General features: G+C 56.7%; 51 protein-coding genes and 1 other annotated feature (2 of these 52 running past the window's edge). Of the genes, 45 read left to right on the top strand and 6 right to left on the bottom strand.

All coding sequences use genetic code 11. The features are described from left to right. From ACY1JZ_RS11135 to ACY1JZ_RS11105, 7 genes are all read left to right on the top strand, one after another. Nucleotides 1–1713, top strand: the 3' portion of a protein-coding gene (locus ACY1JZ_RS11135; protein WP_462629199.1) for a beta-galactosidase. It extends 621 nt beyond the left edge of the window; 1713 of the gene's 2334 nt are visible here — the last part of the coding sequence; its start codon lies off the left edge, out of view; it ends in the stop codon at nt 1711–1713. Between the two features lie 202 nt (nt 1714–1915). Then, the gene (locus ACY1JZ_RS11130) at nt 1916–2884 is read left to right on the top strand and encodes a sugar-binding transcriptional regulator (RefSeq protein WP_462629198.1); all 969 of its coding nucleotides are present in this window, start codon (nt 1916–1918) and stop codon (nt 2882–2884) included. Between the two features lie 54 nt (nt 2885–2938). Further along, complete coding sequence (locus ACY1JZ_RS11125) at nt 2939–3868, top strand: sugar ABC transporter substrate-binding protein (protein ID WP_462629197.1); 930 nt, start codon at nt 2939–2941, stop codon at nt 3866–3868. A 22-nt stretch (nt 3869–3890) separates the two neighbouring features. Beyond that, the gene (locus ACY1JZ_RS11120) at nt 3891–5405 is read left to right on the top strand and encodes a sugar ABC transporter ATP-binding protein (protein WP_462629196.1); all 1515 of its coding nucleotides are present in this window, start codon (nt 3891–3893) and stop codon (nt 5403–5405) included. Further along, a complete protein-coding gene (locus ACY1JZ_RS11115; RefSeq protein WP_462629195.1) occupies nt 5402–6361 on the top strand; it encodes an ABC transporter permease in 960 nt (319 codons plus the stop codon). Before ACY1JZ_RS11120 ends, ACY1JZ_RS11115 begins: the two co-directional genes overlap by 4 nt. Then, on the top strand, nt 6358–7170 hold the full coding sequence (gene trpA, locus ACY1JZ_RS11110) for a tryptophan synthase subunit alpha (protein WP_462629194.1): 813 nt from the start codon (nt 6358–6360) through the stop codon (nt 7168–7170). The genes ACY1JZ_RS11115 and trpA overlap by 4 nt, the downstream gene beginning before the upstream one ends. A 5-nt stretch (nt 7171–7175) precedes the next feature. Then, the gene (locus tag ACY1JZ_RS11105) at nt 7176–8732 is read left to right on the top strand and encodes a xylulokinase (protein ID WP_462629192.1); all 1557 of its coding nucleotides are present in this window, start codon (nt 7176–7178) and stop codon (nt 8730–8732) included. A gap of 206 nt (nt 8733–8938) precedes the next feature. Here the strand turns inward: ACY1JZ_RS11105 and ACY1JZ_RS11100 are convergent, their stop codons facing one another. From ACY1JZ_RS11100 to ACY1JZ_RS11090, 3 genes are all read right to left on the bottom strand, one after another. Beyond that, complete coding sequence (locus tag ACY1JZ_RS11100; RefSeq protein ID WP_462629190.1) at nt 8939–10243, bottom strand: ABC transporter substrate-binding protein; 1305 nt, start codon at nt 10241–10243, stop codon at nt 8939–8941. A 70-nt stretch (nt 10244–10313) separates the two neighbouring features. Next, nucleotides 10314–11147, bottom strand: coding sequence for a carbohydrate ABC transporter permease (locus ACY1JZ_RS11095; protein WP_462629189.1), 834 nt, complete (start codon nt 11145–11147; stop codon nt 10314–10316). Nucleotide 11148: 1 nt separating this feature from the next. After that, the gene (locus tag ACY1JZ_RS11090; RefSeq protein ID WP_462629188.1) at nt 11149–12030 is read right to left on the bottom strand and encodes a carbohydrate ABC transporter permease; all 882 of its coding nucleotides are present in this window, start codon (nt 12028–12030) and stop codon (nt 11149–11151) included. A gap of 125 nt (nt 12031–12155) precedes the next feature. On the opposite strand from ACY1JZ_RS11090, the gene ACY1JZ_RS11085 reads away from it, so the two are divergent. From ACY1JZ_RS11085 to thiD, 5 genes are all read left to right on the top strand, one after another. After that, a complete protein-coding gene (locus tag ACY1JZ_RS11085) occupies nt 12156–14021 on the top strand; it encodes a cache domain-containing sensor histidine kinase (RefSeq protein ID WP_462629187.1) in 1866 nt (621 codons plus the stop codon). A gap of 3 nt (nt 14022–14024) precedes the next feature. Continuing rightward, nucleotides 14025–15662 carry a response regulator transcription factor gene (locus tag ACY1JZ_RS11080; protein WP_462629186.1) on the top strand — a complete coding sequence of 546 codons (1638 nt, stop codon included), beginning with the start codon at nt 14025–14027 and terminating at the stop codon, nt 15660–15662. 245 nt (nt 15663–15907) lie between these two features. Further along, the gene (locus ACY1JZ_RS11075; RefSeq protein WP_462629184.1) at nt 15908–17740 is read left to right on the top strand and encodes a UbiD family decarboxylase; all 1833 of its coding nucleotides are present in this window, start codon (nt 15908–15910) and stop codon (nt 17738–17740) included. 223 nt (nt 17741–17963) lie between these two features. Further along, the gene (locus ACY1JZ_RS11070; protein ID WP_462629183.1) at nt 17964–19853 is read left to right on the top strand and encodes an AraC family transcriptional regulator; all 1890 of its coding nucleotides are present in this window, start codon (nt 17964–17966) and stop codon (nt 19851–19853) included. Nucleotides 19854–19967: 114 nt separating this feature from the next. After that, complete coding sequence (gene thiD, locus ACY1JZ_RS11065) at nt 19968–20780, top strand: bifunctional hydroxymethylpyrimidine kinase/phosphomethylpyrimidine kinase (protein ID WP_270164436.1); 813 nt, start codon at nt 19968–19970, stop codon at nt 20778–20780. On the opposite strand, the gene ACY1JZ_RS11060 is transcribed toward thiD, so the two are convergent. Beyond that, nucleotides 20740–20994: a hypothetical protein gene (locus tag ACY1JZ_RS11060; RefSeq protein WP_462629182.1), complete on the bottom strand. Its 255-nt coding sequence runs from the start codon at nt 20992–20994 to the stop codon at nt 20740–20742. The two genes, thiD and ACY1JZ_RS11060, sit on opposite strands and share 41 nt — an antisense overlap. A gap of 92 nt (nt 20995–21086) precedes the next feature. Here ACY1JZ_RS11060 and ACY1JZ_RS11055 point away from each other — a divergent pair, with 92 nt between their 5' ends. From ACY1JZ_RS11055 to ACY1JZ_RS11010, 10 genes are all read left to right on the top strand, one after another. After that, nucleotides 21087–21977, top strand: coding sequence for a carbohydrate ABC transporter permease (locus ACY1JZ_RS11055; protein WP_270164434.1), 891 nt, complete (start codon nt 21087–21089; stop codon nt 21975–21977). Nucleotides 21978–22027: 50 nt separating this feature from the next. Next, entirely contained in the window at nt 22028–22831 is an 804-nt protein-coding gene (locus ACY1JZ_RS11050) for a carbohydrate ABC transporter permease (RefSeq protein WP_442954922.1), read from the top strand. A 182-nt stretch (nt 22832–23013) separates the two neighbouring features. Next, complete coding sequence (locus ACY1JZ_RS11045) at nt 23014–24672, top strand: sensor histidine kinase (protein WP_462629181.1); 1659 nt, start codon at nt 23014–23016, stop codon at nt 24670–24672. After that, a complete protein-coding gene (locus tag ACY1JZ_RS11040; RefSeq protein ID WP_462629179.1) occupies nt 24669–26285 on the top strand; it encodes a helix-turn-helix domain-containing protein in 1617 nt (538 codons plus the stop codon). Before ACY1JZ_RS11045 ends, ACY1JZ_RS11040 begins: the two co-directional genes overlap by 4 nt. Before the next feature lie 173 nt (nt 26286–26458). Next, nucleotides 26459–27871, top strand: coding sequence for an ABC transporter substrate-binding protein (locus tag ACY1JZ_RS11035; RefSeq protein ID WP_462629177.1), 1413 nt, complete (start codon nt 26459–26461; stop codon nt 27869–27871). Nucleotides 27872–27956: 85 nt separating this feature from the next. Next, nucleotides 27957–28268 (top strand): hypothetical protein, encoded by a 312-nt coding sequence (locus ACY1JZ_RS11030; protein ID WP_462629175.1) that lies wholly within the window; start codon nt 27957–27959, stop codon nt 28266–28268. A 1-nt stretch (nt 28269) separates the two neighbouring features. Next, nucleotides 28270–30273, top strand: a complete 2004-nt coding sequence (locus tag ACY1JZ_RS11025; protein ID WP_462629173.1) for a heparinase II/III family protein — start codon at nt 28270–28272, stop codon at nt 30271–30273. A gap of 27 nt (nt 30274–30300) precedes the next feature. Beyond that, complete coding sequence (locus tag ACY1JZ_RS11020) at nt 30301–30618, top strand: cupin domain-containing protein (protein WP_270164421.1); 318 nt, start codon at nt 30301–30303, stop codon at nt 30616–30618. A 171-nt stretch (nt 30619–30789) separates the two neighbouring features. Further along, the gene (locus ACY1JZ_RS11015) at nt 30790–31341 is read left to right on the top strand and encodes a hypothetical protein (RefSeq protein ID WP_462629172.1); all 552 of its coding nucleotides are present in this window, start codon (nt 30790–30792) and stop codon (nt 31339–31341) included. Nucleotides 31342–31383: 42 nt separating this feature from the next. Next, nucleotides 31384–31613 (top strand) — a binding site (T-box leader). A gap of 42 nt (nt 31614–31655) precedes the next feature. Further along, nucleotides 31656–33197 carry a 2-isopropylmalate synthase gene (locus ACY1JZ_RS11010; RefSeq protein WP_462629171.1) on the top strand — a complete coding sequence of 514 codons (1542 nt, stop codon included), beginning with the start codon at nt 31656–31658 and terminating at the stop codon, nt 33195–33197. A 165-nt stretch (nt 33198–33362) separates the two neighbouring features. Here ACY1JZ_RS11010 and ACY1JZ_RS11005 read toward each other — a convergent pair whose 3' ends face one another. After that, nucleotides 33363–34811, bottom strand: coding sequence for an aminotransferase-like domain-containing protein (locus ACY1JZ_RS11005; protein WP_462629170.1), 1449 nt, complete (start codon nt 34809–34811; stop codon nt 33363–33365). A gap of 340 nt (nt 34812–35151) precedes the next feature. Here ACY1JZ_RS11005 and ACY1JZ_RS11000 point away from each other — a divergent pair, with 340 nt between their 5' ends. From ACY1JZ_RS11000 to leuS, 22 genes are all read left to right on the top strand, one after another. Then, complete coding sequence (locus tag ACY1JZ_RS11000; RefSeq protein WP_270164417.1) at nt 35152–35352, top strand: hypothetical protein; 201 nt, start codon at nt 35152–35154, stop codon at nt 35350–35352. Nucleotides 35353–35376: 24 nt separating this feature from the next. Beyond that, nucleotides 35377–36336, top strand: coding sequence for a carbon-nitrogen hydrolase family protein (locus ACY1JZ_RS10995; protein WP_462629169.1), 960 nt, complete (start codon nt 35377–35379; stop codon nt 36334–36336). Nucleotides 36337–36604: 268 nt separating this feature from the next. Continuing rightward, nucleotides 36605–38026, top strand: a complete 1422-nt coding sequence (locus ACY1JZ_RS10990; protein WP_462629168.1) for a glycosyltransferase family 2 protein — start codon at nt 36605–36607, stop codon at nt 38024–38026. 98 nt (nt 38027–38124) lie between these two features. Beyond that, nucleotides 38125–38235, top strand: a complete 111-nt coding sequence (locus tag ACY1JZ_RS10985) for a glycosyltransferase family protein (RefSeq protein WP_462629398.1) — start codon at nt 38125–38127, stop codon at nt 38233–38235. 716 nt (nt 38236–38951) lie between these two features. Further along, nucleotides 38952–39446 carry a translation initiation factor IF-3 gene (gene infC / locus ACY1JZ_RS10980; protein WP_462629167.1) on the top strand — a complete coding sequence of 165 codons (495 nt, stop codon included), beginning with the start codon at nt 38952–38954 and terminating at the stop codon, nt 39444–39446. 39 nt (nt 39447–39485) lie between these two features. After that, on the top strand, nt 39486–40556 hold the full coding sequence (locus ACY1JZ_RS10975; protein ID WP_462629166.1) for a LacI family DNA-binding transcriptional regulator: 1071 nt from the start codon (nt 39486–39488) through the stop codon (nt 40554–40556). A gap of 135 nt (nt 40557–40691) precedes the next feature. Then, nucleotides 40692–41189 (top strand): stage V sporulation protein AC, encoded by a 498-nt coding sequence (spoVAC, locus tag ACY1JZ_RS10970; protein ID WP_462629165.1) that lies wholly within the window; start codon nt 40692–40694, stop codon nt 41187–41189. A gap of 1 nt (nt 41190) precedes the next feature. Then, nucleotides 41191–42207, top strand: coding sequence for a stage V sporulation protein AD (gene spoVAD / locus ACY1JZ_RS10965; protein ID WP_462629164.1), 1017 nt, complete (start codon nt 41191–41193; stop codon nt 42205–42207). 1 nt (nt 42208) lies between these two features. Beyond that, complete coding sequence (spoVAE, locus tag ACY1JZ_RS10960; RefSeq protein ID WP_270164407.1) at nt 42209–42559, top strand: stage V sporulation protein AE; 351 nt, start codon at nt 42209–42211, stop codon at nt 42557–42559. A 197-nt stretch (nt 42560–42756) separates the two neighbouring features. Beyond that, entirely contained in the window at nt 42757–43713 is a 957-nt protein-coding gene (locus ACY1JZ_RS10955; RefSeq protein ID WP_442954735.1) for an AAA family ATPase, read from the top strand. Nucleotides 43714–43715: 2 nt separating this feature from the next. Continuing rightward, nucleotides 43716–44963 (top strand): DUF58 domain-containing protein, encoded by a 1248-nt coding sequence (locus ACY1JZ_RS10950; RefSeq protein ID WP_462629163.1) that lies wholly within the window; start codon nt 43716–43718, stop codon nt 44961–44963. Further along, a complete protein-coding gene (locus ACY1JZ_RS10945; RefSeq protein ID WP_462629161.1) occupies nt 44947–47193 on the top strand; it encodes a DUF4129 domain-containing transglutaminase family protein in 2247 nt (748 codons plus the stop codon). The genes ACY1JZ_RS10950 and ACY1JZ_RS10945 overlap by 17 nt, the downstream gene beginning before the upstream one ends. Before the next feature lie 166 nt (nt 47194–47359). Beyond that, on the top strand, nt 47360–47884 hold the full coding sequence (locus tag ACY1JZ_RS10940; RefSeq protein WP_270164404.1) for a YqeG family HAD IIIA-type phosphatase: 525 nt from the start codon (nt 47360–47362) through the stop codon (nt 47882–47884). After that, nucleotides 47881–49008 (top strand): ribosome biogenesis GTPase YqeH, encoded by a 1128-nt coding sequence (gene yqeH, locus ACY1JZ_RS10935; RefSeq protein WP_270164403.1) that lies wholly within the window; start codon nt 47881–47883, stop codon nt 49006–49008. Before ACY1JZ_RS10940 ends, yqeH begins: the two co-directional genes overlap by 4 nt. A gap of 36 nt (nt 49009–49044) precedes the next feature. Beyond that, nucleotides 49045–49923, top strand: a complete 879-nt coding sequence (aroE, locus tag ACY1JZ_RS10930) for a shikimate dehydrogenase (RefSeq protein WP_462629160.1) — start codon at nt 49045–49047, stop codon at nt 49921–49923. A 27-nt stretch (nt 49924–49950) separates the two neighbouring features. Continuing rightward, nucleotides 49951–50241 (top strand): ribosome assembly RNA-binding protein YhbY, encoded by a 291-nt coding sequence (yhbY, locus tag ACY1JZ_RS10925; protein ID WP_462629159.1) that lies wholly within the window; start codon nt 49951–49953, stop codon nt 50239–50241. Nucleotides 50242–50265: 24 nt separating this feature from the next. Then, the gene (nadD, locus tag ACY1JZ_RS10920) at nt 50266–50856 is read left to right on the top strand and encodes a nicotinate-nucleotide adenylyltransferase (RefSeq protein ID WP_270172339.1); all 591 of its coding nucleotides are present in this window, start codon (nt 50266–50268) and stop codon (nt 50854–50856) included. Then, nucleotides 50846–51427, top strand: a complete 582-nt coding sequence (gene yqeK, locus ACY1JZ_RS10915; RefSeq protein ID WP_462629158.1) for a bis(5'-nucleosyl)-tetraphosphatase (symmetrical) YqeK — start codon at nt 50846–50848, stop codon at nt 51425–51427. The genes nadD and yqeK overlap by 11 nt, the downstream gene beginning before the upstream one ends. Nucleotides 51428–51456: 29 nt before the next feature. Beyond that, complete coding sequence (rsfS, locus tag ACY1JZ_RS10910) at nt 51457–51780, top strand: ribosome silencing factor (RefSeq protein ID WP_442954920.1); 324 nt, start codon at nt 51457–51459, stop codon at nt 51778–51780. Beyond that, on the top strand, nt 51777–52694 hold the full coding sequence (locus tag ACY1JZ_RS10905) for a CvfB family protein (protein WP_270172336.1): 918 nt from the start codon (nt 51777–51779) through the stop codon (nt 52692–52694). Before rsfS ends, ACY1JZ_RS10905 begins: the two co-directional genes overlap by 4 nt. An 11-nt stretch (nt 52695–52705) precedes the next feature. After that, nucleotides 52706–53491: a class I SAM-dependent DNA methyltransferase gene (locus ACY1JZ_RS10900; protein WP_462629157.1), complete on the top strand. Its 786-nt coding sequence runs from the start codon at nt 52706–52708 to the stop codon at nt 53489–53491. 299 nt (nt 53492–53790) lie between these two features. Then, nucleotides 53791–56226, top strand: a complete 2436-nt coding sequence (gene leuS / locus ACY1JZ_RS10895) for a leucine--tRNA ligase (RefSeq protein WP_270172334.1) — start codon at nt 53791–53793, stop codon at nt 56224–56226. Between the two features lie 15 nt (nt 56227–56241). On the opposite strand, the gene comER is transcribed toward leuS, so the two are convergent. Then, complete coding sequence (gene comER, locus ACY1JZ_RS10890) at nt 56242–57084, bottom strand: late competence protein ComER (RefSeq protein ID WP_270172333.1); 843 nt, start codon at nt 57082–57084, stop codon at nt 56242–56244. 171 nt (nt 57085–57255) lie between these two features. Here comER and ACY1JZ_RS10885 point away from each other — a divergent pair, with 171 nt between their 5' ends. Then, nucleotides 57256–57671, top strand: the 5' portion of a protein-coding gene (locus ACY1JZ_RS10885; RefSeq protein WP_462629156.1) for a ComEA family DNA-binding protein. 253 nt of this gene lie beyond the right edge of the window; only the first 416 of its 669 coding nucleotides appear in the window; it begins with the start codon at nt 57256–57258; its stop codon lies beyond the right edge, outside the window.

The following is a 57671-nucleotide window of genomic DNA, read 5'->3' as shown; positions in this document are numbered from 1 at the left end:
AACGGCGGCGAGGGCGGCGCAGAGCATATGCGAACACTCAAGGAGCTGGCCTGTGCGGCGGGGCTGGAGGCCCCAATCTATACGAGCACAGGCTGGGGCGGCGCCCCCATACTGGAGGATGAGGTGCTGCCGCTCTATGGCGGCTATGCCTACACGCCATGGACAGTCAAGCGGGATCAGCCGCTGCAGCAGCCGACAGGGGAATATGTATTTGTCCATTTCCATCATAATACCGCGCCTGCCGGGGAATTCGACCCGCCATACGACCGAACACGCTATCCGTTTGCCTGCTGCGAGATGGGAGGCGGCATGCAGACATGGTATTTGGCGCGCTTTGCAGTAGAGCCCGAGAGCGCGGCGGCGATGGCGCTGATGAAGATCGCCGGAGGGTGCAACTTTGTCGGCTATTACATGCTGCATGGAGGAACGAATCCGTTAGGTCGAACCGGATACCTGAATGAAAGCTCCACGCCGCGCTTTACCTATGACTTTCAGGCGCCGCTTGGCGAGTTCGGCCAGGTGCGGGAGTCCGCGGCCAGGCTGCGGCTGGTGCACGCGCTGGTGCGCGAATTCGGCGGTAAGCTGGCACAGATGGATACCGCGCTGCCGGACGGAGCGGCGGACATTGCCCCGGATGACAGCCAGACGCTGCGCTATGCCGCCAGAGTCAGGGGCAACAGCGGCTTCCTGTTCGTGAACAATTATCAGGATCATGTACAGATGCGGCGCCATGAACAGGTGACGTTCCGGGTGGAACTTGGGGAGGAGACGATCACCTTTCCACGCCATGCGCCGCTCGCTATTGCGGACAAGCTATCGGCCGTATTCCCGCTCCATCTCGATCTGGACGGAGTGATGCTCCAGTATGCGACGGCGCAGCCGATTACCCGAATCGAGGATGGGAGCGGCGTGCCGCATTACTTCTTCTTCATGCCGGACGGCGTAGACAGCGAGCTCTGTCTGGATGCGGATAGCGGCAAGCTGGAGGTAGTGGAGCATCGCGGCGCTGCCTGTATCCGCACGGTGCAGGAGGTATGCTTCGTGATGCGCGCGGGGGCTCGCGCGGACCTTCGGCTGCGTACAGCCGCGGGCGGCGAGCTGCGGCTTGTCGTGCTGCCGCTGCAAGAGGCGCTGACGCTGACGGAGCTGGAGCTGAAGGGGCGCAGACGGCTGGTATGGTGCGAGCATCCGGTGGCTGTAGAGGGCGAGCGGCTGCAGCTCTTCACAGGCGGCGAAGAGCAGGTGAGGCTTGCCATCTTCCCTGGCGAAGACCTGGGCGCTCTGGCAGGCGTCGGGCTTGCCGGTCTGGAGAAGACGCTGGCGGAGGATGGCACACTGACCTGTGTGCTTCAGACGCAGCCGGTCTCCATCGCGCTGCATCTGGAGCGGTGCAGCGACAGCAAGGTGGCGCTCCAGATTGCCGAGGAGGCGTACAGCGGTGTGGAGGACATCCTGCTGTCCATTGATTACATCGGCAATGTCGGCTATGCCTTCGCCGGCGGAGAGCTGATCCACGATAACTTCCATAACGGTCAGCCGTGGGAGCTTGGCCTGTCACGCTTCCGCGAGCGCATCGCCGGACGCGAGCTTGTACTGCAGGTGACTCCGACCCATCCTGAGGTCGTGCCTGCAGACGGAGTGCTTTCACAGGAGCGGCACGCTCACATCCGTGATGTCAGCGTGCGCCCGGTGTGCCGACTCGTGCTGGCGTAGCAACTGCGAAGAAGCCGCCCCCCATACCGCCTTACACGGTGGTACGGGGGGGCGGCTTTTTCGCATACTGGGCTATCATTTTGCACATATTTTCCGGCCTGAAAAATTGTTCTTGCTATCGCTTACATGCGGCGTTATAATGAAGTCGTGAATATATTCTCTATGTTGAACAGATGTTCACGGGGGAGGAGGAGAGAGCGGAATGGATACTAATCAGGAAAGAACGAGATTGCTCGTCAAGATCAGTTCTTTCTATTATCTGGACGGTATGAATCAGCAGGAAATATCGGTTCGGCTGGGCATTTCCAGACCGCAGATCAGCCGGCTGCTGGCAGCGGCGAAGTCAGAGGGGATCGTTCAGATCCATATTCGTAATCCATTTTCGGAGGAGCAGACCTACGAGCGCGCCATATCCGAGACATTTGGCATTAAGGATGTTATTGTGGTCAATGGTCAAAATAGTGACAAGTCGATCGTTGCCCTGCAGATGGCTAACGCAGCGGCAGCACTGCTGGAGAACATGATACGCGATCGCGATGTGGTCGGTATTATGGCCGGCAGGACGATTGCCAGCGTGGGTCGGGAGATGAGTCCGTCAGGCAAGAAGGATGTGCAGTATGTGCCGATGATTGGCGGATGGGGCTCGGAGGGCGCGGTATGGCACGCCAACTCCAACACACGAGTATTTGCGGAGCGGACGAATTCACGCTACTTGCTGCTGAATGCGCCGGCACTTGTCGCTTCGGCTGAGGCACGGAATCATTTTCTGAATGAACAGGAAATATCCGAGGTGCTTGGCAAGGCTCGCAAGGCGTCCGTGGCGCTTGTCGGGATCGGACAAGTATCGGATCGCTCGGCGATTGTGCAGTCCGGCTATGTTGACAAAGAGGGGATTGATCGTGCCCGGGACATTGGCGCGGTATCCAATATATGCACCTCGTTCCTGAATACTGCCGGCGAGCGCATCGAGAATGAGGCAGAAGCCCGGATGATCGGCTTGAGCGTCGATGATCTGAGAGACATTCCGAATGTCGTGGCGATTGCCAGCGGCAATGACAAGATTGAAGCGATTACGGCGGCGCTGCGGGGCAGATGGATGAATGTCCTGGTTACCGATATGGCCACTGCTAAGCAAGTGCTCGATTGGCATCGTTTGTATCCTGCTAACTAACAGCAGGATGCGGGCGATTCAATACAACCAACAGAAATAAGGGAGGCCTTGACAATGAAAAAAATGATGGTGATTTTGGCAGCGCTTTTACTCGTTACCGCGTTAACGGCTTGCGGCTCCAGTAACAGCGGAGCCAAGGGCAGCAGCGAAGGGAAGAAGACGATCTCGATTTTGACACCGTATCTGTCCTCTGTAACGACCAATGAGATGGTGGAATCGCTCAAGAAGCAAGCAGAAGATAAGGGCTGGAAGACGCAAGTCATTGACACCAAAGGCGATGTAGGGCAGCTAGCAAGTCGTATGGAGGATGCTGTATCCTCCAAGAGTGATGCCATCGTCATTGTCAGCACCGACCCGAACCAGTTGAAGAACCAGATTAAAAAGGCCAAAGACAAAGGCATCCCTGTCTTCGGCAGCGATTCCGGCTATATCGAAGGCATGACAATGAATGCGACCAGCGACAATGGCGCCATGTCGGAGATGATCAGCCAGTATCTGTTTGAGAAGATGGGCGCGAAGGGCAATCTGGTTGTGCTGACGCACCGTCCGCATCCAGGCGTGCTGGCACGTACACTCAAGCTGGACGAGCTGCTGCAGGCCAATCCCGAAGTCAAGAAGCTGACAGAGCAGCAGGTTGAGGTGCCAGGCCCGATCGAGAATGCGCGTAAGCAGATGGAAAGCTTGCTCCTCTCCAATAAAGAGGAAGGCGCGATCACCGCTGTATGGGCAGGCTGGGACGAAGCAGCGATCGGCGCAGCACAAGCGATCGAGGCAGCAGGACGCAAGGACATCATCGTGACCGGAATTGACGGCAACAGCCAGGCGGTCGACATGATCAAGAAGGGCACCCCGCTGGTAGCGACGGTGAAGCAGAACTTCTCCGGCATGACCGACATCGTCATCAAGCAGATCGAATTGGTATTCCAAGGCCAGCCTGTAGAAGGCACTGAATTGTATGCGCCGGCCGAACTGATTACACAATAATGAACATCAAGGAGGGGTAATCTTGTCTCTTCTTAGAGTAGATGGCCTGAGCAAAATATTCGGACAGCACTATGCGCTGTCCGAGGTCAGTCTGGACATTCTACCCGGCGAGGTGCACGCGCTCGTCGGGGAGAATGGCGCAGGTAAGTCAACCTTTATCAAAATTGTAACCGGTGTCTATTCGCCAGATGGCGGAACACTGCGGTGGAAGGGTCAGCCCGTACAGGTTAACACGCCGGGTGATGCCCGGCAGATCGGTATTAATGTGGTTCACCAGGATCGTCACCTTATTCCTTCATTTACAGGATATGAGAATTTGTATTTGGGCTTGTCGTATCCCAAAGGCAAGCTAGGTGTGGGTGTGCAGTGGAAAGAGATGAAGCAGCGCGCCAAGGCGCTGATGGATACCTATGGTGTGACCTTAAATATGAACAAAACCGCTCAGCGGATGTCTCCGCCGGAGAAGACGATGCTGGAAATTTTGCGGGCGATGATGCAAGAGTGCAGCCTGCTCATTCTGGATGAGCCGACGGCATCTCTGACCGATCAGGAGTCCGAGCAGTTGTTTGACCTGATCGGCAAGCTGACGGCAGCGGGGACATCGATCCTGTACGTATCTCACAGGATGGATGAGATCTTCCGGCTGTCCGACCGCATTACCGTATTCCGCAACGGTCGGCATGTTGCGACGGTGAACCGGCAGGATACAGACCGGGACGGTCTCATCTCGCTGATGAACGATAAAGAATATAAGAAAGCCCACCGCGAGGAGCGGGACATTCACGCCGGAGAGCCGGTGCTGGAGGTACGCGGGCTGCACTCGGAGGACGGCAAGGTGAACGGTGTCGATCTTCAGGTGCGGCAGCGGGAGGTTGTTGGCATCTTCGGATTGGCTGGAGCAGGACGCACCGAGCTGCTGGAGACGGTATATGGCTTGCGACGCAAGAGCGCGGGCGAGATCGTCCTGCAAGGTCGCACGCAGACATCCACGAGTCCTCGCCGTTCGCTCGATCAGGGTGTCGTCCTCATTCCCGAGGAACGCAAGCGGGATGCACTCGTGATGGATATGGCGATTCGGGAAAATATTACGCTGCCGTTCCTCTCCCGCTTCTCCAGCGGATGGAAGATGCGCAAGCGTGCCGAGCTGCAGGAGTCGGAGCGCTGGATGACCGACCTGAAGGTGAAGGCTGCCGGTACCGAGCAGCCTGTGGGACAATTAAGCGGTGGCAATCAGCAGAAGGTTGTCTTCGCCAAGGCGCTGCTTAGCTCGCCGAAGCTGTTTCTGTGCGATGAGCCGACCCAAGCAGTCGATATTATGACCCGCGATGAGATTCACCGTCTGCTGAGGCACCAGGCTGATGAAGGCTGTGCGGTGCTGTTCGTCTCGTCAGACCTGCAGGAGGTGCTCGATATTGCCGATCGGCTGTATGTGCTGCATGAAGGCCGGATCGTCGTCGAGCTCCCGAACAAGGATGTTACCCCCGAACAGGTGCTGGCTTATTGTTTTAGCCAGGGAAAGGATCGTGTACACACATGACAGAAGCTAGCAAAGGAATATCCTATATCCGATTGATTCGCACCTATGGCACCGTGATGGCGGGCTTGCTGATTGTATTGGCATTCTCGCTGCTCAGCCCGGATTCATTCGCAACCGTCGGCAATGCTATCAATATTAGCCGCCAGATTTCCTTCCTCGTCATCATCGCACTGGGCGCAACGCTCGTGATGGCTGTTGGAGAGTTCGACCTGTCGGTCGGTGCAATGGCGAGTATGGGCGGCGTCTTTGCCGCCAAGCTGGCCGTTGCCGGCTATCCGATGGTTGTCGTTGTCCTGCTGCCGATGCTGGCAGCGATGGCGGTCGGCTACATTAACGGCTGGATTGTTACTCGCTTCAAAGTATTATCATTCATTACTACGCTCGCTATGGGTACAATTATTGGCGGCATCAACTTCAAAATTACAGGGGGCGCCACCGTATTCGAGAATATCCCGGAATCGTTCCTCGTGCTGGGTCAGACCGAGCTGGGTGATATTCCGCTGCTCTCGATCATTATGCTCTTTATGACGGTGCTGTTCTGGTACATTATGAGCCACACCGCATTTGGACGTAAGCTGTATGCCATCGGCGGCAATGAATCGGCCTCCCGCGTAGCGGGCGTGCGCGTAGCCTTCAATAAGAATGCTGCCTTCGCTCTGTGCGGCATGCTGGCCGCTATCACCGGCATTCTGATGGCGTCGCGCCTTGGCTCGGCTCACCCTAACGGCGGTGACGGGCTGTTCCTGAACGCTTACGCTGCGGCATTTCTGGGGATGACCTCCTTCAAGGAAGGCGTGCCGAACGTATGGGGCACCTTCGTGGGCGCTGCCATCATCGGGATATTGGCTAACGGCATGACGATCCTCGCAGTGCCGACCTTTATGCAGGATGTGATTACAGGCTGTATCGTCATTGCGGCTGTGCTGATGCAGAAGATGGGACGTGGAACAGCATGAGTCATCCCATTTTGAACCCCCGCAACCTTGAAGCCTGGCAGGCGGCCAAGGAACGCGGAGAAGCGCTGCTGATCGGCTACCTGATTGCAGGCGATCCGAATGCGGAGGAAGCGCTAGATGTTATGCAGGAAATTGTAGAAGCAGGAATTGATATTATTGAGCTTGGCATCCCGAGCCGGGAGCCGAAGCTGGACGGTCCGATTATTCAACGCGGGCATGGCCGGGCTTTTGCTGGCGGGATGGACACCGAGGAGGCATTGCTTGCGCATTGCCGCCAGATTCGGGAGCGATTGTCGGTACCGATCTGGGCGATGGGCTACAAGGCCGATGTCGTCGGTAGCGGACTTTACCTGAAGCTCGTTGCCGAGGGGCTGATTGACGCGCTCGTGCTGCCCGACTGCTCGCTGGAGGACATGGTGCAGGTGCAGCAGGAGGTTGCTGAAGCCAAGGTGGATGTCGTGCGCTTTGCCAATGGCGGGATGGATGATGAGACGCTGGTGCGCGTATGCGATGGCGCCGGAATCATCTATGCGATGTCCTATGCAGGAACGACAGGCGATCCGATGGCGAATGTCACCGATCTGTCGGGTCTGTGCGCCAAGCTGCGTGCAAGCTTGCCTGACGGCATGCTCGTCTCCGGCTTCGGTCTGCGCACACCGGAGAAGGTTGGACAGGCAATCACGAGCGGGTTCGACGGCGCTGTCGTCGGCTCGGCGCTGGTTGCCCGGCGCGAGAACGATGAGAAGGATTCGTTATATCGTCTCGTGGCGGAGATGAAGATGGAGACGATGACCACACACGAGGGGTGATCTGGATGAGCTATATCGCAGCATTTGATCTGGGCACGACCAACACGAAGGGCGTGTTGGTCGATGAGCAGGCCTCGATTGCATTCGAGAACAACATTCCGATGGAGGTCAGCCAGGCACAAGGTAGCGTCGAGCAGCATCCAGAGGATTGGTACAAGGCCATAACCGAGATTGCACAGCACTGGTTCCGGTCCGGGATCGATCCGGCCAGCATCAAGCTGATCTCCTTCAGTGGACAGATGCAGGACTGCATTCCAGTCGGTGCAGATATGCTGCCTGTGCGGCCGGCCATTCTCTACTCTGACGGCCGTGCGGGCGAGCAGGCTGCCCGGCTGCTGGCGGAGCTGGGAGAGGACGAAGTGACGCGCGAGACGGCCAATCATATGGACGGCACGCTGACGCTGCCGAAGATGCTCTGGCTCCAGGAGCAGGAGCCGGACAGCTATGCTAAGGCCGCATCGTTCCTCATCAGCTCCAAGGACTATATTATTGCCCGGCTGACGGGCCAATTCGTGACCGATCCGACCTCGGCAGCGACCACAGGCATGATGCAGCTTCACAGTCGTAGCTGGATGACCTCCTGGCTGGAGCGACTCGGGCTGGATGCAGCGAAGCTGCCGCAGATTATCGGCGCGGATCAGATTGCCGGCACCGTCCATGCTCAAGGCGCACAGTATACCGGCTTCGCAGAGGGAACGCCGGTGCTGTGCGGCATCGGTGATGCAGGGGCTGCGACCCTTGGCGCTGGCGTATACGAGGAAGGCGAGGTCTATGCTTACCTTGGCACGACCGGCTGGGTGGCAGCCGCCTCCGCTGGACTGATGGATGTCAGCAGCGGGGCGTTCAATCTCGCCTATGTCGAGCCAGGACGCCAGATCTCGATTGCACCGATGATGAATGCGGGCAGCGCCCATCGCTGGGCAGTTGACACCTTCGGGCCGTCAGCGTCATTGCCTGCGGACGTTGCAGGCGCGTCGGAAGGTGACAACACCGCTGTCGTTAAGGCGAAGTCTGCGCAGGATAACGCCTTCGAGGCCTTCGAGCGCGCGGTTGCCGAGGCGGAGCGCGAGTCGGGCGTACTGTTCCTGCCGTATCTGTACGGTGAGCGCTGTCCGGTGCAGGACAGCCTGGCCAGTGGCAGCTTCATCGGTCTGCGAGCGGCTACGACGAGGGCGCAGATGGGAGCCGCCGTACTGGAAGGCGTCGCTTATTCGATTCGCCAGGTGATGGAGCTGGTCGTGAGCCGGGATGCGAAGCTGCGCGTCACCCTGATCGGTGGCGGGGCGAAGAGCAAGGTCTGGTGCCAGACCATTGCTAATGTATTGCAATGCGAGCTGGTGGTGCCGGACGATTCGCAATATTTGCCTTCGATCGGCGCAGCGCTGCTTGGCTTTGCGCATCTGGGCTGGGGAGATGAGCTGGTCGAGCTGTGCGGGCGCATCAAGGCGGCGCAGGCGGTACAGACCTTCACCCCCGATGCTGCACTTGCAGACTACTACGACAAGCAATTCGCACGTTATAAGAGGATGTACGCCCACTTGCAGCCGTTGTTCCAACTCTAGAACAGCGCGCACAGGCACAGGGAACAAGCAAGCCCCCTCGTCTCTATTGAGATGCAGGGGGCTTTGTCGAGCGCGTATGGCCCCAGCTCCATCTCGGGGCAGCGCACGGTATCATGCAGCACGCAGTAGTAGCTGTCCGGCAGCTCAACTTGTTGCGGAGTGCGGCTTTAGAGTGAACACGAACAGGCAGGTGCCAAGCCGGGCTGCTATTTCAGCTTATCCCAGGCAGCTTGCATATTTTTTTGCCAGGTCGGCACATCGCTCTGACCTGCAAGGAAGTGCTGAATAGCGCTGCCGAATTCCTGTGCGACGCCATCCGGGTATTTGCCTGCATGGTGAGGGAAGATGTCGCCCTTCTCAATATAGTTCATCAGGTCGGCAGCAATTGGCCCTACATCCTCTGCGGTAGCCTGAATTGTAGTCATAGCCGGAATAAATTTGAATTTCTTCACGATATACTCTTTGCCGATATCAGAGGTGACGAGCCAGTTCAGGAACGTTTTGGCTTCTTCCTTGGCTGCAGAGTCCTTGTTCACGACCAGATTCACGGGGACGCCAATCGTTACCTTGCCGGTTCGGGCTGCATCATCATTGAGTGGCATCGGCAGCATGCCGATATTCAGGTTCGGGCTGATGCCGTCAATCATCGTTTGTGCCCAGTTGCCTTCCTGCATCATCGCCGCCTCGCCATTGGCAAACATCGTCACTTGTGTATTGTAGTCGGTCGTCAGCGGGTTTTTGTTGCCATAATCCAGTGTCAACTGCATCAGCTTCGCCCAGTCCTCAAAATGCTTGTTGCCGATCATCGATGCCGTCCCGTCATTCAGCCCGGCGATGAACTCGTCGGCATTGTCCTGATTGGAAAAAGCCACACTGATCCCTTGACTGCCGACGAGCCACCATTCCTGATAAGCGTTGGCAAATGGCGTGATGCCGGCGGCCTGCAGCTTTTTCGCCGCCTCCTCCAAGGCGGAGTAGGTCATCGGCAGCTCGGCAATGCCAGCCTTGGCGAACAAGTCCTTGTTATACACGTATCCAAATCCCTCCAGATCAAGCGGCAATCCATATACCCTGTTCTCCTTGGTGATGGCTCCTGCAGCGAGCTGCACCAGATCGTTTACCCATGGCTGATCGGACAGATTCTCCAGCTTCTCCTCCCACATATCAAGACTCGCATAGCCGTTGTTGGAGAAGATGTCAGGCGCTGCGCCGGATGCAAATTTGGCTTTCAGCGCCGCATCGTAGTCTGCACCGCCGCCTACCGTTTGAATGTCCAGCTTGATGTTCGGATAATCCTGTTCGAAGGCAGCCTTCAGCTCGTTAAGCCCTTCCACGATCTCTGTTTTGAATTGAAAGACGGTTACAGTCTTTTGCGGCCCGCTGCCGCTTGCGTTGCTTCCCCCCGCTGTTCCTGCACTTGTCGGGCTCCCGCCTCCACCCCCGCATGCTGCCAGCATCACCGACAGTGACAGCACGGATGCCATAACGATTGAGAGCTTGCTATTCTTCATCGTAGTAATCCCCCTATTCAAGTAATAAGACTGTGAATCATGGCTATATGGAACAGCAGTTGGAAGGGAGCTAGCCCTTGACCGAGCCTGCTGCAATTCCCTCGACAATATAGCGCTGCAGCGCTAGGAAGAAAATAATAATCGGTGTAATGCCCAGGATGAGCGCTGGCAGCGCGATATCCCACTGCTTCGTATATTGACTGAAGAAGGCAAAGGTCGCCAGCGGTATCGTGCGCAGCTCCGGTGTCTGCAATATCAGCGACGGCAGCAAATAGTCGTTCCAGACCCATAGACAGTTAAGTACAATGACGGTCATCATCATCGGCTGTAACATCGGCAGCACAATACGGAAAAAGACGCTAATCCCGGTACAGCCGTCGACAACCGCTGCCTCTTCGATCTCTGCCGGAATCGACTTGACGAAGCCATGGAACAGAAACAGTGTCATCGACGCCCCCAGACCCAGATAAGTGAAAATCAGTCCGAATCGACTGCCGTTCAGCCCCAGCTCGTTCACGATGCGCAGCAGCGGCATCATGATCGACTGGAATGGAATGATCATCGAAGCGATGAACATAAAGAACAGCACGCGGTTGAATCTTGTATTGGTCCGCACCATCCGATAGGCGCCCATGGCGCTGATCAGCGCCATCAGCGAGACGCTGACGACGGTAATGAGGAAGGAATTGGTGAAGGCTTGCGGGAATTTGGTAAGCTCCCAAGCCCGTGTGAAATTATCCCACTGCACAGCCCTCGGCCAACTTGCCGAGTCAGACATAATCTCGCCAAACGGCTTGACCGAGTTGACGAACAGGAAGTAGAACGGCGACAGAAACAGCAGCCCGACCATAACGGTAATGACCTCGGTCGCAAGCATTTGTCCTGTATAACGCTTGGTAGCCATCTTATGCTTCGACCTCCTTGTTTTTTGTCAGACGGACTTGCAGCATCGTAATGACGGCAACAATAACGAAGAACAACATCGCCTTGGCCGTTCCAAGGCCGTAACGATTGTTCTGGAACGCCTCGTTGTAGATATTCATCGCTACCGATTCGGTTGACTTGAACGGCCCGCCTTTGGTAAGCGACAGATTCAGATCAAACATTTTGAATGCCCATGAGATAGCCAGGAACAGACAGATCGTCACCGCAGGCATAATGAGCGGAATGATAATGCTGCGCAGCATCTGCCAGCGGTTTGCGCCGTCAATTTCCGCTGCCTCTACAATTTCGCTCGGCACGTTGGTCAGCGAGGAGATATAGATCACCATCAGATAACCGGCTGAATGCCAGATGAACACAATGGAAATGCCCCAAAAGCCGGTTGTGGCGTCACCCAGCCACGGCAAGCCAAAAAACGACCAGCCTGTCAGATCATAGAGCGTCGAGAAGCCCTTGATGAAGATGAACTGCCAGATGAAGCCCAGCAGCAGGCCGCCAATGACATTGGGCATGAAAAAAATCGTGCGCAGCACATTGCGCAGCTTCAAGCCTTGAATCAGGAAGTAGGCGAGCGCGAAGCCGACGATATTGGTCAGTACGATTCCGACGAGCGTGAATCGGGTTGTGAACCAAAAGGAGGACCAGAAGTCCGGGTCATTCGTGAAGATCGTTTTGAAATGGGCAAGCCCGACCCAATTCACCTGTGACGCGACGCCATTCCAGTCCGTCAGCGCGTAATACATGCCGAGGAAGAATGGAATGACGACGATGATGGAGAAAAAGGCAACAACAGGTCCGACAAAAATAAGCTGCAGGCCCCATCCGGCTGCTCGTTTGGGATTCATGGCGCAGCCCCCTTTCTTTATAATTGTAAATTGTTGTATTGTTATTATGGCTGGAATGTGGCGGAGGGAACACCGACAGAGGAGAACTTTCAGGGGGAAATTATTGATCGGGGGTGGGGCTCATTGTGAAATGGAGTAGCATACGCGCCAGGCTGATCCTGTTTTTGCTGACAGCGACGATATTGCCGATTGTAGCCACGATGCTTGTCACGTATTTCTATACGGCGCAGTCGCTGCGTGATCGGGTCGCTGGAGAGGACAGCAAGCTGCTGTATCAGGGCGCGCGTAATCTGTCCAGCCTGCTTGACGATCTGAATCGCAGCTCCTCCAATGTGTACTCGATTTTGACGCTGCTTCAGGGAGGATACGACGATGCGCAAAGCGGGTCGCGGGTATATTCTGTCCTCTCTTATATAACGGCCTCTGTGCCGGATATTTTTCAGGTGTATCTGTATGATACCCGATCTCGCAAGGCCACGCTAGTCACGCTCAACACGCCGCAGCGCAATTATAATACAGATGTCTACCCGGACGGGCTGGAGGAAAACAAGGGGATTATTTGGACCCAGAAAAGCCATATGAGCCATACCTATGGCTTGACCGGGCTGCAGCCGAAGTATCCTTCAGAGTCGGTGTTTACCATGCATCGGCGCATTGAGCGCGTACCGTCAAGCGAGGTGGTCGGCTATTTATCCATCGATGTAAAAATGTCGGCGTTGACCGACATTGTGGATCAACTGTATGAGCGCAATCGCGAAACGATCTATATTGTCGACGATAATGGCGATCTGATCTACACTGACGATACCACAAGACTCGGCCAGCCGCTGCAGGAGGCATGGTATACCGGACGGATTGCTGTGGAAGGGGCTGATCGCGGGCATTTCGAGCAGGAGGGCAGCATGCTCGTCTATCAGCAGCTTCCGATGCGCGAGGCACGCTGGACGCTGATTAAGCAGGTGCCCGTCGCCTATCTGGTGCGCGAGGCTAACCGGGCAGTTGCGATCAATCTGCTGCTGCTGGCCCTATCTCTAATTGTTATTGCTGCGGCAACGATTCTCATCTCGGTGCGCATTACGGCACCGATCAAGCAACTGCTGCGCTATATGAACCAGATTCAATCCGGCAATCTGAATGTGGACATCAAGCCAGTGGGTCAGGATGAGATGGGTATCGTCACACTGCGTTTTCGGAGCATGATGGATACGATCAACAACTTGATTTTACGCGAATACAAGCTGGAGCTGGCGAATCAGTCCAATCAACTGCGGGCGATGCAGGCCCAGATCAATCCGCATTTTTTGAATAATACGCTGCAGATCATCGGTACACTGGCGCTGGAGCTGAAGGTGCCCCGCATCTATGCGCTGCTGTCGTCCTTGGCAAATATGATGCGCTACAGCATGCACAATACGGACAAGACCGTGACGCTCCAGGAAGAGCTGAATCATGCAAGAGCCTACATAGAATTGCAAAAGGAGCGGTTTGAAGATCGGTTCCGCTTTCACTGCGAGGTGGAGGAGCAATTGCTGTCATTGTTGATGCCGAAAATGGTATTACAACCTATATTAGAGAATTATTTCAAGTATGGTATAGATCGAAATGGCGAGAATGGTGAGCTGACTGTAACGGCGAAGTCGGTGGCGGGAACTGGACTGGTACATCTGACGGTTCAAAATAACGGCGCTTCCATTGCCAAGGAGCGCCTGGAGCAGCTCCATCAGGAACTGGCATCCTGGTCAGCAAGCGGTGTCAACCCTCCCGTCGATCCGCAGCGCAATCTGCACGGGTCATCCATCGGGCTGGTCAACGTACTCCAGCGCCTCAAGCTGTTCAGTGGTGAGAGCTCGTCGCTGGTAATCAGCAATAGCGAGCCGACCGGTGTGCGGATCGTCGTCACGATCGCAAGAGCGGGCCCGGATACTGTGACCCAAGTCGGGTCTGCGGAGGCGGCTGCGTCTTGGCCGAACAAGTATGAAAGCGGAGAGTGAAGCATGAGAGCACTAATCGTTGATGATGAGGCGAGAGTACGCCGGGCAATTCGGCTGCTCGTCGATTGGGAGGTTCATGGTATCGAAGCGGTGGGCGAGGCGTCCAGCGGGCAGGAGGCCATCGAATTGATTCGTCGTGACAAGCCAGAGCTGGTCATTATGGATATGATGATGTCAGAGGGCAATGGATTGGAGTTGATGTCATGGATAGGCGATGAAGCGGCTACGCCCAAATTAATCGTTGTAAGCGGTCATCATGATTTTGAATTTGTACGCGCTGCAGTTCGCCATGGCGGCATCGATTATATCTTGAAGCCGATTGAACCGGAGGCGATTCATGCGGCGGTGGCCAAGGCGGTGGGGCAATGGCGTGAAGAGGAGCGGGAGCGGCAGTCCTCGCGGCAGCAGACGATTAGACTGAACGAGTTCAAGCCGATCTATGACGAGAAGCTGCTCTCCTCATTGATCGATGATCCGGCGACAGCGAAGTCCTCGCTGCGCCGTCTGCACAGCGAGGGGGTCATCCCGCAGCAGGCGGCCAGTGCCCGACTGCTGCTGCTGCAGACCGACCCGGCGGATACCGAGCTGCTTCAGCGTTTCGGCGGCAACAGCGAGCTGCTTCATTTTGCACTCGTCAACATCTGCAACGAGTTTCTGACACCCTGCGGCCGTGGGATCGCCTTCAAATATTGGGGATCGCCCGGCGAGATTATATTGCTGGTCTGGGAGCATCTGGACTCTATGCAGCAACTGGTTGACGTCATCAATGACGGGCTGGAACAGACGCTGCAGCGTCGCATGCATATGGGCATGGGAGTGGCAGGCGCACTGCCGCGCAGCCTGCCGCAGCAATACCATGAGGCGGTTGTCGCCCTCCGCCGCCGCAACCTGCTCCAGCCGGACAGATATGCACATGACATCACTGCGGCAGAGCCTGCAGGTGCGCTCAATGAACATGCTCTGGAGCCGCTGCAAGACGGTTGGAGGATGGCTGTGCTTAGTGGAAATCATGGCGAGATTGAGGTGGCCATGCGGCGCTGGACCGACATGCTTGGCCGGGCAGAAGCCATCACCCCCGAATGGCTGCAGTTTTGGCAAGCGAGTGTACATTCCTTCTGCGAGCGGCTGCTGCGGGAGAAGCTGGGCGGGGAGGCCGAGTCGGTTCGCGCAGAGCTGGAGCGGCAGGGCTGGCTCGGCAGCGCCCCCTCCGTCGGCGGGGCGTCCTTTTCCTTCTCTATCTATGCCTGGGGAGATTGGCTGCGAGCTGCACTAACCGGATTGTCCAGGGTAATACTGGAGCACCAGGCACGCGAAAGCAGCGCGATCAATGATATTGTCGCCTACATCGACAAGCATTATATGGACAATCTGTCCTTGCAGCAGCTTGCTGCTGCTTTCCATTTGAGCCGCGAATACATTTCGCGTAAATTCAAGCAGGAATTTGGCCACAATTTCTCCGATTACTTGAGCGCCTACCGCATCGGCAAGGCAAAGCAACTGCTGCTTAATCCGTATCTGAAGCTGGTGCAGATCGCAGAGATGGTTGGCTTCAGCGACGTGAAGTATTTTAGTAAAGTCTTCAAAAAGCAGGAGGGACGGTCTCCGCGCGAATATCGCCAGCAGCAGGAATCGCGTGGTTAGTCTGCTTAGGCATCGTGCAGCATCCACGTGGGTCTCACCCTTTAGATTCAGCGCAACCTGCGGCAGCATGATTTTGTGTCCCGTCTCAGTGATGCAGAGCTACATTAGGCGCTTTTGTGACACAATTCGCAATCGGCAGGCCGCTGGACGCGTTGCCGACGGTTCAAGCCTTGTGCTACCTTGCCGGATACAGGCATAATAGAAGGATAACGTTCGGGTTTGTGAACAGGCTGGAGGTTTGTAACATGTACCACAATTTGGAGCAATGTATTTTGGATCTGGAGCAGCACGGACAGCTTGTCCGCATTCGCGAGGAGGTTGATCCTCACCTAGAGATGGCGGCAATCCATCTGAAGGTGTACGAAGCGGGCGGCCCGGCGCTGCTGTTTGAGAATGTCAAGGGCTCGCGCTTTCGCGCCGTCTCGAATCTGTACGGCACCATGGAGCGCAGCCGTTTCATATTTCGGGATACTTGGGAGCTGGCGGAGCAGGTGATTGCGCTGCGCAATGATCCGGTGAAGGCGCTGAAGCAGCCGTTCAAGCAGCTATCCGCAGCGCTCGGCGCCTGGAAGGCGCTTCCACTTCGCAAGTCCGGCGGCGGCCCGGTAGCAGCGCAGGAGATACAGATCAGCGATCTGCCGCTTATCCAGCATTGGCCGATGGACGGCGGAGCCTTCGTCACCTTGCCACAGGTTTATTCGGAGGACCCGGACAAGCCGGGGCCGATGAAGTCCAATCTGGGCATGTACCGTGTTCAACTGACGGGCAATGAGTATGAGCTGAATCGTGAGATCGGCCTGCACTATCAGATCCACCGTGGGATTGGCGTTCACCAGTCCAAGGCGGTCAAGCAGGGGAAGCCGCTGAAGGTAAGCTGCTTTGTCGGCGGCCCGCCAGCGCATGCCCTGTCCGCTGTCATGCCGCTGCCTGAGGGGCTGAGCGAGGTGATGTTCGCTGGCCTGCTGGCTGGAAGGCGGTTCCGCTACAGCTACTTGGACGGCTTCTGCATCAGCAATGACGCAGACTTCGTCATTACCGGGGAGATCTATCCGGGTGATACGAAGCCGGAGGGGCCGTTCGGCGACCATCTGGGCTACTATAGTCTGACCCATCCGTTCCCGGTGATGCGGGTACACAAGGTCTATGCTCGTCCGAATGCGATCTGGCCGTTCACCGTCGTCGGACGTCCGCCGCAGGAGGACACCGTATTCGGGGCGCTTATTCATGAGCTCACCGGGGACGCGATCAAGCATGAGATTCCGGGAGTCAAGGAGGTGCATGCGGTCGATGCGGCAGGTGTCCACCCGCTGCTGTTCGCCATAGGCAGCGAGCGGTACGCGCCCTACGAGGAGACGCGTCAGCCTGCGGAGATACTCACGCTGGCTAACCGCATTCTCGGCACCGGGCAGCTAAGTCTGGCGAAGTATCTGTTTATTGCCGCCGAGGAGCGACAGCCGCTGGACACTCATGATGAGGCTGCCTTCTTGACCTATATTCTGGAGCGGCTCGACCTGCGGCGCGATATTCATTTCTATACGAATACGACGATCGACACGCTCGATTATTCCGGCACCGGGCTGAACACAGGCAGCAAGGTCGTCTTCGCGGCCTGCGGCAGCGCCAAGCGCGAGCTATGCACCGAGGCTCCGCAGCAGCTATCGGGACTGCGAGAGTTCGAGGGTGCCCGTCTTGTGATGCCGGGCGTCGTCGCGCTGCAGGGGCCGGCGTATACGGATGCCAGGCAAGCGCAGCGCCAGGTGCAGGAGCTATGCGAGGCGCTCGCGGAGCGGGGGCCGCTAAGCTCCTGTCCGCTCGTAGTGCTGTGCGATGACAGCGAGTTTGTGAGCCGGTCGCTCAGCAATTTTGTGTGGGCAACCTTCACCCGGAGCAATCCGTCTCATGATATTCACGGTGTCAACGGCAGCTATGAACATAAGCATTGGGGCTGCGACAATATCGTGCTGGATGCCCGCATCAAGCCGCATCATGCCCCGCCGCTTGTTCCCGACCCGGATGTCGAGAAGCGTGTGGAGCGGCTGTTCGTCAAGGGAGCGAGTCTTGCGAGCGTCAAGCTGTGATGGCTCTAGGCGCTGAGCTGTACGAGATGTCGGCCGTTGGCCTCATCCCAACATAGAATAGAGAGCAGAGCACGAGCCCTTGCATAATCCGGGCTTGTGCTCTTGCGCGTCATGGAGCAGGCTCCACCTGCAGAGCTGTGGCGTCAGATGATTGAGAAGCCAGTTGCACATATAGTACACTGTAAGGAGCATTCGGACAGCAGAACAAGGGAGGGAGGAGATTATGAACTGGGACGCCTATATTGAACGGTGGAGCCGCACCTCTGTGAGACTGGTCGACATCCGGCAGCTTAACGCCGCAGAGGGGATGGCAGCGGGACGCGAGCCGTTTCCTGTCAGCTTCTTTGTCTTGACGACACACGGGATCGCTCACGTGAGCCATTTCGGTGAAGTCTATGGCCTCAGAGCGCATCATATTGTGCATGGAGGACAGGGCAACGAATGGCGCGTTATATCGGCAAGCGAAGACTTTAGCGGTTACATCATGTTGTATCAGGCCATGTGCGATACGCCAGAGGAGCAGGCCAGCTTCCAGCTTCCCTATGAACTGACTCCATACCGCGTGCTGCCATTGCTGGAGAAGTGCCAGACGATGCTGCGCCTGTGGCAGCAGGGAAGCGCGCTTGACAAGCTGCAGGCACAGTCCGTCTTTCTATCCTTTGTATACGAGTCGATGCGACAGGTCAATAGCGCCACGGACAGCAGCCGTATGATCACCGAAGCGATCCACTACATCCAGGAGCATTACAAGGAGCCAATCACAGCCGAGGAGCTGGCTCGCTTGCATCATTGCAGTGTGAGCTATCTGTCTCGCTTATTCAAGAATCAGATCGGGGTAGGCCCGATCGAATATTTGATTTATGTGCGCATCCATAAATCCAAGCAGTTTTTGTTGAAATCCGAGGCCCGCATTAAGGAGATCGCGGCTAGCGTGGGCTATGCCGATGTGTATTATTTCAGTCGTTTGTTCAAAAAGCATACCGGTCGTTCACCGCAGAAATTCCGGGAGGACAACCGGAGGGAAGTTCAACATAATCCATTGCATCTGCCGAAATCATCCATTGTTTCTCCTGGCCTGCTTTCTCATAATGATAATGAGAGTTATTATCAGATAGATAGGACGGAAGGGGACACAACCATGTTTAGATTTTCAAGGCCAGCTATCGGAGCCATGATGCTGTTATGTACATCCTTGCTTCTGAATGCATGCCAAGCGAGCCAACCTGCGGGAGGCGCATCTGCGCCGCCTGCCTCGGCTCATAGCGCTGCGGATACGGAAGCGGCAGCAACCCGCTCGTACAAGCATCTCAAGGGGACGAGCGACATCCCGGTCCAGCCGCAACGAGTCGTTAGCCTGTTTCACCTGGGCGAGCTGATGACGCTCGGCGTGAAGCCTGTCGGTACGACCAGCTTCGTTCTGAAGAACCCGCTGCTGAGCGATGTTGCCAGTATTACGGATGTTGGTGTACCCCCCGATGCGGAGAAGATATTGTCGCTGAACCCCGATCTGATCGTGACCACCGCGCCTTTCGCGGAGGTTGTCGATGGCGGATATGAGGCGCTGGAGAAGATTGCGCCCACGATCGTTCTCGAGCAATATGATGAACCGCTGAAGGATGTTCAGATGTTTGGAGACATCTTGGGCAAGCAGGAGGAGGCGCAGCAATGGAGCGAGGCCTTCACGGAGAAAATAGCGGCTTACAAAGAGAAGATCCGGCCATATGTCGGAGCTGACGAGACCTTTACTATCTTGAATGTACGTTCCGGGGGGCTGTTTGTCTATGGCGATACGAACATGGGCGGCAATATTCTGTACAAGTATCTCGGTCTGAAGCCGCAGCAGAAGGTAGCGGATGAGGTCATCCAGGGGGACACATGGGAAATATCCAATGAGGTCGTCAATGACTTTATCGGAGATCGGCTGTTTCTTGCTGTGAACAAGGATGCCGGCGACAACCTGAAGGAGGTCGAGAAGCTGATCCAGCATTCGTCGGCGTGGAAAGCGGGTAAAGTCTACACGATCGATTTTGATGAATTTCTGTACAGTGACCCCATTTCTGTGGATAAGCAGTTGGATATAATTGCAGATCTGCTTGTTCCGGGCGGGAAATAAGGGGAAGTGTCAGCGACGATTGCCTTTTTGCGGCTCCTTGCGTGCAAACCGGATGTTTTCTGGTATAATCAACTTTATTGTATCCGATCCTAGAAAACAAAGGGGAGCTAGTACGTGAGCAACATTGCAAAAACATTGACGATTGCAGGCAGCGATTCCAGCGGGGGCGCCGGCATTCAGGCGGATCTGAAGACATTTGCCGAATATGGAACCTATGGCATGAGCGTGCTGACGACGATTGTGACGATGGATCCTGACCATAGCTGGCGCCATCAAGTCTATCCGGTGGATGCTGCGCTTGTCGCTGAGCAGATCAAGACCGCCTTCGCGGGTGGGCCTGTCAGTGCGATGAAGACAGGGATGCTAGGCAGCGTGGACATCGTCCGTGTGACGGAGCAAGCGATTAAGCAGAATAAGCAATCCAATGTCGTCATCGACCCGGTTATGGTGTGCAAGGGCGAATCCGAGGTGCTGAATCCCGAATCGGCGGATGCCATCCGCGACCTGCTGTTGCCGCTGGCAACTGTCGTGACGCCTAACCTGTTTGAGGCCGGAGTGCTGTCGGGACTCGGCAAGCTGGCCTCGCTTGAGGACTTGAAGGAAGCAGCCAAGCGTATCCATGCATTGGGCGCGCAGAACGTTGTTGTCAAGGGAGGCAAGGCGCTGAACGGGGAACAGGCGATTGATGTGCTGTATGATGGAGCGAGCTTCGCCGTGCTGGAGACGGACAAGATCGTGCCGGCGTGCAATCATGGCGCGGGCTGTACCTTTGCGGCTGCAATCACGAGCGGTCTAGCCAACGGTCTTAGTGTGCAGGATGCCGTTCATAAGGCCAAGGATTTCGTGACGGCGGCCATTCGGGGCGGCTTCGCCTTCAATGCTTATGTCAGCCCGGTATTCCATAGCGGGTATCGATTGCAGTCATAATAATGTGTCTGCCAGCGGCTACGCCCAAGCTAGCTGCCTTGCTATGGCTATAGCTGTTGCTGTTAACTGTATGGCTGCGTCCAGCCCGACGTTGCCCGATCGAAAACACTGGAACCTTCATTTTCGTGAATCTCGCGATGGTGAAGGTTCTTTTCGTGCTCTGCCTGTCTTCAGGCAAGCGGGAGTCGTCTCTGTGCTTACGTTGTGAGAACATCGTTTTATCCCCCCTGATTCATGAAATGCCCTCTCTCTGTCTATGCCGCTCCTCTCGTACAATAGGATTACGAATCAAGAGGAGATGATGGCATGCGTAGAAACCGGCTTGGTGCCTATTTATTCAGCTTTCCCAGTTTTTTTCTGACCGTGGCGCTCGGCATATACCCGATAGCGTGGGCACTGCGATATATGTTTTATGACTACCAGGGCTACGGGGAGATGCGATTCGTCGGGCTGGGAAACTTTGCGCGCATTATGCGTGATGCGGAGTTTTGGCAGTCTGTAGTGAATACGTTCATCTATGCTGGCGGCAAACTAATCCTTACCCTGCCGTTGTCGCTCATTTTGGCGGTCATATTGAACCGCAAGCTGCGCGGGCGCAATGCGTTCCGGGCAATCTTCTTCCTGCCGACCATCTTTAGCGCATCCGTAATGTCCATTGTCTTTTACATTGTATTTAATTCGTATAACGGCATTCTGAATCAATATCTGATGAAGCTTCATCTGGTCAGCGGCCCGGTCGATTGGCTTGGGGCATCCAAGGCGATGCTGACGATCGTTATCATAGCGGTATGGGGGGCAATCGGCAACTATATGCTGCTGTTTCTGGCAGGACTGCAGGGCATCCCGGAGGAGATCTACGAGGCCGCTTCGCTCGATGGCGTCAACCCGGCGCAACGCCTCTGGTACATTACGATTCCGATGCTGGGGCCGGTGCTGCAGATGATCGTCATGCTGGCATTGACCACCTCGCTCAAGGGCTATGAGAGCATCATGGTGCTCACGGAGGGCGGGCCATTCGGCAAAACCGAGGTCATGTACCTGTATTTGTACAAGCTGTTCTTCCCGTTGACAACTACCGGTACAGCGGTGCAAAACATCGGCTACGGCAGCGCGGTTGGCTTCACAACGGCTGTCATCGTCGGTCTGATTACTTGGGCCTATTTCTGGATGTCCAAAAAATTGAGCAGCATCTACTAAAAGGGGGAGAACGACTCATGGCATTGAAAAAAATAGCCGCGCGCAGCCCGATGTGGCTGCTGCTGATCTTGATTTCTATCTTCATGCTGTTCCCGATCATCGTAGCGATTCTCGGCTCCTTCAAGACGAATCTGGAGCTGACGACCGGAGCGACGGTATTCCCGGAGCAGTGGCAACTAAGCAACTATGTGACCGCCTGGACACAGGCCAATTTCTCCAGCTACACCTTTAACAGTGTATTCGTCGCCGTATTTGCTACAATCGGCACACTGCTGGTGTCCTCCATGGCAGCTTATGCGGTCGATCGCGCCTCGTTTCGTGGAAAGAAGCTGCTGATCTTTTTGCAATCGTTCACCTTATTTATCTCGATCGGGGCTGTCGTCCTTCGTCCGCAGTTCGACCTGATGGTCACTCTCGGTTTGCACCGATCGCTTTGGGCTGTCATAATCATTTTGATTAGTGCTCACGCAACTGCGTTTTTTATGGTGATCGGATTTTTTCGCAGCATTCCTAAGGATCTGGATGAAGCGGCATTGATTGACGGCTGTAACTTCTACTCCATCTTCTGGCGTATTATATTGCCGCTGCTGCGGCCTGCGCTTGGTGTGGTAGCGCTGTTTACCTTTCGCGGCGCGTGGAATGAGTACATCCTGCCGCTCGTGTTCTCACTCTCTCGTCCCGATCTGCAGACGCTGCCGGTTGGCCTCGCCAATCTGCGGTTTGGTGCTGGCGCAGCGGTCGAGAATCAGTTGATGCTGGCCGGGGCGTGTATCTCGATCCTGCCGCTGCTGCTCGTCTATGTGTTCGCCAACCGTTCCTTCATGCAGGTAACCGCAGGCTCCGTCAAGGGCTAAGCCGCGTCTTCCGATCTGCTCCGATCCCTATCCGGCACTGGCATGATTCTTCAGTATAAAAAGAGGCGATGAACTTCATGATCAGGCGCATATTTCGAAAAATGTCGCTCAAGCGGCGTCTATGGGTATCTTTTGTATTATTAACAGTCGTATGTATATCTGCCACGGGAACTTATGTTTCCGTGTTTTTTGCAGAGGAGATGGCCAGTCAGGCGACCAAGACGAGTCAGGAGACGCTCAACAAGACTGCCCAAGTGTTTGATGAGCGCATGCGCAATATTGTCGTCTCCATCTCTACGCTCATGATGGGCGAGCCGTTTCAACGGGCGATGCGCGATGTGCAGACGGGAAGCCGCAAGGAGTATTATAATCGGCTGTCGCAACTGCAGACCTCGTTCGCGCAATTAATGCTGACCGAGCAATCGATTGACTCCGTGCTCGTATCGACGCCGATCGGCGACTTCTATCCGACGGAGGTGCAGCGTATCCCGGGACGACGCTTCGAGAATACGCTGCTGTATGAGCAGCTTGAGCAGGCCGGGCCGAACTGGAGCCCGCAGTGGATCAGCGGTCATGCCGATGAGCTGTTCAGCCGCCCTCAGCCTGTGCTGTCATTTGTTATGAAGCCGCTGTTCGAGGTCAACCTGCCGGATGTTTATGTTGTGGTCAACATTCGCGAGGATCGCATGCTGGAGCTGCTGCAGGCTCACTTGAAGGAGGGCAGCCTCAAGCAGCTCGTCGTGGATCGTGCCCGTCAGCCGGTATTTTTCTCCTCGCCCGCCCCGGAGGCGCTTGTGGCGAAGCTGCTGGAGCAGATCGGCGACAGCAGCAGCGGGCATCTTGAGGAAATCTATGAGGGCAGCGCCTATCTGCTGAATTACACCTCGCTGGAGATGAATCCGAACTGGCTGCTGATCGGCTATCAGTCGAAGGCTGAGCTGCTGGCACCTGCGCAGCGGATGAGATGGACGATCCTGACTATCATGGGCGCGTGCATCGTGCTGGCGCTTATCCTCTCCAGCATGCTGTCCGAGCTGCTGCTCAAGCCGCTGTTCAAGCTGCGCAATCTGATGTTCAAGGTGGAGCAGAACCAGCTTGATGTGCGGTTTGAGAGCAACTTTCAGGACGAAATCAGTCAGGTCGGTCACAAGTTCAACCGCATGCTGGAGCAGATTAATGAGCTGATTCGGGAGGTCAAGGCCTCCGAGGAGGAGAAGCGCAAGTCGGAGATCAAGGCGCTGCAGGCTCAGATCGATCCGCACTTTCTGTATAATACGCTCAACACAATTTACTGGAAAAGCGAGATGGAAGAGCATCAGGCGGTGCGGGGCATGATCGTCTCGCTGTCGCTGCTGTTCCGGCTCGGCTTGAACAATGGCAAGGAGATGACGACGCTGCGCCAGGAGCTGGAGCATGTGACCCAGTATATGAAGCTGCAGACCATGTGTTATCCTGAGCTGTTTGATTACGAGATCGAAGCAGACGAGCAGTTGCTGGAGACGCCCGTGTTGAAGATCATCCTGCAGCCGCTTGTAGAAAATTCGATCTTGCATGGCATGCAGGAGTTGTCACGCCCCGGACGGATTCGAATCACGGCCTCCGCAGCAGACGGACTGCTATCGTTGTCCGTGTTCGATAATGGCTGCGGCATGGACGCGGCTGCAGTAACCCGCGCGCTGCAGGGCGGCGAGCTGCAGCGCACAAGCTACGCGTTGTCCAATGTACAGGCGCGGCTGGAGCTGTCTTACGGACAGCAGGCATCGATCCGGCTGGAGAGCGAGCTTGGAGCGTGGACTTGTGTCGCCTTGACATTTCCGATAGCAGGAGGTAACGGATCATGAAGATTACGATGTGCATCATTGATGATGTGAAGGCCGTCATCGACGGCATCGCACAGCGAATTCCGTGGCAGGAGCATGGCATCGAGATTATCGGCACGGCAACCAACGGCAAGGCTGGACTGGCGATGATCCGCGAGCGCAAGCCGGACATTGTCATGACCGACATTCGCATGCCGCAGAGCAGCGGCATCGATATGGTGCGTGAGCTCAGAGAGAGCGGTGAAAATGATACCAAGGTGATCTTTTTCAGCGGCTACTCCGATTTCGCATACGCTCAGGAGTCTGTGCGGCTGGGCGCCTTCGATTACCTGCTCAAGCCGTTTACTACCCAGCAGGTCATAGATACTGTATTGAAGGCCAAGGCAGTCATTGAAACCGAGCGAATCGAGCGGCATAGCCGTCTGGAGCTGGAGCGCAAGCTGCGAGAAAGTCTGCCCTCGCTGCGCCAGGAATATTTCCGGCTGCTTATCCGGCATGAGGAGCAGCCGGAGCGGGCGAGCGATAAGTGGGAGTTTCTTGACATCGACATGTTAATGGACACATTCGCAGTGATGGTGGTGCAGATTGAGGAGCTGATGGGTGAGGAGACGGGGATGCCGGTTCGCGAGGTCGAGCTGTCGCGCTTTGCGGTGCACAACATACTGGAGGAGACGCTCAAGAAGCACGCGAAGGGCATCGTGTTCCGCGAGCATCTGGGCCGCTTCGTCATCGTGCTCAACCCGGAGGAGGGACTGGCTGTGCTGGAGCTGGCTGAGAATTGCCGGGATAATGTGCGCCGGTATGCCAAGCGGGAAATCTCGATTGGCGTGGGCGGTTTGGCCTGCAGTATCGCCGAGATTTCCTTATCCTACCAACAAGCGATGACCGCGCTCAGCTATCAGTTCTATTCCGGCAGCGGCTGTATCATTGATTACCGGGATATTGAGCCGCAGGGCCGCGTCATCGCGGGCTACTCGGCGGAGAAGGAGACGGAGCTGCTCTATTGTCTTCGCTCCGGCAATCAGGAGGGCACGAAGCGGCTGCTCTGCGCGATCTTTGAGGAATGTCTGCGCTACCCCGCTCCGCCTGATCCGGAGATGACCGTCAATCTGTTCTACGGGCTGGCATTCTCGATGTATCGTATCATTGCGGAGAAGGCGGATGCTGCGCAGCGGGCCTGGCTGGACGACAAGCTGGCCGCGCTCAAGAACGGGCGCTATATGACGACTTCAGCACTGCAGGATGCGGTGCGCGAGCTGGGATTGACAGGCTGCGAATGGTTTCAGCGCCGGCAGCGCAACGACCTGGGCGAGCTGATCATGCAGGCGATATCCTATGTGCGCAGCAACCTGGGTCGCGAGCTGACGGTGCAGGAATGCGCGGGCGTCGTCCATCTCAGCCCCAGCTACTTCTCAACCCTGTTCAAAAAAGAAACCGGCATGACCTTCATGCAATATGTCACCGCGGCCCGAATGGAGAAGGCCAAGCATCTGCTGCTGGAGGGGATGCAGGTGCAGGACATTACGTTTGAGCTGGGCTACAAGGATCGGCCTTACTTTACCGAGCTGTTCAAAAAGCATACGGGTCTGACGCCGACCGAATTCCGCACCCGCTACGAGCAGGGAGGGAGCTAAGTCGACAGGTTGAATAGCGCAAAGTGATTTTGCCCTCCCTGAATCGTGTATTTACCCTTCTTGGGGGAAAGCGCTTCAATGCTACAATGAGTGCAAGCAAGGCGGACACCCTGTCGCCTGTGCCAGGCATTATCTTATGCGAGATCGGCAATCATCAAAGGGAGGGTTAACAGATGAAACAAACATTAGGTAAAAAAAGCGCACATGCACTGCTGCTGACAATCGTTGCAGCGTTGGTGCTGTCCGCCTGCTCCGCAAGCAATGCTCCGACCAAGAACACAGACGGCACGGGCGGCAACAGCGGGGCAGAGGACAAAACCAAGCTGACCTACTGGACGATGGACCGTCACGATATGGACTATATGCAGCAAAAGATTAATGCATACAACACCTCGAATACAGACCATATCGAGGTCGAGATGAAGGTGATGGCGGACAACTACAACCAGTCTCTGGAGGTGGCATTTGCCAGTAACCAGGCGCCGGATGTATTCAAGGTCAATGATTTTGAAGTGTACGTGACCAAAGGCTATCTAGCGCCGCTGGACGACCTGCTGAGCCAGCAATTTCTCGGACAGTTCGACGGAGTGCTGAAGGAAAAGGTAACGACACTGAAGGGCAAAGTCTACTCCTTGCCCAATACCGGACAGTTCTGGAGACTGCTGTATAATGTTGACCTGATGGAGAAGGCCGGCTTCAGCGAGCCGCCGAAGACGCTGGATGAAATGGTGGAAGCGGCCAAAATCATTACGGAGCAAGGTAAGTCGGAGGGAATCTACGGGTTCGCCAGCAACTTCAAGAACGGCTCAGGCTTTACCCGCCCGGCCTATGCCTCCGGCTCGGCCGACTCGGGCACCTCGCACGAGGGCTTCAACTACCAGACCGGAGAGTTCGATTTTGCCATGTATCGCGATGTAGCGGAGGCGTTGCGCCAGATCAAGGTGGACGGCAGCATGATTCCAGGCGCTGAATCGCTGGACATCGATCCGCTGAGAGCGCAGTTCGCTCAAGGCAAGATTGGCATGTACGTAAACCACTCCGGCGAGCCTTCTGTATATAATTCGCAATTCCCGACCGACATCAACTGGTCTTCGACGATGATTCCGACCAAGACCGGTGAAATTAACGGCGCAGTATGGGTGAACGCGGGCGCGTATATCGGTGTCAACGCGAAGTCGGACAAGCAAGACGCAGCGGCCAAGTTTATCGAATTCCTCTACAGCACCGAGCTGCGCAAGGAGTATCAGGAGAAGGGGCTCGGTATCTCCGTGCTGCCGTATGTGAACGCGGCCGCGGGCAAGCCGGAGCTGAAGGGCATCGACGGTTTCCTGCCGACCAAGTATGATGCCATCTTCCCGGTAACGCCGCTGGCGATTTCGGAGACGAAGCTTGAAGGGAAAAAGGCGGCGGATGTATTCACCGAATACATTTTGACAGGCAATCAGAGTATTGACGATGCGATTCAAGACATTAATACACGCTACAATAAGGCGTTGGCGGCTGCACGGAGCGAGGGGCTAACGGATATCGAAGCCGATCCGTCCTATGACACCAAGGCACTGCAGGGCACGCTGGGGAACGAATAGCAGGCAGCGGGCATGCGTCAGCGGCTTGAAGCCCCGCGTCAGCAGCTTTGCGAATGAGCGCGTCTCCCGCCTGTAGAGCGGGTGCTTGCGAGGCTCGTGGCATCTGGCGCGCAAGAAGGGGCGCAACTGCAATACGCTGCATGGCCTACGCTCCACAGTCCAAAGCTACCAGGCTGCCCGATCGGGGTGGCCTGGTAGCTTTCCTGGAAGTCCGGGAGCGGTCAAGGAACGGGAGCAGCAAGGCAGGTCGGTTGCCAAGGGCACAGGAGACATACAGAAGCAGCAGAAGCTGCCTCGCAGTCGCAACACTGCGGCTAGGCGGCGCTATGCCTGGCGTCGCGTTGCCGTATGCTGTCTATGGCCTACTGCCTGTATGGGCAAGGAAAGGAGCAAGTGAGATGGATCATTTATTTTTCTCCGCGGAGCAGACGCGGGAGTGGGGACGGATGTTCCGGGAGCAGTTCCCGCAAGCGGCTGCGGCTGCAGTCGCTGATGCCGACCGCTGGTGTGCGAGCCATGTCATCACGAGGAAAGGGCAGGAGATCGATCTGGGAACACCGATCGACTGGCTGTACAACCCGACAGGAGACAAGGAATTTACATGGGTACTCAATCGCTTCAAGCATTTGCGCTGTCTTGGCATTGCCTATGCGATGACCGGCGAAGAGAAGTATGCTTCCAAGGCGCTGGAGCATGTCATCGGCTGGATCGAATCGCAGCCGTGTCCGCACGGACGGCCTGCCGAGGAGTTGACCTACTTCCAGCAACCGGGTCCATGGCGGCTGCTTGAGGTTGGCCTGCGGCTGCGGCAGTGGGTGCATGCCTACCATTTCTTCAACGGCTCACAGAGCTGGGATGAGACTGCGATGGCGCAGTTTCTGGCATCAGTGAAGGAGCATGCCGAGTTTCTATCGACCTATAAGGCGAGCATCGAGATCAATCATTCCATTATGCATATGATCGGCCTGCTCGCCGCCTCGCTTACCTTCGTCTCCTGGCCAGAGAGCGAGCGCTGGCGGCAATGTGCCGTCACTCGTCTGGAGGAGTGTATTCGGGTGCAGGTGCTGCAAGACGGTGTTCACGCGGAGCTGACTCCGCACTACCATATGGTGTCGCTGGAGCTGTTCGTCGATTGCGCGGTTATGCTGCGCAAGCGCGGACAAACCTTCTCGGACGAATACGAGCGGATATTGGCGGGTATGGTGCAGTTTGCACGCAGCATGACAAGGCAGGATGGCACGATGGCTCCGTTCGCTGACTCGTATGCGACCACTGCGCCTGATCTGAATGCCGCAGCCTTATACTACGGCAACCCGGACTGGCTGCTGGAGGAGGAGCTGCATGAGCAGTTCTGGCTGGCTGGCCCGGAGCGGGTAGCAGGACTGCTTGCTCAGCACAGGGCGGCTGCGGGACGAACTGGAAGCGACAGTCGGGGTGCTGGGCTGCCGTTCGCCTTCAAGGAAGGCGGCTATTACGGGCTGGGAGACGACGAGCAGCAGTTGATTTTCGATGCAGGCGCATTGGGCGGCCCGCACGGTCATGCTGACGCACTCTCCTTCGAGTGGTGCGCCTATGGCGAGGCGTTATTCGTTGATCCGGGTGTCTATACGTACATGGAACATCCCTGGCGGCGGTATTTCAAGAGCACGGCGGCGCACAACACGGTACTGGTGGATGGGCAGGATCAGACGCCTTATCTGCGCACTCAGCGCTGGGGAGTTCCCGAGGCGGCTGTGACGCTCATTCATTGGGATGCGCAGCGCCAGATCATCTGTGCCGAGCATGACGGCTATGCCCGGCGGGGGATCGTCCATCGGCGGGCAATCTGGTTTTTGGACAGCGGCGAATGGGTCGTCATCGATCGGCTGCTCGGCTCAGGCGTTCACACGTACCAGCATCGCTTGCACAGCAGGCTGCTGGAGTGGCGTCTGGAGAAGCTGAACATCCAGGAGGATGTGCAGTCTGGGGAAGCAGGAGAAGAAGTAGCCGGGGAAGCAGCCGGGAAAGTAGCCGGACATGCAGCAGAAGTTGCAGCAGGAAGACAGGGGGCAGCCCTCCACATGGCGGCCTATCTCGCGTCCGGCAGCGGCCTTGTTGGCGGTGTGCGCCCGGAACTGGGCTGCGATCTGCTGCTGCTGGGGCCGCCTTCGCTGGAGCTGGATGTGGAGGACAGTTGGGAATCGGTGGTGTCGATGTCGCTGCAGCCGCTCAAGGTCGTACAGAGCTTGCTGACAGCGCAAGGCGATGCATGGTTCGTCACCGTCATGAAGCCGCACATCGGCGGCTCGCGGCTCGTTCCAGCCGAATGGAGTATCCGGTTTGAGCAGGGGGAGCCGGTACTCTATCAGCATCATGCTGCAGGGGAGCGGCGCTTTGCGGCCGGGAGAGACCTGTCCCTGTAAATATTTTATTATTAGGAGTGGTTAGACATGAGCAGAATCAACCAATGGGAGAATGCCGAGCCGGGCGTGCAACGTAAAATTTTTGCACCGGGACAATCGATCATGATGATGGAGGTGCATTTTGAGCAAGATGCAGAGGGCTACCTGCACAGCCATGTACATGAGCAGCTTTCGTATTGCCTGGAGGGGAAGCTGGAGTTCACTATTGACGGTGAAACAACAGTTATTTCCGCCGGGGAGACGCTCTATATTCCTAGTGGAGCCGAGCATGGCTGCCGTGCGCTGGAGCCGAGCAAGCTGCTGGACACCTTCACCCCGCTAAGACTAGATTTGCTGGCGGAGTAGATGCTCTCCTCCTTCCAGGTGGCAGGTCGTGCGGTCTGTTGAAGCCAGTTGGGCGGTCAGGCGGCAACCTTTGGACGGTTTCCCTCGTTAGATTAGGTAGCATATCGTTAGCTGATCGGCTTGCACTTGCTTGCTGTAGCCAGCGCGATAGAAGGCAGGGGGGAGCAGAGAATGAGAAAGCTTGTGATCACCGCCATCATTCTGGCAGCGGTCAGTATGCTGGCTGCAGGGTCATACCTCGTCGTTGCTACAGTGACGGGAAACGTTGAAGTCCACGAGCAGTCAGGGGTGGAGATGATAGAGCAGGGTGACGCGGCAACGTCTTCATCGGGGCCGAAGGAAATGCTGTCCTCCGCAGAGCCCCTGGACGATGAGACGGATTCGGGAATCTGGCTGGAGCGGGCTACCCGCGAAGGGGGTGGCTTTACGAACAGCTTCACGCTGGCGCCGGACAATGGCAATGAGCTCCAGGTGTACGTGCATAACTGCAACGCCTCCAGAAAGGTGATCGTGAAGGTTATGGAGGAGACGAGCGGCATGGATTTCGACTACGAGGATGTTGCGCCTGGAAAGCAACTGACTCGCCGTTTTCGTATGGCAGATGGCAGCGGCGTAGCCGGGGAGTGGAAGGTGCAGGTAACAAGCCGGGACGGCCATGCCTTGAATGTGGATGTAGCCGTCCGTCAGCTCAATCAGTCGGAAGCGACAGAGCAGGGGCGTTGACAACCCGAGCGGACTGCACTATAATGACCCTTAATCTCATAACGAAATGTTACGATTAGAATTAGTAGGAATGAATGAGCTTCCAGAGAGCCGTTGGGTGGTGTGAAACGGCAGCAGCGTTCATTGTGAACTCGTCTATGAACAGCTTCCCGACAATGTAGGGACAGACGGCTTCCCCCGTTACAGGGATAGATGGTGATGGCCATCGAATGAGCTCATTTCGTTATGGAAATGAATTAGAGTGGTACCGCGGGTTCAACCTCGTCTCTATTTTTAGAGACGGGGTTTTTTTATTTTCCAAGGAGGAATGGACAATGACAAGAAGCATTATGGTATTGGATACTACGTTGCGGGATGGAGAACAGGTGCCGGGAGCGAAGCTGAACATGCACCAAAAAGTCGAGTTTGCCCGTCAGCTCCAACAGTTGAACGTTGACATCATCGAGGCAGGCTTTCCGGCTTCGTCGCTGGGGGATTTTCAGGCGGTACAGGAGATTGCGCGGACTGTCGGGGATCGCGTCTCGATTACGGCACTCGCCCGGGCGGTGAAGAGCGACATCGACAGCGTCTACGAGAGCATTAAGCTCGCACAGCAGCCATTTATTCATATCGTACTGGGCACCTCGAATATTCATGTCGAGAAGAAATTCAACCGTTCCAGAGATGCGGTCATGCAGATGGGGGTGGATGCGGTCAAGTATGCGCGCACGCTGCTGCCCCAGGTGCAATACTCGACAGAGGACGCCTCGCGGTCGGACTTTGATTATTTGTGGAGGACAATCGAGGCGGTGGTCAAGGCGGGCGCGACGATCATTAATGTGCCGGACACGGTCGGCTATGCGGTGCCGGAGGAATTCGGGGAACTGATTCGCAACATTAACGAACGGCTCAGAAACCTCGATGACCGGGTGATCCTGAGCGTCCACTGCCATAATGATCTGGGGCTGGCAACTGCCAATACACTCGCAGCGATCAAGAATGGCGCGCAGAAGGTCGAATGCACAATTAACGGGCTTGGCGAGCGAGCCGGGAACACCTCGCTGGAGGAGGTGGTCATGGGGCTGAAGGTGAGAGAGAATTACTTTGGCTGCTCGACCGCGATTAATACGAAGGAGCTGCTGCGAACCTCCAGATTGCTAACTCATCTGACCGGGCTGGATGTTCAGGTCAACAAGGCGATTACTGGCGAGAACGCCTTTGCACACTCCTCTGGCATTCACCAGGATGGCTTGCTCAAGGATAAAAATGTATATGAGATTATGTCTCCCGAGGAGATCGGCGGGGAGAGCATGGAGCTTATCCTGACCGCCCGTTCCGGTCGCCATGCCTTCCGTAATGCGGTGGAGAAGCTGGGCTTTGCAGCGGGAGAGGGCGATGACTTCGAGTCGCTGTTCCAGAAGTTCCTGGCTCTGGCTGATGCGAAGAAGGAGGTCTACGATCATGATGTGTTCGAGCTTGTATCCGGCCATCGCACGTTGGATCAGAGCAACAGCAGACTGTATGAGCTGGCATCCTTCCAGGTCATTGCGAATTCACTCAGCCCTACGGCAACGGTGCAACTGCGAAGAGGGCAGGAGACGGTGGCAGGGAGTGCGATCGGAGATGGGCCGATCGATGCGCTGTACACCGCGATTTGCAGCCTGACGGACATGAAGGTGGAGCTGAAGGATTATAAGATCAACAGCCTGTCGCGCGGCAAGGAGGCCATCGGCCGGGTCACGATCCGCATCGAGCATGAAGGCCGCATCTACTGTGGCAGGGCATTAGATACCGATATTATCAAAGCGAGCGGGATCGCGTTGCTGAACGGCATTAATGCGGCGCTGCTGGATAGCGGCGAGCCTCATATGGGGTAGCCGTCGCTCCCGCCATGCAGGCATCAGGCGGCGGCTGAACAAGCATTGTGCCCGCCGTCTGCCCTGCTCTGCTCTGGCGTATCGTGCCATCTGGCGGACAGGCCCGAATTAGGTCACATGCGCGGTCATGCTGCTCTCGTCATGCTGCTTCCTTGAAGCTCAAGCTCAGTGCCCTGGCCGCCATTCCACTGCTTCCAGCGCGGCAGCCAGTGCGGCGATGCCAGGCCGAATGTCCGCATAGGGCGGCCGGGCATAGCAGAGCCGAATGAAGCCGGGCTCAGCCCCATATACGCTGCCGGGTACGAACACTACGCCGCGCCGAATCGCCTCGTCGAGCAGACGGCTCTCGTCGATGCCAGGAGGAAGCTTGCACCACAGATTCAGCCCGCCCTGTGGGGGTGTATATGTAAGCTTGCCTAGCATCAGATCATTAAGGGCGGACTCCATCTCCAGTTGCTTCTCCAGCAGCGAGAGCTGCAGCGACGACAGATGGCTGTGGAATCTGGGATGCTCCAGCAGCTCTGCGGCGGCCCATTGCGAGAGACTGCCGAGGCCGAAATCCATCTGCTGCTTCGCATCCGACAGGCGGCTAATGACCGCGCGCGGCCCCACCATCCAACCGATGCGCAGGCCGGAGGCGGCGATCTTGGACAGGGTGCCGACATACAGCACGCTGCCATCTCGATCGGCCGACTTGAGCAGCGGCGGCGGAGCGCCGCTGAAGGCGGTCAGGCTGAACGGATCATCCTCGACGATCGGGATGCCCAGCGAGGAGGCTGCCGCCAGCACTTGCTTGCGTTTGTCCGCCGCCAAGACCGTGCCGGTCGGGTTCTGGAAGTTCGGATTAAGGAAAATCATCCGAATCCGGTGCTCGCGGTGTAGCCGCAGTATATCCTCAGGGTCCACTCCGTTATCGTGGACAGGCAGCCGGAAGATGCGCAAGCCTGCAGATTGGAACATGGATAACGAATAACTGTAGGAGGGCGCCTCGAGAGCTACCGCATCTCCGGGAGAGAGGAGACATTGATTAATCAGATACAGCGACTGTTGCGATCCCGACGTGATCAGAATGGAGGATTCCGACACCTCCCATCCATGATAACGGTGAAGAAAGCGGCCGATCGCCCGCCGTAGCGCCAGATTGCCCTGGGGGTCATCATAGCCCAGATAGCCGCTGAACGGCCGCTGCTGTAGGATGGACTGCACGAGCTCACCGGGGAATAAGTCCTCTGACAGCTCGCCGCTGGCCAGATCAATCATCCCTTCCCCGCGCTGCGCCGCCTCTCGTACCTTGCGCATGAGCGGGAGATTGGGCAGAAATGCGCCGCCGTCCGTGTATCGTTGCCAGTTTGGAGCCTGGGCGGAATGGACGCCCCATTTGCTGCTGCTGACCCGCGTGCCGCTGCCTATAGCGCTCTCTACGAGTCCAGCGGCACGCAGCTCGTCATAGGCCTGGATAATCGTGCTGCGATTCACGCCAAGCTGCTGCGCAAGCCTCCGCTCGGAAGGCAGCGTACTTGCAGGAGGCAGCTCGCCACTAGCGATGCTGCGCTCGAGCTCCGCTGCGATCTGCCGATAGATGGGCTGCTTGCTCTCTCGGTTAGGCTTCCACACTTTGCTTCGCTCCCCGTATATCATATCCGCAAGCTGCTGTGCGCGGTATTGGTGAAGGTCTGGGACAGACACAGCACAGCGTGCTGCTGTATCCGCCGCCAATCATCAGCACTCGGCGATCAGCTTGCGTTCCTGCTCTTTTCTTAATTTCCGTCATCGTTATTATTGTACGGCTTCCTATCCAGATGCAAGCCGCGAGCCTCAAGGTTTATGAACATACGGTGAACGACGGTTATTATTTTATACGATGCCATTGAACTGGAGGGGGAAATTGCTCGATAATTGGATGGTTACATGACCATCCGGTTTCGGTTATTGTTAACATAAAGGGGGGATGAGCATGAGCTATATTCTCGTCGTTATTGTAATACTGATTGCGGTATTGGCAACGCTGCTAGTGGGACACTCCAAGGAAAACACCAAGGGTGATCCGACATACGGTCAAAATATGGGCAAAAAATGGACGCGTCTGACCATGTTCTACGTTGTATCTGCTGTCGTCAGCATCGTATTGCTATCCATTTATATTGTGACCAGATAACACAAACGGGAAGGGGGAGTGAGGATGAGCGGTCAGAAGGTTCGTGCAGCAGTGATTCAATCTGCGCCCATGCTGTTTGACAGGAGCTCTGCGCTCGACAAGCTGTCCATATGGGCGGCTAGAGCGGCTGAGCAGGGAGCGGGGCTGGTCGTGTTTCCTGAGGTGTTCGTTCCCGGTTATCCACGGGGGCTGTCCATGGGTGCGCGCGTCGGGAGTCGCAGTGCGGAGGGAAGGCTGGATTGGGCACGCTATTGGGAGAGCGCGATTGATGTTCCAGGTGCCGAATGCAGGCAGATCGGGGCGCTTGCCAGGCAGCATCGCTTGCATCTGGCAGTCGGCGTTGTAGAGCGAGATACAGAATATAGCCGGGCTACGCTGTACAACACCATTTTGTATTTTGGCCCGGATGGAAGTCTGCTCGGCAAGCATCGCAAGCTGGTGCCAACCGGATCAGAACGGCTGCTGTGGGGGCAAGGGGATGGCAGCACGCTGACAGTCATCGACACGCCGTTTGGACGGATCGGCGGCTTGATCTGTTGGGAGAATTACATGCCGCTCGCCCGAACGGCGATGTATGCCAAGGGCATCGATATATTGCTTACGCCTACTGCGGATGCCAGGGAGACGTGGCAATCGACCATCCGCCACATTGCCTGTGAAGGCCGCTGCTACGTATTGTCTAGCAACCAGTATGTGACCAAGGACATGTATCCTCAGGATCTGGCTTGCTATGACGATATAGCTGCAGACGAGGCGACACTCTGCAACGGCGGCAGTGCCATCGTCGATCCGCTGGGCAACTATGCGGCGCCGCCGTTATATGATGAGGAAGGAATGCTGCTTGCAGACCTGGATATGGCCAAGGTTGTGCAGAGCCGCTATGATTTCGATGCCGTCGGTCATTACAGCCGTCCTGATGTGTTCCAGTTATATGTGAATGAAGCGAAGCAGCCTGGCGTTACTCGGCTGACAGGACAGGAATAGCCTGTGTCAGCTCCTGTACCCGCGCTGCCCAAGTATGCTTCATCGCATAGCGTATTCGTGCGCTGCAATCTCCCGGCTCTCTCAGACGATGCAGCACCATATGGATGAAGGAGTCGGTCGAGCGGCAGCAATCGATAGGTTAAGCGAAAAGCACAATCACAGCCATCATTGCCCTCCCCTTTTGCAGATGATTTAATGCAATGTATGTAAGCGTTGTATGCTGCATAACCATTAAAGGATGGAACCGTTCATTCGGGAGAGGGGATGGATGATGCTTGTTTTTGTGCTGAATTATACCCGCACTCCAGCCGCCCGCATGACTGTAAGGGCGGCCGGAGTGCTGCTGCCGCAAGCTGTGATCGTCCCGGTCGAGCAGCCTGCGGGCCGCTTGATGAATAGATGGCTGGGGGAGCACCCTGAGGCAGCGCTTGTCATGGTCATCCCGGCCGGGGCGGTGCTGCTGCATGTGTTTGGAGAGGAGGCGGCAGGCTGGAGAAGAAGGATGGAGGAGGAGGGCCTGGGCTGGCTATGTATCCATTCGGCGCTTCGTTCCCCGGCACAGCAGCGCACGCCGCTGTACCCTCAGGAAATTATGCTATGGAACAGGAGACTTCTGGTTAGCGGCGAATGTCATGGATTTGCTGATGAGCGGCTACTGCCGTTCCAGGACTATGTCGCTTACGATAAATACTGTCAGCTTGCCTCACGCAGCGACGGATCGGAGCTGGTCACCTCCAGCTATCGTCCTCCGATTCAACGTCCGCCAGCCTGGCAACGTCGCGAGGAAGAATGGGCTGCGGTACGCCCGCTGTTGGAAGCGCCTGCATCCTATGTGACAGGCAGGGCTGCTGGCGGCACTGTCCAGCTAACCCCGCCTGCTGCTGAAGGTGACGGCGCTTCCTTGACAGTAACCGCACCTGCTGGAGCAGTTGGACCCTCGGCGGCAGACGACAGCATCATATCGGGTACAACAGCACTGATAACAATTGTAATCTGTGTATATAAAGATGAGGAATATCTGCCGTGGGCGGTGCGCAGTGTATTGAAGCAGACGAGCAACAACTGGGAGCTGATTATTGTGGATGATGCCTCTCCCACGGATGTTGGCGAGCTTATGGCGAGCCTGTTTCCTGCTGCACCAATCTATGTACTCCGCCATGATCGCAATCGTGGCAAGGCTACCGCTCTGAATACAGCTCTTGCAGTAGCGCGCGGCAGTTGGCTGCTGGAGCTGGACGCCGATGATTGGCTGTCTTGTGATGCCATTGAACAGTTGACCGCCGCAGCCGCCGCAGCCAGTGATGGCGTCGCCCTGCTCCATAGCGACTATTGGGAATGGCAGGAGCGCAGCAAGCACCAGTTGATCATCCGGGGGGTGCACCAGGCTGCTCCGGTTGCTGACAGCCGCCGACTGCTGGAGCGGGCTCGGCCGCTGTTGCCTCGTCTATACCGGCTGTCCGCGCTGCGGGAGCAGGGGGGCTGGCGGCAGGCGGACCCGTTCTACGGCCGGCTCTATGAGGATATGGAGATGCTCATTCGGCTGCTTCGGCAATATGATTCGGAGTATATTCCCGCGGCGTTATACCATCTGCGCATGCGGGGGAACAGCATAACCAAGCGTCATGCCTCCGCCTATGCTGCTTGGAAGCTGTGGGCGCTCGCGAGCTTCTCCGAGATTGACAAGCGTTAGCGAGGCGGCAAAGGGGCCTCGCTAGACCATCAGGATGCACGAAAGCAAGTCCAGTGAACAGGGTGACCTCCTTGGGGGCTGGTAGACGATGAAGAGGACTGCTGGTCAAGCTGCGTTATTACCTGACACACCATGCAGAGGCCGACGCGGTTGCGGCTGCTGGCAGGTTGCGCTTGGCGCGCGACCATATGTGGAGAAGAAGGTTATAGGAGCTGTTCGCCAGCTTGAATGTGCAACCTGGAAGGAAGAAAGTGGGGTGAACGCGACAGCTATAAAGCGGACGGCCATGGCATACGCTAACGAGTGAAGGAGGCGATGTGTAATGGCGAAGCAGCAGGGACATGGAGCAAAAAATACGACTACCCGCTCCTCTGACAAGAAAAGCAACGGCAAAGGGAACAATCATTAGGGAGCGTCTGAGCACTCTGAACGATCAGATCTGGCCGAATGCTTGTTCAACGCAGTATGGGGCGAAAAGGCGATCTGCAGCTTGGATGGGGGGCGCACAGTCGGGCCGTTCACCGAATACACTGGGGTATGCTCTGCAAGTCTATAAGAGAGAGGTGTATGCTGTGACCAGACAGCAAAGGCAACTGCTCCTTATATTGATAGGCTACGTGCTGCTGGCCGCGCTCTTGTGCTTGTGGCAGTTCTAGTCCATTCCCCCTGCCAACTCTGATGGCTGTGACAGCAGTCAGCCCCCCTTGTCTTTAGAAACCGTCCGGCTCATCGACCCGGGCGGTTTCTTGCTGCTTTGCCCGCTAGCGGGCGGAGAGTGGGACGAAGCATTGCTTCGGAGAGGTCTGCTGCGTCCCAGTGACTGCATATTCCCGCTTATAGTTGCTGCTTGAGCAGCGCGAATGTACAATAGGGTACAGCTAACTCTCATCATTTGACCGTATTTTTACATAAGGAAGTGGTACATATGGCAGCCGTAATTATGAATGAGAAGATCAAGGCCGCAGAGGTTCAACTGACCGGACTACAGGGCGAGGATTTGGGGATCGTGACACGGGAGGCAGCGCTTGCGATGGCACGAGAGGCCAAGGCTGATCTGGTCTGCCTCTCGCTGATGTCCAGCCCTCCCCCCTGCAAGCTGGAGGCCAGGGGCAAGGCGAAGCAGCAGGCGCCGCTTGCCAAGCGCCAGGAGGGCGCAGGCGCCAAGGTGAAGGAGCTGCGGCTTACACCGCATATCGAGGACCATGATTATGACACCAAGCTGAGGCAGGCCGCCAAGCTGCTTGAGGGCGGCATCAGCGTGCAGCTTGTCGTGCGCATCCAGGGCAAGGAGGGCGCCAAGGCGAAGGAATTGCTGGAGCGTCTGGTTCGCGACCTTGCGGGCAACGGAACCAAGCAGAGCGGGCTGCAACTGAGCGGCAAGCAGGCCGCTGTTGTGCTGCTGCCGCTGGAGGCTAGATAAGCAGCTTATCGAACACGCAAGCAAAAAGGAGTGTGCCCGATGAAGGCGGTCACCATCTATGATATTGCCCGCGAGGCGAATGTATCGGTAGCGACCGTGTCGCGTGTGCTGAACAACACAGCCCCGGTTAAGAAGGAAACCAGAGACAAAGTCGTAGCCTTGATTCGGAAACATCAGTTCCAGCCCAATGCGCTGGCTCGCAGCCTGTCCAAGAAATCGACCGGCATGATTGGCGTGATTATCCCAGACATGACGAACCCCTTCTTTCCTGCCTTGCTGGCTGGACTGGAGCAGGAGGCTCGCAGCCAAGGCTATACAATGTTCCTGTGCGATACGGTCTCGACACTGGGCACAGGATCGGAGCAGTATGAACGGGAATCGGATTATGTAAGCCTGCTGCTGGAAAAGCAGATTGACGGTATGATCTGGATTGGAGGGCGGGTCAATCTGGCCAAGCCTGCCGAGCATCTGGTCAGAGAGGCGGTTGAGGTTAGCAAGCGAGTCCCGCTGCTGCTCGTCAATGGCTGTATGCCCGGCACGGGAATACAGCGCGTCTATGTGGACGAGCAGGAAGGCGCGTCGCTGGCAGCTCAATACCTCATAGATGCGGGACATCGTCATATTGCATTTGCCGGCGGGTACACCCAGCTTTCGAACACTCGTCAGCGCAGACAGGGCTTTGCCCGGACGATGAGAGCCAATCACATTGCAATACGCAAGGAATGGATGCTGGATGGCGGATTCAATGTCGAGAGCGGCAAGCAGTTCTTGCATCATCTGCTCGCTCTTCCCGAGCGACCAACGGCGGTGCTATGTGCCAATGATCTGGTGGCTGTCGGCATGCTGAAGGCGGCGAGCAAGGCGGGCATTCGCGTCCCGGAGGAGCTTTCGCTCGTAGGCTTTGACGATATTCCCTACGCATCGGACTGTATCCCCGAGCTGACAACGATCTCGCTCAAGGGCAACGAAGTTGGGAGGCTGGCAGCGAAGAGGCTGTGCGACATGATCGCAGGAGCGAAGAGCAGCAAGAGCATGAAGGTGCTGCCGGAGCTTGTTGTACGCGAGTCGGTCTCGCGGATTAGCCAGGTCTCTACAGGCAATAGAACATAAGCGTATGGCTCAGCAATGAGCGATGCGCTTTTTTTTTTCGTTCGGAGGATGCCCTGATACCTACCCCCATGACATATCCTGGCATACATAACATGCTAGAAGTCGACAAATAATGGTCTTAAAGCAAAAGGAGGGATGAGCTTGACTACAAAAAGCGCCGGGAGCGGCAAGTACAAGAAAATTGCGATGTCCAGCAAGGAATACAAGCAATTTGCCAAAAACCGCGAGCCTTCGCGTTCCATCGGCAAAAACTGTCTGCGCGCCTTCCTCGTAGGCGGCGGGATTTGCCTGATCGGCCAATGTGTTCAGACCATGTTTATGCACTACTTTAAGATGTCCCAGACCCAAGCAGGCAATCCGACGGTCGCCGTCATGATTTTGCTGGCGGTTATCCTCACTTGCCTAGGCGTATACGACAAGCTGGCGCAATGGGCAGGGGCGGGCTCGGCTGTACCGGTGACAGGCTTTGCCAACTCCATGTGCTCCGCTGCGCTGGAGCATCGTAGCGAAGGGCTGGTGCTTGGCGTCGGCGGACACATGTTCCGGCTTGCGGGCTCGGTTATCGTATTTGGCACCGTGGCAGCCTTCTTTGTCGGTATCGTTCACCTTATCCTCGGGACGGGGGGACAATAAGATGCTGCGCGGAAAGCAAACATGGTGGTTTGAGAACCGTCCGGTCATCATCGGCTCAGCGGCCATTGTCGGGCCGGACGAAGGGGACGGGCCGCTGGCCTCCTGCTTTGATCTGGTGCACCCTGAACTGGATATGCAGCAGAAGTCATGGGAGAAGGCAGAGCGGCTGCTTATGGAGCAGGCCGCAGATTTTGCGATTCGCAATGCCGGCATCCGCAAGGAGCAGCTGCAGTTCTATGTAGGAGGCGACCTGCTGAATCAGATCATTAGCAGCAGCTTTGCCGCCAGGGATCTCGGGTTGCCTTATCTGGGCGTCTTCGGAGCTTGCTCGACCTCGATGGAGTCGCTGGCGCTGGCGGCGCTGCTCGTCAATTCCAGATCGGCAACGCATGTGCTGGCAGGTGTATGCAGTCATAACTGCACGGCGGAGAAGCAGTTCCGCTACCCGACCGAATATGGCTCGCAGAAGCCGCCGACAGCGCAGTATACCGTAACCGGCGGGGGCGCGGCGATCGTGGCGGAAGCAGGGGCTGGGCCCGTCATCTCCTGTGCGACGATTGGCAAGATTGTCGATCTGGGCATTACCGATCCATTCAATATGGGAGCGGCGATGGCGCCCGCAGCGGTCGATACGATTCAGGCGCATCTGGAGGATACCGGCCGCACGCCGAAGGACTATGATCTGATTGTGACTGGCGATCTGGCCTCCATCGGGCATCAGATTGCCACGGAACTGCTGGAGCGCAGCGGCGTCCCGATCGGCGAGACACAGTTCGGCGACTGCGGATTAATGATCTATGATATGGAGAAGCAAAAGCAGCTTGTGCAGGCCGGAGGCAGCGGCTGTGCCTGCTCTGCCGTAGTGACTTACGGTCATCTGCTGGATCGTATCCGCAAGGGGGAGCTGAAGCGTATGCTGGTCGTGGCCACCGGCGCGCTGCTCTCCCCGCTTTCCTATCAGCAGGGAGAATCGATTCCGTGCATTGCGCACGCGGTCTCAATAGAAGGAGGACAATGACATGCAATTTCTATGGGCGTTTTTGGTAGGTGGAGCCATCTGTGTGATCGGCCAGCTCATGTTCGATCTGCTGAAGCTGACGCCGGCGCATACGATGGCCTCGCTGGTCGTTGCCGGAGCTATCATCGATGGGGTCGGACTGTACGAGCCGTTGATCAAGTTCGCTGGGGCGGGAGCGACGGTTCCGATTACGAGCTTCGGCAACTCGCTCGTGCACGGAGCATTGACCGAGCTGCACGATACGGGGTGGATTGGCATTATTACCGGGATATTCAAGGTGACAAGCGCGGGAATTTCGGCAGCGATCATCTTTTCGTTTCTGGCAGCGCTGGTGGTCAAGCCAAAAGGATAATCAAACAAGTAATTGGAGGATCTGTGTGATCCTCCAATTTTTTTTGGCAAAAAATAAGATGTACGCCCTCCTGGCAATTTAGTAGAATGAGAGTATACGGCTATTCCTGCTTGGTCGCCTGTTGGAACCACAAGAAAATCCTGTTCCATACATATTCGGCAGCCTTTGGACTGTATTAATTACCGGGAGGGATGGAATTGGACCAGAACTATAATGACATGCAGCTCTGCACCACGATTCGACGTAATCTTGAATCCAGTATCCTGGGCAAGCAGACTGAAATTACGCGCCTGTTGACGGCGCTATTGGCCGGAGGCCATGTATTGCTGGAGGATGTGCCGGGCACAGGCAAGACCCAGTTGGTCAAAGCGCTGGCCCGTTCGATAGGCGGACAATTTCGCCGCATACAATGCAACCCGGATTTGCTACCTACGGATATAACCGGTGTCTCGATCTATCACCCTAAGCAGGAGGAATTTATGTTCCGCCCTGGCCCGGTTGTGGCCAACATCGTGCTTGCCGATGAGATCAACCGGGCGACGACGAAGACCCAGTCCGCTTTGCTGGAAGTGATGGAGGAGCGTCGGGTGAGCGTGGATGGCTTCACACACGAGCTGCCGGAGCCGTTCCTGCTGTTTGCTACACAGAATCCGATTGAATTTGAAGGAACCTATATATTGCCTGAGGCTCAGTTGGATCGCTTCATGATGAAACTGACGCTCGGCTACCCGGATGAGGACACGGAGAAGCAGATGCTGCTGCTGCACCAGGCGGGGCAGCCATCAGACAGGCTGGAGCAGGTGGCTGACATCGAAGATATTATCCGCTTGCAGCAACGTACCCGCAGCGTACATGTCGATGAGGCGATTGCAGATTATCTGGTGCGTATCGTGCGCAGCACAAGGGAGCATCAGGCGATACAGCTTGGGGCAAGCCCGCGCGCCGCGCTGTCGCTCATGGCTGCGGCCAAGGCGCATGCCTTCCTGAATGAACGGACCTTTGTCATACCCGACGATGTGAAGGAGCTTGCCGGGGCTGTGCTCGGGCATCGGCTGCTGCTCCAGGCAGAGGCTAGAATTAATGGTCTTGGGCCGGAGGATATTCTTGAGGACATCGTAGCTCACACCAAGGTTCCTGTCCGGTTGGAGCGGTAGGAATGAACAATCTGGGTCTGAATCCGTACCGCTGGTGGGTGACCGCATCGTTATATGCAAGCTCGCTTGTGTTCGTATTGTTCCAGGGCGGCAAGGCCGCGCTGATGATCTTCCTTATATTTAATGTTCTCTTGCTCTATCTGTTTCTGGGACGCTGGAGCGGCATCCGTCGTGTGCAGGGTGAGCGGCGGGTGATGCATCCCGGAGCCGCCAAAGCGGCTCTAAGCGCGGGCAGCCGACTTGAAGTCGAGCTGAAGGTGAAGGTGCCTGGCTACTGGCCGGTGCCCTATGTGCTGCTGCGTGAGCGGCTTGTTCGCCAAGGCGGGAAGGACCTGATGTTTGAAGTGTCCTTCGTGCCGGATTTGAGGCGAAGCGGCGGCGTGCATTACTTGACGCCGCCGCTGCAGCGGGGCGTCTACCGTTTCTCGCCCACACGCTGCGCGACCAAGGATATATTCGGCTTGATCGAGCACACCGGCTCCTTTCATGCGGAGGACGCCTTCCGTGTGCTGCCCAAGACGGTATCCATCCGCACATGGAGCCAGATGCGGCGCGGCTTCAAGGGTCCATACTCCCATACGGCTGCTGCTCGTTCCTCGAAGGAGACGACTCAGCTTAACGGGGTTCGCGACTATCTGTACGGCGACCGCCTCTCCCGCATTCACTGGAATGCAACCGCCCGTACCGGCAAGTGGAAGTCCAAGGAATTCGAGCGGGAGGCTATGCCGCGATCGATCATTGTGCTGGACCGGAGCCAGGTCGCTTACTCGCGTCCCGAGCTATTCGAGCTGGCCGTCTCCAGCGCGGCTTCGCTCCTCGATTTTGGATTGCGCAATGAGAATGCGATGGGCTTCGTCTCCGTCGGCGCCCAGCTTGATGTGTGGGAGCCGCGCGCCTCGTTGGGGCATCGCAATGAAGTGATCAATCATCTGGTTAGCGTCGAGAATGACTCACAGTTGCCGCTATCGAGGGCGCTGCGTCAGGCGGAGCAGGGTCTGGTACATGGCTCGCTCGCGGTGATCATCAGCCCCCAGGGCGGGGAGGAGATCGTTCGCGCCATGCAATGGCTGGACCGCAAGGGACTGCAGCCCTGCCTGATCTACATTGACGGAGAGGCTGCACCTTCGCCCGATGAGGATCAGTGGCAACAAATCATTATGCGTCGCGGCTGGTCGATCTACACAGTGAAGAGCCTGCAAGAGCTTCCTGGTGTACTGGAAGGAGGCGGGCAGCGTGCTTACATGGTTTAAGAAAGGGTATTGGAGCCGTGCGAGCAACTGGATGCTTCGGCTGCGTTATCTGTTTGTCGTCGCCCTGCTATGGCAATGCTTTGAGGTGCTTGAAGGCTTTTGGTGGGAGGAAACCTATGCCGTTGTTCAAGGCTTGCTGCTGACGGTTGTCTTGACGGAGCTTCTGCTGCCCGGCCCGCGTGCCGTGCGGCTGCTTGTGCAAGGCGCACTATGGCTAGGTATAAATATGCATGTCACCGGCTTTCAATGGCAGGCGATTCAAGCGAGCCTATTCGATGATCCGCGCTTGTGGCTGGGGGAGGCCGCTGCCAACTGGGCTCAACTGGAGCCATTCATCTGGATCAGTCTGGCGGTAGGGATCGTCATTCACCTGTTTGCCCTGTGGGTACAGGGAAGGTCGCAGATGATCACGATTACCGGGAGCGTGCTGGCGATATTGCTGATTGCCGATTCCTTCACGCCGCTCCCGCTCTGGGATAATATCGCATGGACGATCTTCATTGGGCTGATCTGGCTTGTTGCCGATCATTTTGCCCAGTTTCAAATCAAGCATCCCGATAGCTGGAATGACCTTCGCGAGTACCCGGCAGGGCTATTTCTGCCTGCACTGCTTATTATTGCTCTTGTCATGTCGTCTGGCCTGTTCGTCCCGTCGATTGCTCCGCTCCTCAAGGACCCTTATACGATCTGGAAGGAATCGCGCGGCGAAGCTGTCCCTTCCTTCGTTGGGGACAAGGGGCTGTCCAATTCTCTCTCTGGGGCCCGCGACAGCCGTTCGGGCTATAGTCGGCAGGATGATTCGCTGGGCGGGGGCTTTCAGTTCGACTACTCGACGGTGATGGAGGTTACGACTAACCGCCGCAGCTACTGGCGCGGGGAGACGAAGGCCTTTTATTCTGGGGACGGGTGGTCCAAGAGCGATGCCGAACGGCGCGAGCCATCTGTGATCGGGCTGGCGCTGGATCAGCCGCTACCGCTCGAGGGGGGGCCGACGGAAGGCAGCGACAGGATCAAGGTGACCCAGACGGTCAAAATGGTGCGGGAGGACCCGTATCCGGTGCTGTTTGCAGCGGCGCCGATTGAGCGGCTCATGGCAGTGGAATATGGAGAGGAGGATACGCTGCCTCCTAACCGGATGAGCTGGCATGCCTCCTCCTGGGAGCTGAGGTGGCCGGAGGTTCAGTCTTCTGCTCCGTATCCCTCGGCGTATACGATCATCTCCAGCCTGCCTGTGCTGGATGAGCCAGGCTTGCGCCAGGCGGCTGCCAGCCTCGGCAGCTCGCAGCAGAACCGGATGTATGTACAGTTGCCGGCGGAGCTGCCCCAGAGAGTGACCGAACTAGCCGTTCAGATTACGGCGGCAGCCGATAATCCATATGATAAGATGAAGGCGCTCGAAACGTATCTCAAAAATAATTTTGTCTATACGAATACACCGGATTTGTCGCGGCGCAAGAGCAGCGACTTTGTGGATGCCTTTTTGTTTGAGGTGCTGGAGGGCTATTGCGACTATTACTCCAGCGCACTGGCGGTCATGGGCCGCACGATCGGCATTCCGACACGCTGGGTGAAGGGCTATGCGCCTGGTGTACTCCCGCTCGATCAACTGATGGTCTACCCCTCGGAGGAGATGGCCGTTAACCCGGATGGCGCCGGCACGTATACGGTTCGCAATGCGGACGCGCATTCGTGGGTGGAGGCGTACTTCGAAGGATACGGCTGGATTCCGTTCGAGCCGACAGCAGGGTTTACCTTTCCTTATGCTGAATTGCAGTCCAGTACGGTGCCGGAGCTGCCACTGCCGGAAACGGAGGAGAAGACGCAGCAGGAGAAGCCGAAGGAGAAGGCGACGACAGTGTCGACCCAAGTGACCGGATATATCGGATTGGCGCTGCTTGCTGCTCTGGCGGCATGGGCTGTGTATCGCCGCAGGCAGATTATCGATGCTCTGATTCGCTATCGGTTCCGCAAGTTTACAGCCAGTCAGCGAATCGTATGGGAGATGGGCAAGCTGCTCCGCTATGGCAAGCGCAAGGGGCTGAGTCTCTCCGAGCAAGAGACGGCGAGAGAGACGATGACAGCATGGAGCAGGGAATGGCCGGGATTGAAACCGGAGTTTGCAGAATTGCTGTCGCTGTTCGAACGAGCCAAGTACAGCGGGCAGGCTGCCTCCTTGGAGGAGCTGGAGCGGTTCCTGGCATTGTCGAAGACGGTACGAGGGCGCTTATAGTCAGACGCTGTATTTGACCGATAAGGAGCACCGTTCTTGGACAAGTATGGCCGGCATGCCGCAGCTTCAGGCGGTTTGTCGGCTATTTTTCTTCTTTGCATCAAAATCGGCAGATGTGGTATAGTTTGAGCTATGTACCATCAATAAAAAATCAGGGAGTAATGGCATGTTCAAACGATTGCTTCCCAGTGTCATCGTGAATACCATCTATGATATTGATTTGGAACAATTGAAGGCGCTAGGAATGAAAGGCATAATTACCGATCTGGACAATACGCTGGTAGGAGCCAAGGAGCCGCTCGCCACGCCCGAGCTGATCACTTGGCTTAAACAGGTGGAGCAGAGCGGATTTCAGGTTGTGATTGTATCCAATAATAATCAGACCCGAGTCTCTGCCTTTGCGAGTCCGCTTCATATACCTTATATTCATGCTGCCCGCAAGCCTGCTATGCGAGCGTTCCGACAGGCGTTGCAGTTGATGAAGCTGCAGCCGCAGCAGACCGTGGTGATTGGAGATCAGATGCTGACGGATATGCTGGGTGGACGTCGCATGGGGCTGCATACCATATTGGTAACTCCGATTGCGCCTAAGGACGAAGGTCTCATGACCAGAGTGAACAGGCAGATCGAGAAGCTGGCACTATACCAGTTGCGTAAAAAAGGGCTATGGCCCAAGGAGGAAAAGAAGTGACAGAGCATGTAAAGACAGAACGTCCTCATCAATGCGCAGGCTGCGGCGTGCAACTGCAGACAGAGGACAAGAGCAAGGTCGGCTATGTGCCGGAATCTGCAATTTCGCGCGAGCCGGCGATCTGCCAGCGGTGCTTCCGTATTAAAAATTATAATGAAGCGGCCTCCGTGGCCGTAGACAATGACGAGTTCTTGAAGCTGCTGGGCGCCATCGGCAATACGGACAGCCTGGTCGTTCATATTGTCGATCTATTCGATTTTGAGGGCAGTCTGATCTCTGGCCTGCAACGGTTCGTCGGGGCTAATCCGGTGCTGCTGGTCGTGAACAAGGTCGATCTGCTGCCTAAGGCTGTCAATCTGAATCGGCTGCGCAATTGGGTGCAGCAGCAGGCGAAGGCTCAGGGTCTGAAGGTTGTGGACGTTGTCCTGTGCAGCGCGAAGCGCAATATCGGCTTTGAGCGCGTCATTGAGGCATTGGAGCAGTATCGCGGCGACCGTGATGTCTATGTCGTCGGGGCGACCAATGTCGGCAAGTCGACGCTCATCAATCGGCTGATTCGCGATTACAGCGATCTGGACAATGAGCTGACGACATCGCGCTACCCAGGAACGACACTGGATGCGGTGCGCATCCCGATCGATGATGGGCGCTATATTATTGATACGCCTGGTATTGTCTACTCGACGAGGCTGACGGAGCTGGTGCCGGGGAGCGTGCTCAAGACGATTCTTCCAGAGCACACGCTCAAGCCGCTCGTTTATCAGTTAAATCCGCGCCAGACCCTATTCTTTGGAGCGTTGGCCCGGCTGGATTTTGTAGAGGGAGAGCGTCAGTCCTTCACGATCTATATCGCGGAGGGGCTCAAGATTCATCGCACGAAGCTGGAGCGAGCGGACGAGCTATATGCTGAGCATCGTGGGGGGATGCTTGTTCCACCAGATGAGTCAGAGCTGCACAAGCTGCCAGCATGGACTCGCCATTCACTGCGGGTGCCGCGCGGCAAGCAGGTTGATTTGTTCATCTCCGGTCTTGGCTGGATCAAGGTCAATTCAACTACAGGTGCGCAGTTGGAGCTGCATCTTCCCAAAGGGGTCAAGGTGCTGCTGCGTGATTCGCTGATCTAGCAGATCAACCGAAACCGAAGGGAGTTGCAATAGCAAGTGCAGCAAGGGAACAGGGTTGATAGCCATACGGTGCTGTATGGCGTAATAGGCGATCCCATCCGCCATTCCAAATCCCCGCTCATGATGAATTGCGCGTTCCGCGAGACGGGAATTAACGGTATCTACACCGCCTTTCATATAACAGCCTCACAGCTTGCGGCCTTTATCGGCGGCGTGCGTGCGATGGATATTCGCGGCGTGAACGTCACGATTCCCCATAAGCTTGACGTTATGCCTCACCTGGATCATATTGACGAGAGCGCTCGTCTGATTGGTGCGGTGAACACCATCGTCAATAATAGCGGTGTGCTGATCGGCTACAATACCGATGGCCTCGGGTATGTGCGGTCGCTGAAGGAGGAGGTTGAGCCGAATCTGGCAGGCAAGCGTGTCGTTATCCTCGGTGCAGGGGGGGCTGCCCGCGGCATCATCTATGGGCTGGCCCAGGAGCAGGTGGCAACCATCGCGGTCGCGAACCGGACGTTCGAGCGCGCTGCGAGATTGGCGGAGGACTTCAGCTTGATGGCGGAGGTGAAGGCTGCAAGCTGGGAGGAGCTGGAGACGCTGTGCAAGAGCGCCGATCTGGTTATCAATACAACAAGTGTGGGCATGTATCCTTATGTCGATGAGACGCCTGCGTCTGCATCCTGGCTCAAGGAGAGCGCCATTGCAAGCGATCTGATCTACAATCCGCTGGAAACACGGTTTCTGCGGGAAGCGCGTCTGGCTGGCTGCCGCACTCATGGCGGTCTAGGCATGTTCATCTATCAGGGGGCGTATGCCTTTGAATACTGGACGGGCCAGACTGCGCCGGCTGAAGCGATGCGCAGTTGTGTGCTGCAGGCGCTGGAGGCCGCAGCAGCGGCCAAATCATGATATTAATTGAAAGAAGGAACCAATGACATGCTTACAGGAAAACAGAAGCGTTATTTGCGCTCACGCGCGCATCATCTGCAGCCGATCTTTCAGGTCGGCAAGGGTGGAACGAACGAGCATTTGATCCGTCATATTGAGGAGGCGCTGGAGGTTCGGGAGCTGATCAAAATCTCGGTGCTCAACAATTGCGGTGAAGACGCGCGCGAGGTCGGCGCGGAGCTGGCGGCAGGCGCGCGAGCCGAGCTGGTGCAGGTCATCGGCAAAACGATCGTACTATACAAGGAATCCAAGGAACACAAGACGATCGAGCTGCCATAGCTTCAAAATGGGGAGGGGTACACCATGATACAGGTAGGCTTGATGGGCGGCACATTCGATCCGATTCATTATGGCCATCTGCTGGCTGCGGAATCGGCCAGAGAGGCGTGCGGCCTTGATGAAGTGTGGTTCATCCCGGCTGGTCATCCACCGCTCAAGCCCAATGCGCCGCTTGCCTCTGGCGAGCAGCGGCTGGAGATGGTGTATCGGGCGATCGATTTTCAACCGCATTTCCGCGCGCTTGATCTGGAGCTGGGACGAGATTGCACCTCGTATACGTTTGACACGGTGACGGAGCTGCAGCGGTTGTATCCGGGACGGGAATTCTCGTTCATTATTGGCGCTGACCGGGTGAATGATCTGGCTCAGTGGCATCGGATCGAGGAGCTGGCGCAGAGCGTCTCCTTCATCGCTGTGGAGCGTCCCGGTACGCCGATGCGGCTGGAGCAGGTGCCGGAGGCTGTACGTAGCAAGCTGAAGCGCTGCGAGATGCCGCTGCTGGATATATCCTCGACGGATATTCGCCAGCGCCGGATAGAAGGGCGATCGATTCGTTTTTTGACACCGGACAAAGTATTTCAATTCATTCAAAGGAATCATCTGTATGAATCGTGAGAAGCTAATGGAAGCTGTTCGTCCGCAGATGCCGGAGAAGCGCTGGAAGCATACGCTTGGTGTGATGGAGACGTCCATTCAGCTCGCACAGCAGTACGGAGCCGATCCTGTGGCGGCCGAGCAGGCAGCGATATTGCATGATGTCGCTAAATATTGGAGCGTCGGCGCCATGGAAGAGGCGATTCGTGAGGAAGGGCTGCACACCGAAGTGCTGCAATTCGATAAGGAATTGTGGCATGCTCATGCCGGAGCATACGTGGCCTATCGCGACTATGGGATCGAGAGCCAGGAGATTTTGGATGCGATCCGTTATCATACGTCTGGACGAGTAGGCATGACGCTGCTGGAGAAGGTAGTCTGGCTGGCTGATCTGATCGAGCCGGGCAGACGTTTTCCAGGGGTTGAGGAGATTCGCTTATTGGCGGAGCGCGACCTGAGTGGCGCGCTGGTTGCGGGCTTCGACACGACCTTGCGTTTTCTGTTGGAGCAGCGCAAGACGATCTATCCGTTAACTGTGCTGGCGCGCAATGCGCTGCTGGCTGAACACAAACAACAACTACAGGGAGGCTAACGCTGTTGACAATAAGCTCGGAGCAACTAATGCAGATTGCCGCTGAAGCGGCTGAGGACAAAAAAGCTGGACGGATTGTGGCACTGAACCTGATGGGAATATCGCTGGTGGCGGATTATTTCGTCATCTGCCACGGCAACTCGGATACACAGGTACAGGCGATTGCCACCGAGATTCGCAAGCGGGTTGAGGAGAAGGGCGGGCGGCTGCGCGGCGTTGAAGGGATCGATTCTGCTCGCTGGGTGCTGATGGACCTGGGCGATGTGGTCGTGCATGTATTCCACCGCGATGAGCGGGACTATTACAATCTGGAGCGTCTCTGGTCTGACGCTAAGGTTGTGGAATTCGCATGAGTCTTGTAGCCGGAACGACGATGAAGCTGACGGTGGAGCGCGAGGTGCCGCCCAACGGTTATTTTCTGACGGATGGGGAGCAGGATGTGCTGCTGCACTACAGCGAGATTGTGGGCGACCGCCCGCAGCCTGGCGACCAGATTGATGTATTCCTGTTCTTCGATACCCAGGATCGACCGGCAGCCACGATGCGCAAGCCGCTCATCCAATTGGGCGAGCTGGCCAGGCTGCAAGTAGCGGACATTCATCCGCGCCTCGGCTGCTTCCTGGAGATCGGCCTTGGGCGTCAGCTCCTGCTGCCGCTGGCGGAGCTGCCCGAGAAGCGCGAATATCGCCCGCAGCGTGGCGACGAGATATTCGTCACGCTGGGGCATGACAAGAGCGGACGGCTGATCGCCAAGGCGGCTACCGAGGCGGAGCTGGCGCCGCTTGTGTTCCCGGCTCCACAATCATGGAGCAACAATTGGGTGGAAGGCTGGGTAACGAAGACGCTGCAGATGGGCTCATTTGTGCTGGTTGACGGCGGGGTCGTCGGCTTTGGCGTCTATGGTCTCATCCCTGCTGCGGAGCGCAGCGGCACGCTGCGCGTCGGCCAGCGGGTGAAGGCGCGCATTACTCATATCCGCGAGGATGGGCGCGTCAATCTGTCGATGGCGCCGCGCAAGGAGATTGGCCGGGTGCAGGATGCGGATGTGATTCTCGCTTTCTTGAAGGAGCGCCCCAATGGCGCCATGCCATATTCGGACGAGACACCTGCCGATGTCATCAAGCAGAAGTTCGGTATTAGCAAGTCTGCCTTCAAGCGGGCGCTCGGCAAGCTGATGCGCGAGGGGCAGATTCGACAGGAAGGTAGCTGGACATATCTTCAGCAGGATGGACAGGCTGCGTCAGGCGGGGAAACGGACAAGCCATAGGAGGAGAGCATATGAGAGCATACCGGCAATTCGCCTCGGTCTATGACCGCTTGATGGAGGATATGCCGTACCCGCAATGGCTGGCCTTTGCCCGCCAATGCTGGGAGCGGTACGGGATGCCGACATCCGTGGCGGACATCGGCTGCGGGACAGGAGCGATCGCCATCCCGCTCGCTCGCTCGGGCTTTGAGGTTTACGGAATTGACCTGTCGGCGGATATGCTGTCCATTGCCCGGAGCAAATGGGAGGATGCAAGCTCAAGCCAACTGCGCTCACAGCCTGGATCGCTCATGCTGCTGCAGCAGGATATGAGGGAGTGGGAGCTGTCTCAGCAGGTAGACAGCGTGATTTCCTTCTGCGACTGCATCAACTACCTGACGGAGGAGGAGGATGTGGAGGAGATGCTCGCAGCGACGTGCCGCGCGCTCAAGGACGGCGGGGTGTTTCTGTTCGACGTGCATCCGCCATCGCAGCTTGAGCGTTATGCGCAGGAGCAGCCCTTCGTGCTGGATGATCGCGACGTCGCCTACATATGGACATGTGAGCTGGATGAGCAGCGTTGCGAGATTGAGCACCGTCTCTCCATCTTCGCCCGCGAAGGAAGCGGACAGGATGCGTTATTCCAGCGGATCGAGGAGACGCATACCCAGCGCGCCTATGATCCGGCCTGGCTGAGCGGCGCGTTGCTGCGCGCAGGCTTCTCCAAGGTGGAGCTATTCGCTGACTTTGCGCTGCAGGCGCCAGGGGAGGAGAGCGAGCGGCTATTCTTCGTGGCTGTGAAGGCGCCACAGGCTTGACATGTCCCTCATCAATTTTTACAATACAGATAGTGTAAATCCGCCAGTAGCTCATGGCCAAGCCTATTCCGGTAGTCAGGCGCAGTCGCAGCGTTGCGTGCGAGCGGTGGCTGCTGACTGTGCATTAGCCGCCGTGATGCGTCCAGCAGCAGGGCGAGCACCGGGCAAGGCATGCCCATGAACGAGGGCAGTATGACGGAATCAGCCTCCCGTCCCTAGCCGAAGAGCTAAGGATGGGAGGTTTTTTTGAAAGGATGGCCTGAAGCCATCGCTGTTTGAATCTAAGGAGGCAATTCGTGATGAGTGAAGAACGTCAGCAGGGCTATCAGCCCCTTGTGATTGAACCGAAATGGCAGCAGTACTGGGATGAGCATCAAACGTTCAAAACGACAGAGGATGCGGACAAGCCCAAGTTCTATGCGCTGGACATGTTCCCTTATCCTTCAGGGGCAGGGCTGCATGTCGGCCATCCTGAAGGCTACACGGCGACAGATATTGTATCCCGTTACAAAAGAATGCAGGGCTATAACGTGCTCCATCCGATGGGCTGGGACGCATTCGGCCTGCCTGCGGAACAGCATGCGCTCGACACCGGGCAGCATCCGCGCGATATTACATTTAAGAATATTGATAATTTCCGCCGTCAGATCAAGTCGCTGGGCTTCTCGTATGACTGGGAGCGTGAATTCAGCACAACCGATCCGAACTACTATAAATGGACGCAATGGATTTTTATTCAGCTATACAAGAAAGGGCTGGCTTATGTAGCGGAGGTTCCGGTCAACTGGTGTCCGGCGCTCGGTACGGTGCTGGCCAATGAGGAAGTCATTGACGGTCTGAGCGAGCGCGGAGGCCATCCGGTCATCCGCCGTCCGATGCGCCAGTGGATGCTGAAGATTACGGCTTATGCCGAGAGGCTGCTCGAGGATCTGGAGGAGCTGGACTGGAGCGAGAGCATCAAGGATATGCAGCGCAACTGGATTGGCAAATCCAAGGGCGCGGAGGTGACCTTTGCGATCGATGGTCATGATGCTTCGCTGGTCGTCTTCACGACCCGCCCGGATACGCTGTTCGGCTCCACCTATTGTGTGCTCGCGCCTGAGCATGAGCTCGTCGCCCGCATTACAACTGATGCCCAGCGTTCAGCGGTCGAAGCGTATCAGGAGAATGCTGCGCGCAAGAGCGATCTGGAGCGTACCGACCTGGCCAAGGAGAAGACCGGCGTGTTCACGGGGGCGTATGCGGTCAATCCGGTCAATGGCGCCAAGGTGCCGATCTGGATTGCTGATTATGTGCTCGCAGGCTACGGCACCGGGGCCATCATGGCCGTTCCGGGTCATGACCAGCGCGACTGGGAATTCGCCAAGCAGTTCGACCTGCCGATTATTGAGGTGGTGCAGGGCGGCGATGTGACCCAGGAGGCCTACGCGGGAGACGGTCCGCATGTGAATTCCGGCCATCTCGACGGGAAGAACAACGAGGAAGCGATTGCGGCTATGATCGCCTGGCTGGAGCAAGAGGGCAAGGGCTGTGGCAAGGTGACCTACCGTCTGCGCGACTGGCTGTTCAGCCGCCAGCGTTATTGGGGCGAGCCGATCCCGGTGCTGCATCTGGAGGATGGCACGATGAAGACGGTGCCGGAGTCCGAGCTGCCACTGGTGCTGCCGGATGTCGATCATATTACCCCGTCTGGCACTGGCGAATCGCCGCTGGCTGTCGTGACCGACTGGGTGGAGACGATCGATCCCGAGACCGGCATGAAGGCGCGTCGCGAGACGAATACAATGCCGCAGTGGGCAGGAAGCTGCTGGTACTACTTGCGGTTCATTGATCCGCATAACGATCAGGAGATCTGCTCCAAGGAGAAGCAGGAGCAATGGCTGCCTGTCGATCTGTACATCGGCGGTGCGGAGCATGCGGTGCTCCACCTGCTGTATGCCCGCTTCTGGCACAAGGTGCTGTATGATCTGGGCGTGGTCTCAACTAAAGAGCCGTTCCACAAGCTGGTTAACCAAGGCATGATCTTGGGCACGAACAATGAGAAAATGAGCAAATCGCGCGGCAATGTCATCAACCCGGATGACATCGTCAATGAGTATGGCGCCGATACATTGCGGATGTACGAAATGTTCATGGGGCCGCTCGAGGCAACGAAGCCGTGGAATACGAACGGGGTTGAGGGCGCATACCGCTTCCTGAGCCGTGTATGGCGCTTGTATGTAGGCGAAGACGGAAGCCTCAATCCGAAAATTACCGATGGCGAGGGTAGCGATGCGTTCAAGCGCGTCTGGCATCGCACGATTAAGAAGGTTACCGAGGATCTGGACAACCTCCGCTTCAATACGGCGATCAGCCAACTGATGATCTTCGTCAATGAAGCGTACAAGAGCGAGGAGCTGCCGCGGACGGCGATGGAGCATCTGGTACAGATGCTGTCGCCGATCGCTCCGCATATTACGGAGGAGCTGTGGAGCAGGCTTGGACATGACGGCTCGATCTCCTATGTGTCCTGGCCGAAGTATGATGCAGCCTGGACAGTGGATCAGGAGGTTGAGATCGTGGTACAGGTCAACGGCAAAATTGTTCAACGCTTGTCTGTGCCTGCTGATCTGGATCAGCAGGGGATGGAGGAGAAGGCCAGAGAGCTGGATAAAGTACAGGAGGCCATCTCCGGCAAAACCGTTCGCAAGGTCATTGCGGTCAAAGGCAAGCTGGTCAACATCGTCGTCTCCTAGGACGCAGAAGGCTCCTCAGCCGGGGCCCTGGATGCGCTGCTCGTAGAACGCAGCGGCTACTTTCCCTACATCCTCATCATACTTGGCATGCGTCGTTCTGATGAGTCGGTTAAACACACCATCCAACTCGTTGTCCAGCAGGTGGAGCGCCTGGGCGGTGATGCCACCGGGAACGGATACGCGAGCCTGCAGCTCGGATGGTGTGAAGCCGCCCTCGGTCAGTAGCTTGCCCGTACCAAGCAGCATGCTGCTGGCGAGGGTGATCGCTTCATCCCTGTCAATTCCCGTCTCTTCCACGGCGGCATCAATGAATTGCTCCAGCAGATATGCGAAGAATGCCGGGCCACAGCTCGACAGGTCGGAGACGACACGGGTATAGCGCTCTGTGATGCGCAGCGGTCGGCTAATATATCCAAGCAGCTCCTCAAGCACATATTGATCGTGCTCGTTCATCCTGCTGCCATACATGCACAACGAAGCGCCGCTAAGCGTGTAGTTGGTTATACTGGGAATGACCTTCGCAACCTTGGAAGGCACATATTCCTCCAATTGGGCCAGAAGCACTGGACTTGTGATCGAGATGATCATTTGTTCCGGCTGCAAGCTGGCCTTTATTTCGTCCAGCACCGTTTTATATTCAAGGGGCTTGATGCATAAGAACACCATATCGCTGCCGAGTGCTGCTTCAACATTGGCAGGTACTGCCTGCAATCCCGGATGCTTCTTTGCGAGGCATTCCGCCTTTGTGAAGGAGCGGTTGGCTGCCTTGATTTGGCCCGGCAGCAGCGCGCCTGACTGAATGAACGCATCCACCAGCAGGCTGCCCATGCTCCCGGTTCCGATAAAACCGATTTTCATTTAGATACCCTCCCTTACACGGCGCATATGTACGCTGCTTTACATACCATATGTAACGTGGCTTGGACAACATGATAATTTTTTGCTCTGAGCTGGAGGAAGCTCCGTCCCTGCATGAAGACGGTGCGGATAGCGATGCACCAGTATTAGAATCTGGAAGGAGAATGAATAATGAGAGAAGTTCTGACAAGCTCTGCTCCCGTCCGCTGGGCAATCCTGCTGCTGCTGGGCGCGGGTGCGCTGCTGTTGGCGGCGGCCTGGTGGATGGGAGAAGCAGATGAACCGCCAGGCTGGACGCGGCTTGACGCGCAGCTTGCTGCGGCGTTGGGCGGTCAGGAGCCTGATGCGATGATCGTGGAGTCTGGAGCGGGGAAGGATCATGGGCTAGCGGCGCACAGTGCCGCCACGCTCGAAAGCAAGACGCTGCCAGATAAAGCCCAACAGGAGGCAGCACAGCCCGAAGCCTCCATGCCTCTGCCAGAGACAGCCAGCGCAGACGGTAAGGGAGCTGCGCAAGCGCAGTTGGCGGATGAGTCAGGCAGCCAGCGGGAAGAGGATGAAGAGAGTTGTCAGACCTCTTCGCCTCG

The organism is Paenibacillus sp. J5 (assembly GCF_054955055.1).
The sequence above is the reverse complement of the archived record's forward strand: the minus strand, read 5'-3'. Positions and strand labels throughout refer to the sequence as shown.

Coding starts and splice junctions, on each gene's coding strand:
- ACY1JZ_RS11130 (WP_462629198.1), top strand. CDS start 1,916: ATGGATACTAATCAGGAAAGAACGAGATTGCTCGTCAAGATCAGTTCT.
- ACY1JZ_RS11125 (WP_462629197.1), top strand. CDS start 2,939: ATGAAAAAAATGATGGTGATTTTGGCAGCGCTTTTACTCGTTACCGCG.
- ACY1JZ_RS11115 (WP_462629195.1), top strand. CDS start 5,402: ATGACAGAAGCTAGCAAAGGAATATCCTATATCCGATTGATTCGCACC.
- trpA (WP_462629194.1), top strand. CDS start 6,358: ATGAGTCATCCCATTTTGAACCCCCGCAACCTTGAAGCCTGGCAGGCG.
- ACY1JZ_RS11105 (WP_462629192.1), top strand. CDS start 7,176: ATGAGCTATATCGCAGCATTTGATCTGGGCACGACCAACACGAAGGGC.
- ACY1JZ_RS11100 (WP_462629190.1), bottom strand. CDS start 10,243: ATGAAGAATAGCAAGCTCTCAATCGTTATGGCATCCGTGCTGTCACTG.
- ACY1JZ_RS11095 (WP_462629189.1), bottom strand. CDS start 11,147: ATGGCTACCAAGCGTTATACAGGACAAATGCTTGCGACCGAGGTCATT.
- ACY1JZ_RS11090 (WP_462629188.1), bottom strand. CDS start 12,030: ATGAATCCCAAACGAGCAGCCGGATGGGGCCTGCAGCTTATTTTTGTC.
- ACY1JZ_RS11080 (WP_462629186.1), top strand. CDS start 14,025: ATGAGAGCACTAATCGTTGATGATGAGGCGAGAGTACGCCGGGCAATT.
- ACY1JZ_RS11075 (WP_462629184.1), top strand. CDS start 15,908: ATGTACCACAATTTGGAGCAATGTATTTTGGATCTGGAGCAGCACGGA.
- ACY1JZ_RS11070 (WP_462629183.1), top strand. CDS start 17,964: ATGAACTGGGACGCCTATATTGAACGGTGGAGCCGCACCTCTGTGAGA.
- ACY1JZ_RS11060 (WP_462629182.1), bottom strand. CDS start 20,994: ATGTTCTCACAACGTAAGCACAGAGACGACTCCCGCTTGCCTGAAGAC.
- ACY1JZ_RS11055 (WP_270164434.1), top strand. CDS start 21,087: ATGCGTAGAAACCGGCTTGGTGCCTATTTATTCAGCTTTCCCAGTTTT.
- ACY1JZ_RS11050 (WP_442954922.1), top strand. CDS start 22,028: ATGTGGCTGCTGCTGATCTTGATTTCTATCTTCATGCTGTTCCCGATC.
- ACY1JZ_RS11040 (WP_462629179.1), top strand. CDS start 24,669: ATGAAGATTACGATGTGCATCATTGATGATGTGAAGGCCGTCATCGAC.
- ACY1JZ_RS11035 (WP_462629177.1), top strand. CDS start 26,459: ATGAAACAAACATTAGGTAAAAAAAGCGCACATGCACTGCTGCTGACA.
- ACY1JZ_RS11025 (WP_462629173.1), top strand. CDS start 28,270: ATGGATCATTTATTTTTCTCCGCGGAGCAGACGCGGGAGTGGGGACGG.
- ACY1JZ_RS11020 (WP_270164421.1), top strand. CDS start 30,301: ATGAGCAGAATCAACCAATGGGAGAATGCCGAGCCGGGCGTGCAACGT.
- ACY1JZ_RS11015 (WP_462629172.1), top strand. CDS start 30,790: ATGAGAAAGCTTGTGATCACCGCCATCATTCTGGCAGCGGTCAGTATG.
- ACY1JZ_RS11010 (WP_462629171.1), top strand. CDS start 31,656: ATGACAAGAAGCATTATGGTATTGGATACTACGTTGCGGGATGGAGAA.
- ACY1JZ_RS11000 (WP_270164417.1), top strand. CDS start 35,152: ATGAGCTATATTCTCGTCGTTATTGTAATACTGATTGCGGTATTGGCA.
- ACY1JZ_RS10995 (WP_462629169.1), top strand. CDS start 35,377: ATGAGCGGTCAGAAGGTTCGTGCAGCAGTGATTCAATCTGCGCCCATG.
- ACY1JZ_RS10990 (WP_462629168.1), top strand. CDS start 36,605: ATGATGCTTGTTTTTGTGCTGAATTATACCCGCACTCCAGCCGCCCGC.
- infC (WP_462629167.1), top strand. CDS start 38,952: ATGGCAGCCGTAATTATGAATGAGAAGATCAAGGCCGCAGAGGTTCAA.
- ACY1JZ_RS10975 (WP_462629166.1), top strand. CDS start 39,486: ATGAAGGCGGTCACCATCTATGATATTGCCCGCGAGGCGAATGTATCG.
- spoVAC (WP_462629165.1), top strand. CDS start 40,692: ATGAGCTTGACTACAAAAAGCGCCGGGAGCGGCAAGTACAAGAAAATT.
- spoVAD (WP_462629164.1), top strand. CDS start 41,191: ATGCTGCGCGGAAAGCAAACATGGTGGTTTGAGAACCGTCCGGTCATC.
- spoVAE (WP_270164407.1), top strand. CDS start 42,209: ATGCAATTTCTATGGGCGTTTTTGGTAGGTGGAGCCATCTGTGTGATC.
- ACY1JZ_RS10950 (WP_462629163.1), top strand. CDS start 43,716: ATGAACAATCTGGGTCTGAATCCGTACCGCTGGTGGGTGACCGCATCG.
- ACY1JZ_RS10940 (WP_270164404.1), top strand. CDS start 47,360: ATGTTCAAACGATTGCTTCCCAGTGTCATCGTGAATACCATCTATGAT.
- yhbY (WP_462629159.1), top strand. CDS start 49,951: ATGCTTACAGGAAAACAGAAGCGTTATTTGCGCTCACGCGCGCATCAT.
- nadD (WP_270172339.1), top strand. CDS start 50,266: ATGATACAGGTAGGCTTGATGGGCGGCACATTCGATCCGATTCATTAT.
- yqeK (WP_462629158.1), top strand. CDS start 50,846: ATGAATCGTGAGAAGCTAATGGAAGCTGTTCGTCCGCAGATGCCGGAG.
- rsfS (WP_442954920.1), top strand. CDS start 51,457: ATGCAGATTGCCGCTGAAGCGGCTGAGGACAAAAAAGCTGGACGGATT.
- ACY1JZ_RS10905 (WP_270172336.1), top strand. CDS start 51,777: ATGAGTCTTGTAGCCGGAACGACGATGAAGCTGACGGTGGAGCGCGAG.
- ACY1JZ_RS10900 (WP_462629157.1), top strand. CDS start 52,706: ATGAGAGCATACCGGCAATTCGCCTCGGTCTATGACCGCTTGATGGAG.
- leuS (WP_270172334.1), top strand. CDS start 53,791: ATGAGTGAAGAACGTCAGCAGGGCTATCAGCCCCTTGTGATTGAACCG.
- comER (WP_270172333.1), bottom strand. CDS start 57,084: ATGAAAATCGGTTTTATCGGAACCGGGAGCATGGGCAGCCTGCTGGTG.